Genomic DNA, 56,825 nt, shown 5'->3' on the forward strand with positions numbered 1-56,825 from the left:
TACGATTCGCTGGTTACGTAATATGCAAATTGGTCAAATGGTTCGTGACGACGGTCCTCAGTCACATTTATCAAAAGCAGGCACCCCAACTATGGGGGGGATTTTGATTCTGATTGCTGTTACTGTAAGTTGTTTGCTCTGGGGGGATTTGCAACAGTCCAGCTTGTGGCTGGTGTTGCTCGTGACCTTAGGTAATGGGATTGTCGGTTGGGTTGATGATTATCGTAAGTTAGTTCTAAAAAATAGCAAAGGTCTACCAGGACGTTGGAAGTATTTTTGGCAGTCAGTGATTGCACTTATTGCGGTAGTTTATTTATACATGAATGCTACCTTACCAGTACATACTCAACTAACCGTACCATTTTTCAAATCAGTTACTATTGGCTTGGGAGTATTTTTCCCAGTGCTGGCTTATTTTGTTATTGTCGGTAGTTCCAATGCAGTGAATTTGACCGATGGTTTAGATGGCTTAGCCATTATGCCAATCGTTATGGTGGCTGGAGCTTTGGGGATTTTTGCCTATGCCTCCAGTAATGCCGTGCATGCCCATTACTTAGCAATACCCTTTGTTCCTAATGAAGGTGAGCTAACTATTTTCTGTGCGTCCATTGTTGGCGCTGGCCTTGGTTTCTTGTGGTACAATAGTTATCCAGCCCAGTTATTCATGGGGGATGTTGGTTCTTTAGCCTTAGGTGCGGCTTTAGGCATTGTTGCAATCGTAGTTCGCCAAGAATTAGTATTGCTATTGATGGGTGGTTTGTTTGTGATTGAAACGCTGTCGGTAATTTTACAAGTGGGTTACTTTAAGTATACCCATGGCAAGCGTTTATTTCGTATGGCGCCACTGCATCATCATTTTGAATTAAAAGGTTGGTCTGAGCCAAAGATAATCGTACGTTTTTGGATTATCACTGTTGTATTTGTGTTATGCGGATTGGCTACTTTAAAACTTCGATAGGCAAGGTGCATTCATGAAACATCCTCTATATTTAGTTGCAGGTTTAGGTAAAACAGGGCTTTCTGTAGCACGTTATTTGCATCGCAATAACAAGCCGTTTGTTGCTTTTGATACACGGCCGCAAGCTCCTAATTTAGTTGAATTTGCTGCTGAATTTCCGGAGGTTCCTGTTTATACACAACAGCTTCCTGAGGACGTCCTGGGGCAATTAACGGATATTATTGCCAGTCCTGGTTTAGCCTTAGATATGCCTTTTTTAAATCAAGCCAGAGCGGCAGGCATCCCTATCTATGGGGATATTGAATGTTTGGCCCGTGAAATCCATGCTCCAGTAATTGCCATCACCGGAACTAATGGCAAATCCACAGTAACTACTTTAGTCGGTGAAATGGCAAAGGCGGCGGGATTTAATGTGGCTGTTGCCGGCAATATTGGTACTCCTGTATTGGATATGCTTGATGATGAGCATCAGTATGACTTATGGGTCTTAGAGCTATCCAGCTTCCAGTTGGATTTAACTCATTCCTTGAAACCCGTTGCTGCGACCATCCTTAATGTATCGCCTGACCACCTAGATAGACATCATACGATGGAGGCTTATATTGCGGCCAAACAGCGTGTGTATCCTCATGCAGAAGTGTCGCTTTATAATCGTGAGGATGTACACACGATGCCCGCTTTAGCAACACACGCTATTTCTTTTGGTCAAGATGCGCCTACTGCAGGAAATTGGGGCTTAATTAATCAAGACGGAAAAATTTATTTAGCTAAAGGAACTGCTTGCATTTTGCCTGCAGAGTCTGTATTAATCAAAGGAGTACATAATTGGCTCAATGCTTTGGCCGCATGTGCTTTAGCTGATGCTGCAGGGATTGCACAATCGCATATTGTAAATGTACTGACTACGTTCTCTGGTTTATCTCATCGCTGCCAGTGGGTGCGTACCCTCGATGGCGTTGAATGGATAAACGATTCAAAAGGAACAAATATTGGTGCGACAATCTCGGCAATTAATGGAATAGGAGGTTCTATGCAAGGAAGGATTGTGCTTATCGCGGGGGGGCAGGGAAAAGGGGCTGATTTTACTGAATTGGCACAACCCATCGCAGATTTTGTTCGTTCTATTGTTTTGATTGGTGAAGATGCTGATAAAATTGAAGCAGCTTTGGCTGATGTGGTTCCAATCGCACGTGCTTCTTCATTAGATAACGCGGTAGCCGTAGCCAAAATGCAAGCAAAACCTGGGGATGTGGTTTTGTTATCTCCAGCTTGTGCCAGTTTGGATATGTTCCGTGATTTTAATCATCGCGGAGAGTTATTTACTTCTCTTGTATGTGGACTTTAGGGCATGAAACCAAGACACGTTAATCAAAGAGGTAAACCTGTAAGCAAACCCATTTCTCTTTATGATAAGTGGTTGATTAGCGTTGTCATTGGTTTATTAATTATTGGCTTGATGATGGTTGCGTCAAGCTCAGTCATGATTTCTACTAAATATTTTCATCAACCCTTTCATTTCTTAATTCGTCAGGCTTGCTATTTATTTGCGGGGTTAATGATTGCCCTTATTGTGGTGCGTACGGACAGCAGCTTTTGGGAGCGTATTAGTGGGCCTATGCTTATGGTCTGTTTGTTCATGCTGCTTATCGTATTAATTCCAGGAATTGGAAAAATGGTGAATGGTAGTCGACGTTGGTTGTCGATTGGGCCAATAGGGGTTCAGGTTTCTGAAATTGCAAAGCTTACGATGATTTTTTATCTTGCAGGCTACCTGGTTCGCCAGCAAAAAGCAGTAAGTGAGAGTATTTTGGGCTTCATTAAGCCGATGGTGGTTTTGGGTGTGGTTTCCGTATTATTGTTACGCGAGCCTGATTTTGGTGCGACCGTAGTGATTTCTGGCACGGTTATGGCCATGCTATTTCTAGCAGGAGTTAAATTACGGTACTATATAGGGCTATTGCTCATAGTTATGGGGGCGCTGGCTTTCTTGGCAGTTTCTTCCCCTTACCGACTTGCTCGTCTAACCGCGTTTTTAGATCCTTGGGCTGATCAGTATAATAGTGGTTATCAGTTGACGCAGTCATTGATTGCTTTTGGACGTGGTGGCTGGTTTGGTGCGGGACTCGGAGAGAGTATTCAGAAGTTATTGTATTTACCTGAAGCGCACACCGATTTTTTATTCGCAGTGTTAGCAGAAGAGTTAGGTTTAGTGGGCATTTTGATGGTCATTGCCTTGTATAGTATTCTGGTATTTCGTGGGCTGACGATTGCATACAATGCGTTTGTACAGGAACGGTTTTTTGCATCATATACAGCCTATGGTTTGACCTTTTGGTTAGGGCTGCAAGCAACTATTAACATGGGGGTAAACTCAGGTTTACTGCCTACAAAAGGGTTAACTTTACCACTGATGAGTTACGGTGGTGCAAGTATGGTAATTAATTGTGTGGTCATCGCATTGTTATTGCGCATTGATCATGAAAATCGTTGGCAGGCTTTAGGACTAAAACCGCTGTCAGCATAAGGGGGAATTGTGAGTTATTCAGGACCATTTATATCTCCAAGGATGGGGCGTGTTGAACAAATTCATTTTGTTGGAATTGGTGGTGTAGGCATGTGTGGTATTGCTGAGGTATTGCATAATCAGGGATATCGCATCACCGGCTCTGATGCAGGTGAGAGTAGCACGGTACAACGGTTAAAATCTCTAGGTATTCCTGTTTATCTCGGCCATGAGGCAGAGCACATTCGCGGGGCTGATGTTGTCGTACGCTCCTCTGCGGTGGGCATGGATAATCCTGAAGTTGCAGCGGCACGAGAGCAGATGATCCCGGTGATACCGCGTGCTGCAATGCTCGCTGAGTTGATGCGTTTTCGCCATGGTATCGCAGTTGCTGGAACGCATGGTAAGACAACCACAACGAGTTTGGTCAGTAGCTTATTGGCAGAAGGGGGCCTCGATCCCAGTTTCGTTATTGGTGGTAAATTAAATAGTGCCGGTGTTAATGCCAAGCTTGGTCAGTCGCCTTATTTCGTCGTCGAAGCTGATGAGAGCGATGCCTCATTCTTATTCCTTAAGCCTATGATGGCAATTGTCACCAATATTGATGCTGATCACATGAGCACCTATGATGATAACTTTGATAAGTTGAGAACCACCTTCCTTGAATTTTTACATCATTTACCATTCTATGGGCTTGCCGTAGTCTGTGTGGATGATCCTGAGGTACGTGGTATTGTACCCCAAATTGAGCGTCCTACCTTAACTTATGGATTTAGTGATGATGCCCATTATCGCGCCGTTGATTGGACTCAGAATGAATTGATTAGCGAATTTACCGTAATTCGCCCAGCCCCCCACGCAGTGCTTAATATTCGTTTCCAATATCCAGGGCGTCATAATGTATTAAATGCCCTAGCCGCGATTGCGATTGCTACCGAGCTAGGTGTTGATGATGCTGCTATTATGAGCGCTCTTGCCAAGTTTCAAGGGGTTGGTCGTCGTTTTCAAATGTTGGGTGAAAAACATTTTGAGCGCGGTTCAGCTCTAATTGTTGATGACTATGGTCATCATCCACAAGAAATCTTATCAACCATTGATGCATTTCGTCGTGTGTGGCCGAATAAGCGTTTAGTGCATGTGTTCCAACCCCATCGTTATTCCAGAACACAATCTTTGCATGATCAATTTGTCGATGTATTGAAACTGTCTGATAAATTATTTTTATTTGATATTTATTCTGCTGGTGAAACAGCTATTCCGGGAATTAGCAGTGAAAGCTTAGCACAAAAGATCGAAAGCTGTGACAAAAATGTTACATTAGTGAATGAGCGCTCGCTTAAGGCTATGTTGGACGAATTTATCCAAGATGGTGATGTTATTCTAATGCAAGGTGCTGGGAATATTGGTCAAATTGCAGTGAATCTGATGAAAGAAGAACTGTAATAATCGATGATGAGTAGCACTGAAAAAGATTGTGAGCTAGTTGCGGAATGTCAAGGCACTTTGCTTTATAATGAATCTTTGGCAGAATACACCACCCGGCGTGTTGGCGGGCCAGCCGCCAAGCTGTATCAGTCGGTAATTACCGCTGATTAGCTGTTGTTTTTACGTAATTTGCTGGCTAAAAGGATTTAGTTTGGGGCACTGGTTTCTCAGAAACATGCCAACTTTATTATCAATTATCAAGGTTCAGCTTCTGTAGCTGATATTGAAGCATTGATTCATTTGGTGCAAACTAAAGTTCGTGAGCAAACAACTATTGAGTTGATGCGCGAAGTTCATATTATTGGAGACGCTTAATGTCTAAGCCAATCAACCTGGCACTGCTTTATGGTGGAAAATCCGGAGAGCATGAAGTTTCATTAGTTTCGGCTGCATCTGTTTTAACTCATTTGGATGCAGAAAAATATCATATTATTCCGATTGCCATGGATAAAGAGGGATTTTTTCATGTGCATCAATATGAAGATCTATTAGCCTATAAAGACAAGCTTCCAGTAGTTACAGAACGCTCTAAGCCTTTAGCGAGCCTATTGATTGATGGGCGTTTTGCTGTTGATGCAGAGGTTGTGTTTCCTGTAGTTCACGGCCCGCTTTATGAGGATGGCTGTTTACAAGGTATTTTGGAACTGGCTGGTATTGCCTATGTTGGATGTGACGTCTTACCTTCTGCTATTGGTATGGACAAAGACATGACGCGTCGTGTGGCCTGCATTGATGGTTTGCAATCAGCACGCTATAAGCTTTTATCTTGGCATACTCCTACTGCAGAACGGCAACGTTTCTGCCAAGAGGTTGCCACTGAATTTGGTTGGCCATTATTTGTGAAGCCATGCTCTATGGGTTCCAGTGTGGGCATTCACAAAGCCAAAAATATGAGCGAATTGTTGGCTGCAGTCGATGATGCGCTGCGCTATGATGAAGAAATTATAGTCGAATCGTTTATTGAAGGCCGTGAGATCGAGTTGTCTGTGCTCGAAAGCTTAGACCCTTCTGCAGCTCCACGAGTGAGTATTGCTGGAGAAATATGTGTTCATCATCCTGATGGCTTTTATTCCTACTCGGCAAAATACCTCGAGAGTAATCAAACTGATTTAATTATTCCTGCTCCTTTAAGTGCTGCTTTAGCGGAGCGATTAAAGCAAGCTTCTGCAGATGTCTTTACCCGTTTAAAATGCAAAGGCATGGCACGGGTCGATTTCTTTGTGAATGATAAAACAGAAACAATTTATTTTAATGAAATTAATACCTTGCCTGGTTTTACTTCCATAAGCATGTACCCAAAGTTATGGCAGGCGAGTGGTTTAGCTTATCCTGATTTGCTTGATGAACTAATTCGTATTGCACAGGTTCATCAAAATTGTCGTAAACATTTAGTAACTAATTATCAGTGAGCGCAATGAGTACGAATAGGAGCAATGAATCTGGGAGCTTACGCTATGTTTGCCTGCTTTGGGGGTTAATCCTTTGCGCGGTGATATTAGCAGGGCGCCTGGCTTATTGGTACCTATCTGATGCAGAGTATTTTCCGATAACCACGATTAAGGTAGCTGCAAGTTATGAACATGTGACTCATAAGGAATTAGAAGATATTTTAGCAAAATATGTAGGCGATAGTTTTTTTGCGTTACCTGCAAGAGCATTACAAAGTGAACTGAATGAGCTGAGCTGGGTAGATACGGCGACTGTAGAGCGCGTTTGGCCAGATACATTAAAAATCAGGCTAATCGAAAAGAAACCCGTAGCAATTTGGGGTAATTCACTAATGACCGGAGATGGTCGGTTATTTAACGAAGGCTCTGATATTGGTGATTTAAGTCTACCAAAGTTAAAAGGACCCTCATCTCAGCAGCTAGACGTCTTACAAGTTTACGAAAAATTGAGTAAGATATTATCAATGTACGGATTGAATGCTACTGGACTGCATTTAAGAGATAACCAATCCTGGGTATTATTAATAGGAAATAACATAAAAATATACTTAGGAAAGAACGAGTTAGAAGCACGATTGCTGCGATTTTGTAAGGCATATCCAGCTGTATTTGCTCAAAAAATCGAGCAGTTGGCAAGTGTAGACTTACGCTATCCGCGTGGTATGGCAGTGCAGTGGAAACAACAAACGGAACGATAATGGCTAAGAAAATAGAAAAAAATATTATCACTGGCTTGGATATAGGCACCTCAAAAATTAATGCACTGATAGGTGAAGTATCCTCCGATGGAACAATCGAAGTAATTGGGATTGGTCGTCATCCTTCTCGTGGTTTAAAACGCGGTGTAGTCGTTGACATAGAGGCTACAGTGAATTCGATTCAGCGCGCAGTACAAGAGGCTGAGTTGATGGCTAATTGTGAAGTCAGAACAGTTTATGCTGGGATTGCTGGCAGCCACATACGCAGTTTAAATTCCCATGGAATAGTTGCTATTCGTGAAAAAGAAGTATCGCAAGCCGATGTAGAGCGCGTGATTGATGCGGCAAAGGCGGTTGCGATTCCTGCGGATCAAAAAATTCTGCATATCCTACCTCAAGAATTTATTATCGATTATCAAGGCAGTATTCGTGAGCCTGTAGGTATGGCCGGTGTTCGTCTTGAGTCACGAGTGCACTTGGTGACTGGCTCTGTGAGTGCGGCACAAAACATTGTGAAATGTGTTCGTCGCTGCGGTTTAGAGGTAAGTGATATTATTCTCGAGCAGCTGGCTTCAAGCCATGCAGTGCTTACGGATGATGAAAAAGATTTAGGCGTTTGCTTGATTGATATCGGTGCAGGAACTACAGACATTGCTATATTTTCTGAGGGGGCGATTCAGCATACAGCAGTAATTCCGATTGCAGGTGATCAAGTAACCAATGATATTGCAATGGCTTTACGTACACCAACTAAAGCAGCAGAAGCAATCAAATTAACGCATGCTTGTGCCTTACCTGAATTAGCAAATCCAACCCAAATGTTGGAAGTTGCCAGTGCTAATGAGCGACCAGGAAGAAAAATTTCAGCAAAAGCTTTAGCTGATGTTGTTTCAGCTCGTTACGAAGAATTATTTACTTTAGTGCGCAATGAGTTACGTCGCAGCGGTTTTGAAGATCGCATGGCTGCTGGCATTGTAATTACCGGTGGTGCTGCGAATGTTCATGGCGCGATTGAGCTGGCGGAGCTTTGTTTTGAAATGCCAGTACGTAAAGGCTATGCACAACACGTATCAGGCTTGGCTGAGGTTAGTGAAAATCCTGCCTTTGCTACGGGTGTAGGTTTGCTGTTGCACGGATACCAGCAACAATACGATGCACGCTACAACGTCCCTGCAATGAGTGAAAACTCTAAGGGTTTGTGGTTGCGTATGAAAGAATGGTTTCAAGGAAATTTTTAAGATATATGTAACTGGAAACGCTTTACCAATTAAGAGAGCGGAAGAGGAAATTTTTACTGGTTACTATTACAGAATAAACGTATGGGGAGCACGGTTATGTTTGAATTAATGGAAGGCCAACTGCAAGGTAGTAATGCAGTCATTAAGGTAGTTGGTGTCGGCGGCGGCGGTGGTAATGCTGTAGAGCACATGGTTGCTGAAAATATTGAAGGTGTTGAGTTTATTTGCGCGAATACAGATGCTCAAGCGTTAAGGGCGTCTAATGCAAAGATTCACATCCAGTTAGGTGATGAATTAACTAAAGGCTTAGGTGCTGGTGCAAACCCACAAATTGGCCGTGAAGCTGCTGAAGAAGATCGTGAATTAATTCGCGAAATACTTGCAGGTGCTGATATGGTATTTATTACTGCCGGAATGGGCGGTGGAACTGGAACTGGTGCTGCTCCTGTATTTGCAGAAATTGCCAAAGAGTTAGGAATTTTAACAGTTGCGATTGTGACTAAACCTTTTTCATTCGAAGGCAAGCAACGTGCTTTGGCTGCAGAAGAAGGCATTCGTCGCCTTGCAGAACATGTCGATTCATTAATTACCATACCTAACAATAAGTTGCTCAGTGTTTTAGGTAAAAATATTAGTTTATTAAATGCCTTTAAAGCGGCTAATAATGTATTACTCGGTGCAGTAAAAGGGATTTCAGATCTTATTACTCGCCCAGGTTTAATTAACGTCGACTTCGCGGACGTACGTACAGTAATGTCGGAAATGGGTATGGCGATGATGGGAACTGGTAGCGCAGTAGGTGAGCAACGCGCTCGTCAAGCTGCTGAAGCTGCAATTGCTTCTCCATTATTAGAAGACGTGAATTTCTCAGGCGCTCGTGGAATCCTGGTGAATATTACCGCAGGGCTTGATATGTCAATCGGTGAGTTTGAAGAGGTTGGCGACGTTGTTAAAGAATTTATTTCTGATGATGCAACAGTGGTTGTGGGAACAGTAATTGATCCAGATATGACTGATGAAATGCGAGTTACTGTGATTGTGACTGGCTTGGGTGATGCACGACAACGTCATCAACAAGCTCAACCACAACAAGCGTATCGTGCTCGTTTGGTTGAATCAATGAGAAGTGATGGTTCATTTGACTATCAAGAGCTAGATCGCCCAGCAGTAGTGCGTAAGCATGCCAGTTCGACTGCAGCAGCTTCCACAATGAAAGCAAATGGTGATCATGTTCCTGATGTTGATTATCTAGATATCCCTGCTTTTTTACGTCGTCAAGAAGAAGCGTAGTTAGGCATTACCGTAGTAGAGTAGACTTACCCGGGGTTTGTGATTCAAATTGCCCGGGTTTTGTTTTATTTTATTACATTATAAAAAAATAGACGAACTTATAATTTATTGGTAAAATCTCGAAGTTTTTTGCGCGTAAAATAATAATATTATGAGGAATAGGAACAAGGTGAGCACTGAATGATAAAACAAAGAACTCCTAAAAAAGTAATCCAGGCTACTGGCGTGGGATTGCATTCGGGTGAGAAAGTGCTTTTAACCCTGAGACCTGCTCCTGTTAATACTGGCATTGTTTTTCGACGCGTTGATCTTTCGCCTGTGGTTGAAATCCCTGCATCCTATGAGCATGTAGGCGATACGATGTTATGTACTACACTGCATCATGGCCAGGTTAAAATTGCTACTGTAGAGCATTTGCTTTCTGCTTTGGCTGGTTTAGGCATTGATAATGCATACATTGATGTTAATGCTCCTGAGCTTCCGATTATGGATGGCAGTGCCGCTCCTTTTGTATTTTTGATCCAATCGGCAGGCATTCGCGAGCAAAATGCACCAAAGAAATACATCCGCATTACTAAGCCCATTCGTGTAGAGGATAATGGGAAGTATGTGCAATTTTATCCATATAATGGGTATAAAATTTCCTTTACTATTGATTTTGATCATCCAGCATTCAATGATAAGCCACAAAAGGTAAGCTTTGATTTCTCTACAACTTCTTATGTTAGAGAAGTGTGCCGTGCGCGTACTTTTGGTTTTCTTTCTGATTATGAGAAGTTACGTGAGTGTGATTTAGCTAAAGGTGGTAGCCTGGATAATGCAATCGTAGTAGATGACTATCGAGTCCTTAATGAAGATGGGCTGCGTTTTGAATCTGAATTTGTAACTCATAAGGTTTTAGACGCGATCGGCGATCTTTATTTATTAGGTTCTAGTCTGATTGGTGCCTTTGAAGGGCATAAATCAGGGCATGAACTGAATAACAGATTATTACGTGAGTTAATGGTACGACAAGATGCGTGGGAATATACTACTTTTGACGCAGACGATTACCTCCCCGTAATGCATAATGAATTTTGCCCCGTAGAAGCCTAAACCCTCCTTATGAAATTAGCGTAGCCTGGTTGTTTGCAACCAGGTTTTCCTTTTAAGTTGTCTATTTATCTGAATCCTGTTTGAAATCCGCTTTTAGGAAAAACTGATTGCAAATAACGCTGATAGTATTGGTTTAAATTTAATCAACCCCAAGGTCAGAACTTGTATATTTACACACCAAAGTATAATATATGGCTATTTTATACTTATTTTGACCATGAATCCTTGGAGGATCTAATGCCAACTTACGCAATGAGCGCTTATGTAGATGCGCAGGCTAACGCCAAATTACCTGAGAACATAACGCTTGTCTTAACTACATGGGATGATTATCGTAATTTTTTAAGCATAAAAATTGAAAAGAAGGTAATTGCCTTGGATTTTAGTAACATAAAACTGTCTAAGGATGATGTAAGTAATTTAGTAATGGCACTTAACGAGTTACCCTCCATAAGCAAATTAACTCTAAGCAATTGTCAGCTTACCGATCTCCATGAAGAACTACTGGGCCAATTAAAGTATATTACTGATCTTGATTTAAATAATAATCTGTTACAACAGCCGGGGCTAAAAGTCCAAAAATTAAAATCACTGTGCTTAAATAATAATTCACAGCTGGATGTCTCGGTAGTACTATTAAACTTGAGTAAAGGTATTGGCACTTTAGAAAAACTTGATCTGGCTAATTGCAATGTTACAGACTCCGAACTAATTTCACTGGTTTCTATGTCATTTGGAATGTTGACAATCCTTGATTTGTCTAATAATTTTCTTAGTGACGAAGGGCAAGAATTTCTATTACAACGACAAAATCATAATACGTCGTTACAAGAAATCAATCTGCTAGGAAATATGGGCATTACTTCCTTACAAATAATTCCCTTTGCCTCTGAAGATAATAGTCATCTCATCGCGGAAAGTTTTTTACCTCGCTTAGAACAGCAAATAAAAACTGCTCGAGAGAAATTAGATAAATTAAGTCCACAACCCGAACCTGAAGCATCCTCTTCTCAAGCGTCATCCTCTAAAGCCTCATCGCCGAAATTAGTTCCTGTAAATTTATTTAAAGGAGCTACGAAAAATGCTTCTGAACAGTTAAAAGTATTAGAAAAGTTAATGGATATGCAGGCTATTGTGATTAAAAAATTAACATTAAGTCGTGAATCATTATCCCTTGATAAAATAGAGCGTATGCAAAAGCAAATAGAAACATACCTTCAACAATTTATGGATGCCAAAAAAGCGAAGGTTGTACAGCATCAAAATAGCCCTCGTTCAGCTTCACCAGATTTTAGCAAAAGCAGACCACGTTCACCGAGTTCTCCGAGGTCACCAAGCTCTCCACGAACTGGCTCTATGCGTAATATGTCAAAATTTTTTGATACACAGCAAACTTCTATGGGTATAGCTGAAAGTGATTTGGCATTGAAGCTTATTACTGGGAAACAAATAGACTTTGCTACAAAACTGGTTACCGCTCAAGAAAACTTAATAAGTTATCTGAAATCTCAGATTAATGAACAGTTGCCTGAACAAGTGCGCACATTAAGATTGGGCTAATCGAATTTAAAGCGATGAATTTTGCTTGATACTAACGTATAGAGAGAGTAAGTTTATTATTTTAAATGAATAATAAACTTATCTTCATTATAGTTTGAGGCAGCTGAAGTCGGAATTTGTACTTGGGGCGTGTAGAGACTCAGAATTACATTTTGAGAGCTATTCACGTTTGGGGACATTCTGCGGCACGTCAATGGAAAAAAGGGCTTATTTCCCAGCGCTTCTTCGCCAATAGACTATAATTTTAAGTTGACGCAAAAGGAGCCGTAGAATGACATTCAAAATTAAAGTATTAACTCTAGCCTTGTTATGCACCTCACCTGCATTTTCTGCAAATGTGGATACCGCGGAAAAGCAAATGGCTGATGCACTACATATGGATTGGTTAGATACTAATGTCTCACCGGCTGAAGATTTTTATTCCTATGCAAATAAGAATTGGCAAAAAAATAATCCTATTCCTCCCGAATACCCAAGTTGGGGCAGTTTTAATATAGTACATGATAAAGTGCAGGATATTGTGCATCAAATGCTAATTAAAGCAGCAGCGAATACTAAAGCAAAGCCTGGCAGCATTGAGCAAAAAGTAGGTGATTTTTATTTCAGCGGTATGGATGAGGCAAATATTAACAAATTAGGTGTAACGCCTTTACAGCCAGAATTTCATCGTATTCAAAATATTAAAAATTTAACGGATCTACAAAATGAAATTGCCCACTTACATCAAATCGGTGTCGGTGCTTTTTTTGCTTTTGGCAGCATGCAAGATTATAAAAACAGTAGCGAAATGATTGCTGCTGTCGTGCAAGGTGGCTTAGGGCTTCCTGATCGGGATTATTACTTAAAAGATACGCCCAAATTTAAACAGATTCGCGACGCTTATGTGGCGCATATTGCTAAAATGTTTGAGTTATTAGGTGATAACCCTGAGAAAGCGGCTGCTGAGGCACAGCGCGTAATGGAATTAGAAACACAACTTGCAAAAGCCTCAATGTCGCAAGTTGAGCAACGTGATCCACATGCGGTTTATCATATTATGGATAAAGCTCAATTAGAGGAAATTACCCCTAATTTTTCTTGGCCAGCTTATTTTACGGCTATGGGGCAAGATAATCTCAAAAGTATTAATATGGCAATGCCAAACTTTTTCAAAGCACTCAATGAGCAACTTAAAACCGTACCACTCCAAGATTGGCAAACCTATTTACGTTGGCAGTTAATTGATACTTATGCGCCTTATTTATCTAAGCCTTTTGTTGATGAAAACTTTAAGATGGCAACCGCCTTAACTGGTACAGAAAAAATACTTCCTCGTTGGAAACGGGTAGTAGGTACTGAGAATGCGGCCTTAGGATTTGCTATTGGTAAGATGTATGTAGAACGTTACTTCTCACCAGAGGCGAAAAAACAAGCTTTAGATTTACTGAAAAATATCCGCTATGTCTTACGTGAGGACATTAAGAGTCTTGCTTGGATGACTCCGGCTACTCGCGAGGCTGCGTTGAAAAAATTAGACTTAATGGAAGAACGCGTAGGTTATCCTTCAAAATGGTGGGATTATTCGTCATTGAAGGTAGATCGAGGCCCTTATGTGTTGAATGTGCTTCGTGCGAATCAGTTTTTAGTAAAGCGTGATATTAATAAAATTGGCAAACCTATTGAGCGCAGTGAATGGGGAATGACACCACAAACCATTAATGCCTATTACGATCCTTCCATGAATAACTTAAATATCCCAGCAGGAATTTTGCAGCCACCATTTTTTGACCCTAACGCACCTGCGGCAGTGAATTATGGGGCCATTGGTTTTGTTATGGGGCATGAAATGACCCATGGTTTTGATGATCAAGGAGCTCAATTTGATGGTCATGGGAATCTAAAAAATTGGTGGACTCCTAGTGATTTAACTAAATTCAAAGCGGCAACCCAATGTATTATTGATCAATATTCCCAATATGTAGTGAATGGCGATTTACATGTACAAGGAAAATTAGTTGTGGGTGAAGCTGCTGCTGATTTAGGCGGGATCACTTTAGCATATCGAGCATTTCATCATTCCGATGCTTACAAAAAGGCAAAAACAATTGATGGCATGACTCCTGATCAACAATTCTTTTTGGGTACCGCTCATGTTTGGGCAATGAACATGCGGCCTCAACAATTACAGAATCAGGTGACAACCGATCCTCATCCGCCAGCAAAATACCGCGTTAATGGAAGTTTAGCGAATATCCCGCAGTTCCAAGAGGCGTTTAATATTCCTAACAATAGCCCCATGGTGAATGCAACTCGTTGTGTTATTTGGTAACGACTTAAAGAGTTTGCTGTGCTCATAGCCTCCGGGATTCCTCAGAGCACAGCGTAATACGGGCTACTATTCATCTATACCAAAAGTAGTAATTAATCTTACTAAAGGTTGGCATTTATGAACTTTAACCAGTTATTAATGGCTATTTTAATGTTGGTTTTATTCTTCTTGGTGAATGAATATATTCCTTTAGCCCCCATTATTAATCTGCTGTTTAATTGCGTGATGATCGCAATAATTGTTGTTTACGTGATGCAATTTATCGGGGTAATTAAATCGGTTTTACCTGCGCCTAAATTATTTAAATAAGCCTTACCCTAGATATTTCTTTGATGTATGATGGATTTGGAAGACAGAAACGCTAGTATATTTAAAAAATATCTTTTTGGGTAAAATCGAATAACTTGTTCTATATATTAGGATAAGTGTGTTTTTTTGGAGCAAAAAACAGAGGGAGGTATTATGATAAGGAACCCAATACAAATATTTAGTGGCATCATGTTTACAGTGTTTTCTTTGCAAGCTTTTGCTGAAGAAAATATTCGCATTACCGTCAAAACAAAAGAATATACTGCTGCAGGTATCGGTTATTCTGTGGATGGGCAGCGCTCAGGCGCGATTGGTAAATCATACACAGGCACAGGTTCCAAAAATCGGACCTATGTTTTTGGCTATAGAAAAAATTCTATTGTTGGTGCGAATATTACTTGCGGTTCCCGAGTTTTAACTAAAGATACGACTGTTACATTGGTTACTAAAGGTGAGCAGTGTCTTAGTGTGATCGAAGAATAATGTAAGTTATTCCCCGTATTTGAAGCGCGAAAATACGGGGAAATAGAAAACACCCATTTCCTACCTTATAAAAATTAGAGATAATTAGCATAAGAATTTCTAAAGATATTAATTATGAATAAAAATATAACTGCTATCCGTATAGCGACGGTACAGGATGCAGAAGCAATCTCTCAAGTGCATATTTGTTCTTGGCAAAAGATGTATAAGGAGTTCATTCCTGAAGAAGTTTTAATAAACTTGTCTTTAAGTGAGCGTACCCAACAATGGTCTGAGTTAATCGATCAGAATGTACGAGTATTAATTTGTGAGCAGGAGCAGCAAGTTATTGGTTTTGCAAGTATTTGCGCTTTTCGTGGCAACAGTGCACAGAGTGCGTTCGGAGAAATAAGTGCTATTTATTTGCATCCCGATTATTGGCGTATGGGCTTAGGTACCCAATTATGCTTGGCTGCAATGTCGGAATTAGTGGCATTGGGGTATAAAAAGGTTGGGCTGTGGGTATTGGAAGAGAATGGCCAGGCACGGAATTTTTATGAGGCACTAGGTTTTAAGCTTTCAGAGTCTACTAAATTTGAAGAGTTTTATGAGGGGGGCGCTTTATTAAAAGAAGTGCTTTATGTAAAAACTCTTTAATGTTTGCAAGTGGCGGGGAAATAAATTCATATTTGAACCCCTATCTTTCAATTTAAACTCAGCTGTTATTGCGAACGCAGCGAAGCAATCCAGGGGTTCCGTGTTTCGAACTTCTGGGTTTTTCATCAGTTACCAATAGACACTAAGTCCCGCAGAATGTTTGCGCCACTCGCTCTTCAGGCTGTGGTAACGACTGCAAATGTTCCGTGTCGGCTTGTTGTTGATAAGGATTTTTTAAGACCAGCAAGAGCGTATCCAATAAACTACGATCATCCTCCTTAATAAAATGATTAATCGCATTTTCTACTAAATGATTTCTTGGAATATAAGCCGGATTAACCTGATTCATCTTGTCTTTTATAATTTTAATATCTATCGCTTGCTGTCTGACATAATTAGACCAATCGTTAACCCATTGTTCACTTTGAGTTTGTCCTCCTAAGGTTTGAATTAAATTTTTTCGCTGTTCTGGAGAATCAATTGCTTGGCTTAACATCCTGAAGGTATTGGTAAAATCAGGGTTATGCTGTTGTAACAAAGCAAAAAATAGTTCAATAAGCTTCACGGTTTGCTCATTCAGCTCTTGCAATCCCAGCTTAACCCGTATTTTAGAACTCCAATAATGATGAAAACGGGCCGGAAAGGAGTGGAGAATGTCATCTAAAGTGCGTTGTTCCTGTTCATTAAATAAAGGCTGCATCGTGAAACGAAGGACGGTTAAATTCCAGTGCGCCATGGCTGGTTGCTGGCCAAAAGCATAGCGGCCCATGGTGTCAATTGAGCTATATACACGCTCAAAATCAAATTCATCCATAAACGCACAAGGGCCATAATCTAGGGTTTCTCCAGAAATTGCCATATTATCCGTATTCATAACTCCATGGATAAAACCAACCCCCATCCATTCGGCCATAAGCCTTGCTTGACGCTCGACAATTGCTTTAAATAATTCCAGGTAGGGGGCATTTTGGATCAATAATTCTGGAAAATGCCGTTCTAATGCATAGTCAGCTAAACATTTTAAAAGATGTGTATCTTTTTGAGTCGCGGCATATTCAAAGGAGCCTACACGTAAACTACTGGCAGCAATACGTGTGAGCACTCCTGCCGGGACTAACCCTGTTTGTCGATATATTTTTTCATCAGAGGCAATTGCTGCAAGGCAGCGGGTTGTAGGAATAGTTAATCCATGCATTGCTTCGCTAATGATATATTCTCTTAATACTGCTGAAAGTGGCGCTCTACCATCGCCATTGCGAGAAAATCGTGTTCTTCCTGAACCTTTTAATTGCATATCCCAGCGGATTCCATCGTTTGCGACAATTTCGCCGAGCATGATGGCACGACCATCACCAAGAACAGAGACGAAATGACCAAATTGGTGGCCAGAGTAAGCTAAGGCAATACTCTGTAACTGTGGGGGTACCCAATTACCAGCATAAATTGCTAATGCTTCTTCTTTGCTATAGGGCACGGTATGGCATCCACCAAGAGCTACCGCTAATTCGTGATTGAATTGCACCAGAGAGGGATTTCTAATAGGAGTGGGGATAATTTTTTCATAAAAATTATCAGGTAGTTGCAAATACGATGTCGTAGTAATATTGGGGATCAAAACAAATCAGCCTATAAAAAACTTCTTATTACCTATTATAGTTCCGGAGTTGTTGGAGCTAAAGGGCTAGTCTACTATTTACTATACTTAATAGGATTAGTACACGCGGTCGCGTGATTACCAAGGCGTTAAAAATGAACAAACAAGTGGTTCTTATTACTGGAGCTCTTGCGGGTATTGGTAGAGCAACAGCTTTTGCTTTTGCTCGTGAGGGAGCCAAGCTCATTATTTCTGGACGCCGACAAGAAGAGGGTGATTCGTTGGCAAAAGAGTTAAGCGCATTGGGTGCTGAAGCGGAGTTTGTACGTGCTGATGTTCGCAATGAGGGCGACGTTAAGGCCTTAGTGGAACAGGCTATAAAACGTTTTGGCCGTTTGGATGTTGCGGTGAATAATGCCGGGATAGAAGGGGAGCAAACGCCAATAGTTGAAAGTACTGTTGAGAGTTTTCATATGGTATTTGATACAAATGTGGTTGGCGTGCTTTTCTGTCTTAAATATGAATTGCAAGCGATGATCCCACAAGGTTCAGGCTCTATTATTAATATTTCTTCTGTTGCCGGTAAAAAAGGCTTTCCAGGGGCCTCTATTTACTGTGCCAGCAAACATGCTGTTGATGGCTTAACTAAAGTGGCTGCGCTTGAAGCTGCTGGTGCTAACGTGCGGGTGAATGCCGTTGCTCCTGGTCCAGTTGCTACCGCAATGTTTGAGCGTTTTGCAGCGACAGATGAAGTAAAAGATGTATTGATTAATCAGGTTCCCTTAAAGCGTCTTGGACGACCTGATGAAATCGCCAAGACTATTGTCTTTTTAGTCTCGGATCAAGCCCCCTATATTACAGGCCAATTCATCGGGGTTGATGGTGGATTAATGGCTTAAAAATATATTGAACCGGCTTTATTTTGAGGTTGGTATTATGGTGATGCAATAACAATAATGCCAATCTTTCACAACCTATGGCTTAGCTGAGATAGACTTTCGGTGGTTGGGTGGGTATTTTTTTTCCACTTTGTTTTTTAACTTTCCCGCAGGAGCCTACCGTATGGTTAAGCCAAAAAATGATGCTACATTTTGTCAATTAAATAAAGAAGAGGTTCATGCTGAGTTATCCCATGATGTCCAAAGTTTGTCGTTTCGAGCTTCTTAATGAGAATGATGCATTTTATCCTTCAAAAAAATTAGTAAATAGGGTAAAAGGTGCCTCTGATTTTATAAGAAGTAAGGAACCGAATAATAATGAAAAAAAAATGGTCAAAATTAACCTTAACTACTCTAGCAGTTTTAACATTAACCACTTATGCTGCAAATGCCTCTTTAGCTGAGCGCTTCACATTGAATGCATCAATTGGTTATTTAGCTGGAAAATCACAAGAGTTCGTGTATAGCGACGATGGCGCTGAAAAACTAAGTCAATTAAATTGGAAAATTAATGGTGCTGCCGTAATCAAGGGGGAAGGGAATTACAAATTGTTGCCCTGGCTTGATTTTAATGCGCAAGGATGGATAACTTTAGCCCGTGGTGATGCAGTAATGGATGATTATGATTGGTTAAACCCATTCGAAAAACATTGGAGTGACTGGTCGCACAGTAAAGACACTGATTTACGCCAAGCGAATGAATTTGACTTCAACCTCAGAGCGCATTTTTTTAAACTCTCATCAGTACAATTGGCTGCCATGGTTGGATATCAACGAACTTTATTCAGTTTCTTAGCCAAAGGTGGGTGTTATATTTATGATGATGGTGCGAACGTTGGTTGCTTCGCCGATGGTGAAAAGGGGATTGGCTATAAACAAACCTTTAGTACTCCTTATATCGGTATATTAGGTAATTATCGCATAAATGCTTATGAACTTAATGCCCTGTTTAAATACAGTAGCTGGGTCACTGCAAAAGATGTAGATCAGCATTATATGCGCGATCTTACGTTTCATGATGGTGGACACAATTTTGAGTTTTATAACGTTACGGTTAATGCTGGTTATTATGTAAGGCCGCAGATTAAACTCTTTGCCGAAGGGGCTTTTAGTTATGTGCCTAATAAGCTTGCGGGCACGAACATAAGAGATAATGTAACGCATGAAGAAGCTTATATTCCTGCGAGTGCGGGACTAAATAATAAAAATATGGTGCTTTCTGTGGGTATCCAATACAAAGGTATGGCGGGATGATTGCAGTAAAAAGAAAGAAAAACAAGGAATGCAATTGAAAGATTTCTATACATTAGGTAGACTGTTGAGTCAAATCGATGACTTGGAGAATCTAATGACTAAAGATGAAATGATTTGCCGTATCCTTCGTTACGTAACCCAGAAACCAAGTGCACAAAAGACTTGCTGCGGTTAATGAGCATGGAACTTATGCACATACTGAGCTACCGTAATCCTGCGGTAGTCAGCTATTTTTGCCATCACCATCCTGAGTTTAGTATGCAAGAGGGAGAGCTTTTGTTTGCTGATCTTTTGGCATGGTTATGGCTCAATCACCAACGAGCAAAACAGGGTAAAAAAACATACCTCTTTGGCCCTTTGCTTATTCTTGACCAGTTATGGCATGCCTTCATTTTGCATACCAGGGACTATGTACATTTTTCTCAGCATTATTTTGGCGCCTATATGCATCATGATGTTGAACCGATTGGTTTTGAGCATTTCATGGAAGAAGATGAATTGCGAGATTATCTGCAAGATTGCTTCGGCTATTTAGGTGAAGAATGGGTTGCTCGACGCTTCGCGGACGCGCTTTAAGTACTCTCTGCTAAATGCAGTAAGGCTTTCTGTAAGGGCTCATAACTACAGTGCTGACTTTCACTTAGAATTACTTCTTTGGCTTTCGCTGATAATTGCTGTTTTTTCGGCTCTACGGTTTTTTCATACTGCACAACAGGAGCAACTACAGAAACTTTAATGGAGAGCAATTGATAGAGGCCTGATTTACGTAAATTATCACGTAGCTCAGGAATTAAATAACGTAACTGCGATGACCAGGCGGAATTAGCTGTGGTAATTAATAAACAGCCTTTATTAAAACTTCCCACTTGGCACTCTTTAGCTAATTCCTCTGGAAGAAATTGGCGTAGCTTACTAGATAGATCTTCCAACTGTAATGAACGCTGGCAAAGGTCAACGAGTTGTTTATTCAGGCAACGATTTATAGAGCGCATGGTTTTATCTTTATTTAAACGGGATCAACTATAGAATAGCAAATTCAGACGAAATACAATATTATATTTTTATATAGATGGTCGTTAAAAGTACAATTATGCTTTTCAGTTGAGGTTTTTTGGGCATCTGCTAGGGATTTTAAGAATATAGGTGAATAATGATTGATAAAAAAACAGACAGTAATGTTGTCTATTTTACCCGAATGCATTGGATTATATTTTTTTGGCCTAGCCTCGCTTTGGGGGGGGCTTTGGGGTTAACATCGTATGTCCCTCATTTACGTGAGGTCGGGTATGGGCTGACAGTCTTTGCTTTAGCATGGATGTTTATGACTTGGGTTACGTATTACTTTTCCTCGTTGACTATAAAGACGAATCAGGTCATTTTGCGTACTGGGGTTGTGGTCAGACGAACCATTGATATCCCTTTAAGTAAGATCGAAGCAATCGATATACGCCAATCGATCATGGGCAGTATTTTACGTTATGGGATGGTGTCGATTACTGGTACCGGAGGAACACGTCGCGTTATTAATTATTTAAATAACCCATTAACGTGCAGACGTTATATCGAACAATTAATGGATCAGCTTCATAACAATAGTTAATAGATCAAAACGATGTCATCCCTTATGGTGCGTGGGATGACATACTCCAAATTACTTCTAAATACGAGCTAATAATTCGTCTTTTGTTTGTTGATCAACAAAAGCTGCTTCAATTGCCATATGTGTAATTGCATTCATGGTCTCATCGCTATAATGGTATGATTCCTGGACGCGTTGATATTCTAGCCCAAGTGTTGTACTCATAAATGGAGGATCATCTGAACTAATAGAGATCTTCATGCCTGCTTCATAAAATTTAGGGAAGGGGTGGCTATTCATGTCTTTAAATAAACCTAAAAAGATATTGCTGGTTGGGCAAACCTCTAAGGTAATTCCTCTATCTTTAACCATTGCCATGGTTTCTGGAGAGTAAATTGAATTAACGCCGTGTCCAATACGTGTGATAGGGAGGTTCTCCATCGCTTCCACCATGCCACTTGCGGGAGCAAACTCTCCGGCATGAACGGTGCATCCTAAACCGGCATCTGCGGCAATTTGATAAGCTTTGGCAAATTGCTTCGGAGGGAAGTTTGCTTCATCACCACCTAAACCAAAACCGGTAACACAAGGGAAAATATCTTTATGAGCTTGTCGTGCTAAACGCTCAGCAGCGTCAACACCAAAATGACGGACTGCAATGAGGATAATCCGTCCTACAATATTAAATTGTATTTTAGCATCATTAATAGCTTGTTGAATTGCGACCAGGTGTTCTGCAGAAGGAATACCACTAGAAAGTTCGGCATGATCAGGAGAATAGGACATTTCAACATAAATGGCATTTTCTTCGGCCCGAGCTTTTAAGTAGTCGAAGGTAATATCATAATAATCACGTGGATCTTTGATTACAGCAGCAAGTGTGTCGTACACCTTAAGAAAGTCTAGAAAGTCTTTAGACAAATAGCTTTTTCCATCGGGGGCAACAAGTCCAGAAGGTAGCGTTAATTTATTTCGGTGGGCTAATGCTGCGGCTAGATCCGGAGTAATTGTGCCTTCTAAGTGGACATGCAGTTCTGCTTTTTTTAAGCTCATGATTTGCCTCGATGTTTTCTTTAAATGTTGACAATGGTAACTTAGATGAAAAAGTTATAAAATAGCTGTTTTAGTAATGTGCGAATTTTGGATTGATTATGAATAGCAATGATATAGATAAAGCTTATGTAAGCCCTTATGATAAATTTTTATTTGAATTTGATGCAACTCATAGTAAGTCAGAATCACAAATCAAAGAAATTACTAAACACAAACGTTTAGATAACATTCGTGATAATAAAGATCATCAAGAGCAAAAAGGGGAGATTTGGGAAGGATTCTAAGCATTCTTACCTAAGTACCCATTTGACTTATTTATAATAGCTCAGAGTGTTCTATCTTACTGAGCTATTGTTTTCTTGCACGCGTCAATTTTACACACCAATCCCTGATTCTAATGTAACACTCTTCTTGTAAGTAAAACCTATCCTTACTCAGATAAACTGCAAAATACCCCTCTTTTTAAATTAATTACACTCTTAGGTTCGGAGTTAAGATTAGCTTAATTTTATTATGTTAGATTAAAAATCTAACGAATAGGTAAAAATAGTAACCAGGACGTTATCCAAATTATTTTTTGAACGAGTGGGATTCCATCATGCAAGAAAAACGTATTCAAGAAGTTATGGGCAATGTGCAAAAATATTTGGTGCATTCTGGTATAAGTCATCATTTTAAAGAGCAGGGTATTTTTAGTCATATTAATCTTGAGGCAGAAATCCACAGGGTTATAGTGCAAAGTACGGTGGATCAATTAGCTTCTGAATATCCTAAAAGCCCAAAGATTAATGCAGCTGAGTGCATAGAGGTACTTTGTTCTGAGGACTATGAATCAATAGCTGAAAAGGCCTTTCTTGATTTCTTTAAATTAATAAATTTTGTTGGTATCTCTCAGGCACTAATTATTGACAAGGTCAGAAAATATCAGCAATTAATTGGTACAGCTGAAGAGGAGCTGTTGGGGGCGGAGGGGCAATGTGGAGGTATTGTTTTAGCTTACATTGCTGGTGAAATCAATAAACGAACTCCACACACCCCGGCCCAGTTACAAGATTTTGAACAGTGCTTATCGCGTATTGCACAGTGGGATGGTGAGTCTGCTGTTGATGGAGCCTTAAAAAATGATATGGAGTTTTTTATAAAAAGAGTTGGTGCTCTACAGGCAGAGCAGTCTAATCCTTTTCCTGTCTTTAATGACATGCTGGGTAGTAACCCTATTCTTAGCAATCTGTCTTTAGCCTGGGTACATAATCAGCACACGCTAGATTTTATTTTTAAAGAAGTATATAAAACCCAGCCACAACTAATTTATCTCGGTGCTGATTATCACGCCTCGATGATTCAGCCTCTTTCCGAAAATGAAATTCTTTATTTTAATCCTAATCAGCAATTTGGCTCCATGAGATTGAAAGTTGATCATACTTTTTATAGCTTATTTTGTGGGGGACTTAGTACTGGGCATAGTAATACTTACGTAGAGAGGATGCCGCTTGCTTTGACCTGTTATAGTTCCCAAAATTGTGCAATGGATTTAGAAAAAATTCTCGATACGCTTGTAAATATCACTATAGAACATGATCTAGATAGCCGATTGCGGTCAATGAGTCCAGTAGAGGCGTCTCGAATTATCGTAAATCGGCAAGCATCAAATGGCCGAACCGCATTGATGGAGGCGGCTATTCGGGGAAATACAGAAGAAGTGAGATTACTTCTTAATAAATATGGTGCGGATCCTAGACTAATGGATATACATCATAATGATGCATTACGGTATGCCATTAGATATGGGCATGAAAACGTTGCTTTGGAAATTTTAAATCACAAAGTGATGACGGGAGTGAACAAAGTCTCAGATGGTATGACCTACTTGCACTTAGCGCTTCTGCATGGGCAGCGTGAGGTGGTAAATAAATTATTATCAAGTGATGATATTCAATTAAACACCAAATCAAAAGATAAACGATTCCTAGGCTTTACACCCCTTCATTTTGCGATTGTAAAGGGGTTTGATGATACCTGCGAACGCTTAGTTAATAATGATGATGTAGTATTAAATACCGCTGAAGAGACGCGCGGAATGACTCCATTGCATATGGCTATTGATCTTCATAAGCCTAACGTAGTTAAGTTATTACTCAAACAGAAGCGCGTGAACGTCGATAAATGTTCGACTGAAGTTGATGAAGAACACCCACAGGGATTCAGCGCATTCGTCTATTTAGCTAAAGAGTTTAGTTATCTTGATTCTGATGAAGCAGATTACTCCGAAACACTCAGCATTCTTGTTGATATCTATGAACAACTCGTGAAGGTTAATGCATCACAGGATGGGTTAACCTCAGAGGATAGATTATATCTCTGGGAACATTTAGTGAACTATGATGAACGTTATGCTAATAATTTACTACAAGACTTCCGTCAGGGCTTAATTCGGTTAGAAAATAATGAGCGATGTCTCAACTGGGTTGAATATTTAATTAGTAATAATGTGTTGGAATTAAATGAGTCTGATTTTAAATTACTTGAGTTTTACTTAAATTATTCCCTCGATATCGATTTGGAAGCAATAGTGCGGCATCTCGATACTACCCCTGAGTTGACCTCTCGATTGTCGGAAACAAATAAACAAAAATTAATAAATCTGACGTCAGTGACACATGCAGAGGAGCTTGATCAGGTTCAACCGCAACCTGAAAAGCAAGTAGTTCAAGAAGAAACTCATAGGTATTCTGGTTTAGTACGTCAAAGCTTTTTCAAAGAAGCGCCTAAAAAAACAAGTACTTATTCAAATGTGGCTCTTGTGGTTGTTCTTGGATTAGCTGGTGTTGGAACAATCCTTTCTCAATACCCTGTTATTCTAAACGCTTTTTTGGGGCAGCCCAATTTAGAGGATGAGCGTCAGAATCAATTCTGTAAAATGCCAGGATGTTAATTATAGGGCATTGTGAATTTTTGACCAATTTATTACAATGAAGAACATTTTAAATGTTAATAGTGAAACTCATGAGCATTTTTACCGCAGTGGAATGGACGCTTTCAAGTATAGAGTTGGCGTGCAATAACAAAAATCCTACAGATTCCTTGGTCGCAGCGTGGCTGCGGCCAAGAGTTTTGGCCAATGTAATTAGAGATACAGATGATCTGAAACTATTTTTATCTTTTTTCTCAGCAGCTCAGCTCGATAAAGCGATGAATGCTGTTTCTTCATGTGATATTTTGTTGGCAAATATTTTAGTTGATATCGATTCTTTTGGCTCAATTTTAAAATATATAAAGCAAGAATTTCATGAAAGAATTATCAATTATGTCATTAACAATAAAGACACGTATGAAAAGATTATTGATGAAGACAATGAAGAAGAAACTGTAAATTTAGCCAACTCCTTAGTCACGCGCTATGGTTCGGATGGAGCTTTTAGGTTGCATCAATATGGGCAAGCTGTCTCGCGATGTCAGTCTAAGATGTAGGCTTACTCCCGGGGCGAAGCTTTATTAGAGCATGCCCCGATGGGGCTTAGCTTAGCCCTTGGAGGTAAATTGTTTTAGATTATCCTAAAAACCAATGTAATACTTTATACGACAAGATGGTTAAGAGTGATGCCGCTGGTAATGTGAGAATCCAAGACATGAAAATATTACGGATCACAATTAAGTTTAATGCACCGATACCTCGTGCTAAACCAACACCCAGTACCGCACCTACTAAAGTTTGAGTTGCTGAAACTGGGATTCCAATACTTGTTGACACCACAACGGTGGTTGCTGCCGCTAAGGTTGCAGCAAAGGCACGGCTGGGGGTGAGCGCGGTAATTGAGCTGCCTACTGTTTCAATTACTTTTCTTCCATACATCAATAAGCCGGTTACTACGCCAACGCAACCCAATAAAATAATCCACGCAGGATAATTATTGGCATCAAAAGTTTGATGAGAATGCATCACTAAACTATGAATAATAGTCAATGGTCCAACTGCCAAAGCAACGTCGTTTGAGCCATGGGCAAAAACCATAGCACAGGCAGTAAGAGCCATGAGTACCGCAAAATATTTTTCTACTTGAATAAAGCGTTCTCTGCGTCTGATTCTTGGGTGTTCAGGAATGCGTCGAATAAAAATCATTCCAATCAAGGTAATCACAATACTGGTAGCCAGGGTTACGGCTAAATTTTGTTTAAAATTAAAATGAATACCAAAATGATGTAAGCCCTTAAATACCGTGATAAATGATAAAATAGTGCCAATTAAAAATAGGTAAATAGGGATGTAAATTTTTGCTTTGGCTAATGGGTTACTCTTCACAAAAATTGTCTGCTGGATGCTGATAAATAACATGTATCCCGCGATTCCAGAAATCAGTGGGGAGGTAATCCAACTGATTGCAATATGGCTTACCTGGTTCCAATGAATGGCATCAGAACCAAGAACTACTGCACCAAAACCTACCATTGAACCAACTAAGGCATTGGTAATCGATACAGGAACGCCTATATAACTGGCAAGGTTCATCCAAATAGTGCAGGCTAATAAAACGCCGAGCATCCCTTCAATCAGTATTAAGGGTTGCTCCGATAATTGGCTGGTGTTGATGATCCCATCACGCATGGTTTCGGTGACTCCGGTTCCACCAATAAATGCTCCTGCAAATTCAAAGATAATCGCAATGAGCATAGCCTGCCGTGCGGTTATTGCTTTTGAACCCATGGTGGTGCTCATGACGTTGGCCAAGTCATTGGCCCCCACACCCCAAGTCATTAAAAAACAAAGAATAATAGCAATACAAAGATAAACGATTGAATAATCCATAGGAATTTACTACCGAGCAATTAGAATTTGTAGTCGACTGCCCACTGTTTGAGCGTTGTCAGCCAAGTCATCGATCCATTGGACCAGTTTATAGAGGAAGATTGTATCGATTGCCGATAAATCTTTTTCGATTTCAAAAATACGGTGTCTTATTTTTGCAAGCCGTTCATCGCTGTCATGCTCTATTTCATAGAGGGTCATAATCATTTCTTCAACGATTTTAACCTCAGAACCTCTAAACCCTGTTTCCAGGAGTTCATCCAATTCATTAATGGCGTTACACGCTTGTTTTGATGCATCCAAACAACGGTGTAAAAAGGGCATGAACAGTGATGTCAGTGCTTCAGGAATTATCATCTTTCTACTGATGATAATATTAGCAATATCCTCTGCTTTGTTGGCTATGCTGTCTTGAGCGCTTAGTAACTCAAGCAAATCCGTACGGGAAACTGGTAAAAAGAGACCTGTGGGCAAATGAAGACGTAGATCACGTTTAATTAGATCTGCTTCTTTTTCCAAAGACACAATTTTGTTTCTAATACTGGTTGCTGTGGGCCAATCTTTTTTTAATACAGCCTCAAAAAATGGGTATAGCTGTTTCGCACATTGATGTACTTTACGCATGTGTTGTTCTATCGGCCTTATTGGAGAAGGACCAAACATGTTAAAAATGCTACCCATAGTGATCTCGGTAAAAAGATTTTGTTGAAGTATACCCAATCTTTTGTAGGAACAAAACCATTGATTCCGGATATTGGTGCTACAATTGAAAATATTAGGTGTTTTTTATGTGTATTTTGGATGTGTCTTGTCGTTAAAAAAGAATAAATCGCGCTTACAGGGAGTTTGAGAATGAAACGGGTATGGTTAATTGGCGTATTTTTTTTCGTAAATAATGTATTTGCCCAAGAACTGATTACAAAAGTTATTCAGTTGCAGTATATCCCTGCAGAAAAAGTAATTAAATTAATGGAACCCTTGATCCCAGAAGGGCAGGCCCTTAGTGGAACTGGGCAAACGCTCGTTACCAAGGTCGATGCAAAAACGCTAACGCAACTCAGAACGATATTGCATCAGATTGATGTGCCGCCAGTTACTTTTAATGTTTCAGTTTATCAAGGCGACCCTCAGTGGCTGAGCTCTCAGAACGATAACTCCGTAACTTACAGTACTCAGACTCAATCGCAAATGTTACAAAGCCAATCAGTTCGCGTAATGAATGGTGAGTCTGCTCTGGTTACTATGAATCAGGAAGTGCCCATTGTTACCTCGGTAGGCGCAGGTTTTTATGGCACTGGTATTACTTATGAGCAGCATCAGATTAAAAATGGTATTTTGGTTCAACCTGTTTTGCGTGGTTCGCAAGTCGAATTATCGGTGCGTCGCTTACGTGAACAAATGAATCCTGCAGGCGGGCAACAATTCGATAATCAAAAAATCGATACGAAGTTGATGATTCCTCTTAATAAGTGGGTTTCTTTAGGTAGCCCTGAAGGTGCTCAACAAACAGATAACTCGTCAAGATCTTTTTCTGCTGGTAATACCTTTGCTCAGCAATCAACGTTGTATATTAAGGTTACTATCATGGGGCAAAATCCTGCTGCACCAAAGGAAAAAGCAGATGCGGTAGATACTTGGTGATTAATAAATAGGCATGTTGTTTATAGTATATAATTAAAATAGACGGCTGCTCTTTATGAGGAGGCAGTATGACAACAATAAACTCTTTGGCAAACCATTTGTTGATCGCGATGCCTTCACTACACGATCCAAATTTTGAAAAAACAGTGATTTATCTTTGTGAACATCGCGAGGAAGGGTCTGTAGGTTTAATTATTAATCGTCCGATGCAATTTTCATTGTCTTTAGTTTTTGAGCAGTTGGATATTGAGCCCATACGTATTGAGCAAAGTCATTTGCCTTTAATGTTTGGGGGGCCAGTACAACCTGAACGTGGTTTCGTGGTGCATAAGGACTTGGGTGAATGGCGTTCTAGCTTGTTTTTACAAGAGGACGTGACGGTAACCACGTCCAATGATATTATTCGCGCGATTGCTGACGATAAGGGGCCCAAAGATGTTTTGGTTACCTTAGGTTACAGCGGTTGGGTGGAGAATCAATTGGAAAAAGAAATGTTGAATAATCTATGGTTAGTTTGTCCATACCGTTCAGAAATTCTCTATGAAGTTCCTTTTGAAGATCGTTGGGAGTATGCCGGATCAACTTTGGGCATCAAAATGAATCAACTGAGTGTAAATTCTGGTCATGCCTGATGGTGTATATTTAGCTTTTGATTTTGGTTACAAACGTATTGGGATGGCTGTAGGGCAGCGATTGACTTGCAGTGCATCGCCTTTAGCTACGTTACGTGCGCAACAGGGAGTACCTGATTGGGACGCGGTAGAAAAAGTGATTTCTCAGTGGAATCCCCAGGCATTAATTGTCGGGATTCCTACTTGTATCGATGGCAGCACACTCTATACTACGGCCGCAGCACGACGTTTTGCCAAACAATTACGTAAACGCTTTGCCCTACCGGTACATTTAGTCGATGAGCGTCTTTCTACGGTAGAAGCCCGAGGTCAATTATTCGAACAAGGTGGGTATCGTAAAATCAAGCAAACCGAGGTGGATAGCATAGCCGCTTGTGTTATACTCGAGCAGTGGCTGCAATATCCTGAATGAGGTTTTATGAAGCATTTTCTAGAAATTAGTCAATTATCTCGTCAACAAATCGAATCTTTATTACAACGCGCTTTTTCCTTTAAACAACAAAAAAATTATCCTTCGTATCAGCAACATACGGTGGCTAATTTATTTTATGAAAATAGTACGCGAACTCGAGTCAGTTTTGAATTAGCAGCAAATCATTTATCAATGCCAGTGATTAATTTAGATCTGCAAAGCTCCTCAGAAACAAAAGGTGAGGTGATTGAGGATACGATTCAAACACTCGCTGCGATGGGGATTCGACATTTTGTGATTCGTCATCAGCAAGATGGATTACAACAAAGTTTGGCCCAGAAGTTAGGTGATGATATACATATTATTAATGCAGGGGATGGAACTCATGCTCATCCTAGCCAGGCATTACTAGATATAATGACTATTTTGGAGCAAAAACCAAAATTAGAGCAATTAAAAATCGCGATTTTGGGAAACATCCGCCATTCACGCGTTGCTAATTCCTTTCAATGTATGTCGAAAGTCTTAGGGGTTGGGGAGTTGGTTTTAATCGCCCCAGAACTTTGGCAACCCCATACTTTGCATTACGGCAGTGTTACCACCAATATTCGTGAAGGCTTGGCTGATGCGGATGTGGTGATGTGTTTGCGCGTTCAACGCGAACGTTTACTTGCGGATGATCAGATGGACTTAGAACAGTATCGTCACGATTTTGCTTTAACTGAAAAAAGCTTAGCTTTAGCTAAGTCGGATGTGATGGTGATGCATCCAGGACCAATGAACCGCGGCATTGAAATTGATTCTACTGTAGCCGATGGCGCTCATTCATTTATTCTACAACAAGTGCAGAATGGAGTGTTTGCACGGATGGCTGTTTTTGATGCATTGGCTAGCAAATAATTAAAATAAATTTGCTGTGCTGACTACCTAAAAAAACAAGCTAATAGCACTTACACATCAGCGCGTGGAGTATATGGCAGAATTGCTGCCCGCAAAAAATCAGCCTTGGTTTTCATGTGGGTTTTCGTTTTTGCCCAAACTCCAAGTCCTAGGCTCAAAACGATAAGGACAGGGGTACCTAGAGATTTCTGTTCTTTCCTACAAGCTTAGAGCCCGTATTTGCCTAGAACTTACGGGCTGGATCTTGATTTACGCACCGATAAGTCAGTGTGTTTTATATTGGCTTTTGCAAGGTATGCTTAAACGACAACGCCTGTTGTAAATGAGCTAAATTTACCGAAGCACTTTCACCCAGATCAGCAATTGTTCGCGCGACTTTAAGTAAACGATGATAGCCACGAGCAGATAATTTGAGTTGGCTCATTACTCGACTTAAGAATTCCTGTTCCTTAGTACCAATGTTGCATACTTGTTCACAGGCTTTTGCACTTAAATTGGCATTGAGGCAATTTTGTCGTTCCATTTGTATTGCGCGTACTTGGATCACTTGCTCACGAATTCGCTCGCTTTGTTTTTCTGGATTGGTGTTGGGTTTAATTAATTCTTCTTGGGTTAGGGCTTGGATGGTGATTTGCATATCAATACGGTCTAGGAGTGGGGCGGAGAGTTTGCCTAAATAGCGATTAATACGATCGGGGCTGCATAAACAGTCTGCTTGGCTATTTCCCCATTGTCCACAAGGGCACGGATTCATGGCTGCTAGTAATTGAAAATTTGCTGGAAATTCTATTTGTGCTGCGGCTCTGGAAATGCAAATCGTTCCCGATTCTAAAGGTTGCCTTAAGGTTTCTAGGACATGGCGGTTAAATTCAGGTAGCTCATCTAAAAATAATACGCCATTATGAGCTAGGGATATTTCCCCAGGTTTTGGTGGATTGCCACCACCTACTAAAGCAACAGGTGAGGCGGTATGATGAGGTGCGCGAAATGGCGGTGATTGCCATTCAGCAAAATCGGGTAACTTACCACGAATGGAGCTAATCGCGGCACATTCTAAAGCTTCTGTTTCTGAAAGTTGTGGTAATAATGTGTTAAATCGTTTGGCTAACATCGTTTTACCACTTCCTGGTGCACCACTTAGTAAAATACTATGCCCGCCCGCGGCAGCAATTTCCATAGCCCTTTTGGCATGAAATTGTCCTTTGATGTCTGACCAGTCTAGTTCCGATTGGGGGGTATTTTGTTCAGGACGCTGAGGTAGGAAATGTAAGGAAGTTCCTTGGCATAGATAGCTACATACTTCACGTAAGTTATGCGCAGTGCTGATATTTTGATGGCCCGTTAATGATGCTTCAACGGCATTAGCATTGGCAATAATTAAATGGTTATTACTTTTATGTGCAGCTAAGACGGCAGGAATAATCGCTGAAATACCACGAAGTTCGCCGCTTAATGCGAGCTCACCAATAAACTCATGGTGCAATAAGCTTTGTTGAGGGATTTGATTGGAAGCAGCGAGAATACCTAAGGCTATGGGTAAATCAAAACCACTGCCTGTTTTGGGTAGATCTGCAGGGCCTAAGTTGACTGTGATTTTTCGGCAGGGAAATTCAAATTGGCTGTTAATAATGGCTGAGCGTACTCGGTCTTTGCTTTCTTTGATTGCGGTTTCGGCAAGGCCTACAATCGCGAAGCTTGGTATACCATTCGATAAATGGACTTCTACAGATACTGGGTGCGCCAGTATACCCACGGTACTACGTGTTTTTGTAAACGCAAGATTCATGAGGATTAATTCCTTGTTAATCGGTTGGACTTTGTCGGGCCTAGTTCATTTCTACTCCTTGGTCGAATGAACTAGGCGCTAGGTTTTATTTTTCTTTTTTCTTCTTCTCTTGATGACTCATTAGCTCATTAACTTGCTCTTGAAGGTGGTCTAATTTTTCGCGTGTACGGGCTAATACTTTTGTTTGTACATCAAATTCTTCGCGAGTCACTAAATCCATATGTGTAAATGCGGCATGCAACACTTCTTTAAATTTTTGTTGGATGTCTTTTTCAATGTTTTGTAGACTTGGAGGAAGTGCTGCGAAAAGTTTTTTCGCTAAATCGTCAAATTGTTTGGGGTCGAACATGGTTCACTCCTTTATTATATTTGCAACCAGTCTAACAAAAGTATCAACCTAAAAAAAGCATATGGAATATATTATGAAAATGATTACAGCGATTATTAAGCCATTTAAATTGGATGATGTACATGAAGCTTTAATGGATATCAATGTACCCGGCATTACTATTTCTGAAACACGTGGATTTGGAAGGCAAAAGGGCCATACGGAGTTATATCGCGGAGCAGAATACGTCGTAGATTTTCTCCCGAAGATTAAAATTGAGCTGGCTTTGCCTGATGATATGGTTGAGGCGGCGATCGAGGCAATTTGTAAATCAGCTTATACTGGGAAAATAGGGGATGGTAAGATTTTTGTTTATGATTTGCAGCAAGTTGTACGAGTGCGAACAGGGGAGATTGGGGCGGATGCGCTAAGTTGATTTACAACCAACGCTCCCAAATTACCGCGGCGTGGTCGCGGTGTCTATCTATTGGGAGTTAGGCATTTGCTGGCCAGGTTGATTTTTCTATGCCGGGTTACGCCAATAAATCGCTCTTTGAGTAATCACCGCATCAAGAGGAATATCCCAGGGATGAGGTTGAATAAATTCCACCCGCTGGAATTGATACGCTACACCAAATAAAGTGCAATTTGTTTTGCCTTTAAAAGTTCTATCGTAATAACCAGCCCCCATTCCCAGGCGAGTACAACGAACATCGAAGGCGACTAATGGCATTAAAATTAAATCCAACTCTTCTGCGGGTATTGCTAAATCATGACTTACATCAGGTTCAGGAATTCCATAGCGGTTCTTTTTAAATGGAGTTACTGGAGTTGCTGGTAAAAATGAAAGTGTTAAATCTTTTTCATTGATTGCGGGGAAATAGCAAAATTTTCCCTGTAAGGGAGCCGTGCTCCAAATTCCCCCTAAATCAATTTCCCCATTCACCGCAAAATACAAAGCAATACGTTTTGCATGTCGATATTGTTCCAGAGAACGGATACGAGTACATACTTGATTGGATGATGTAGTCTGATATGAAACAGATATTTTAGAGCGTATTTGTTTCATCGTATCTCTTAATGCTTTTTTTACTTGGTCTGCCATATTGATATAGATCTCTATATGTTCTGATTAAATTATCATTTTTTTATGGCCAAAGTTCAAGTGATTAGGCTACAGGAATACTGCTATGAAATTAATGCGTTTTACTATTTCTTCCTAGGCAGGAAATAAAAGCTGTTGCTCTTTTAGTAAAATTGAATGCTTGTAGCACAAATATTATTTTTATCGCAATGCACCTATAAATTAAACCGATTAAAACTCTAGGCAAAGAAAAAAAAATAAGGTATATACGCGTTTCGGTTTTACCCGATTAGACATATTAATAAATCATTGAGAGAACGTTATGAGTGATTTGTTTGAAGAAAATGATGATGATACTACGAGCGAAGTAGCTGAAGAGTTTGACCTCGAAGAGGATTTGGATATTGATCCAGAAATCGAAAATGCGAATCCTAAAGATCTTGATGCGCGCCGACGTTTAGAGCAAATGTTGGATGAAAAGCGTTTGAGAGATGAATTGGATGATTTTGGAGACTATTAGACAGAACCCAGATGAGGCATACCCACGTGTTCATGGAGGAAGAGAAGAGTAAGGTGTTCGCAGCAGATGATCGCATCCTTTTAGGGGAAGGATTATTTGAAACACTGAAAGTCGTACATGGCAAACCGTGCTGGGCTGATTTACACTGGCAACGGCTAAATAGCTCCGCGCAGCAGTTAGGCATTCCTTTTACTCTTTCCTATGAACATTGGTTGCAGTGTTTAGTGCAAAAAATTAAAAAAGATCAGCTAATTAATGGGGGAATCAAGGCCCTTTTAAGTGGCGGGAGCGCACCCCGTGGTCTGACGCAATGTGGGAAGCACAGCCAATTAGTGTTGCAAAGTTTTCAATTTACCACACAACCCCATCCCTTACGTTTAATTTTAGCCCCTTGGTTACGGGATGCAGCAAATCCTATCTATAGCGTAAAATCAGTTAATTATTTAGAAGCAATCTTGGCGCGACGTCAGGCGCTTGCTGCAGGTGCTGATGATGCCTTATTTTTAAATTCAGAACATTATGCGACGGAAACCACTTGCGCCAATTTATTCATTATTAAGCAACAAATTTTATTTACCCCTCCATTGACGGATGGTGTTTTGCCCGGCATTACACGTGCTAGAATACTTACCTTCTGTCGGCAACAAAATATCCCTTGTCATGAACAGTCCTTAACCCAAGCCCAAATAGAAAAGGCTGATGCAGTTTTTATTACGAATTCTTTGCAGGGGCTTCAAGTGGTTCGTTCTCTAGCCGGAGTTGATTTTGTACTAAATCATCCTCTGATTGAGCAGTTAATGTTGTTCCTGGCTGCTTAAATAAAACGCCATTAATTTTTAGTACCCCTAATTTACATAAACACAGAAGCAATATTGCAATTCCCGAAATAATAATTCCACCGTTACGATAAAAAGATTCTTGTTGTAATAAGACATCCATTCCAGCATAACCAAAATAAGTGTAAATAATTTCTGGTGGAATCAAAAAAATAAAAGTAGTTAATAAATAGGTGCGAAATCTTATACCTGTCACACCTAAACCGTAATTGACCAGGTTAAAGGGAACAATAGGGAATAATCGCAATACAGCAACTGACATCCATCCTTTTTGTTCTACGCCGCGAATGAGCCTCATTACATTGCCGTTTTTATTTTGAGATAGCCAATTACCACTAAGATAACGGGTAATTAGAAAGCAGCAGGCTGCTCCCCAAGTTGCGCCCAATAAGTTTAGTAGGGTACCTAAGGTTGGGCCAAAAAGTGCTCCTCCAGCTAAAGTAATGATCATGGTTGGTACAAACATAATGGTTGCAAGGCAATAGATGATTATAAAAAGTACGGGTGCCAGCCATCCTAATTGCTCAACCCACGCGATAATTTCTGGGGCGTATTTATGGAAAAAGAATGCAGTAGAACTAAATAAGATTAGAGCTAAGGCAACATAAATGAATTTAGCCGGGCGAGTGATGGTCAATTAATTAAGACTCCTTTCAACAGATATCTCAGGTTATTGAGTAAACCTGCCATATTACTGAATTTTGCTATAAGAACACAATCTCTTACATATCATGTGGAGTGACAATCTTGCAAAATTAGGATTGATTGGGTATAACCGAGGCGAGTTTTTTATTTAGAGACATAGATATGGAACAAGTCGCGTGGAAAGAAAATCTAAAGCAACGTGCCCAGCGCTGGATTAAGGCAGTGTTAACCTATTGGTTTCGGGTTAGTTTAGAAGGTGAATATAAACCAGAGCCTAATTCGGTAATTATTGCCAATAGAACGTCAAAAATCGATTTATTATTGCTTGCAATGTTATTGCCTGAACGCCTTACCGTTGCGTTACATCCACATGCTACAGGTTGGTTCTGGATGAAAATGATGACTCTTTTTACTGATGTCATCGTCGTAGACTCAACTCGAGCACAGGCGGCCAGGGCTTTAGTTAAAGCAATTCGGGCTGGAAAACGTTGTGTTATTTTTCCTCAAGGAATTGGGCTGCAAGAAGAGAGCCTGCGGGTTTTTGATGGTCCTGGCTTGATCTTAAAAAAGGCAAAAGCCACCGTGATCCCGATCCGCATTGATGGAGCACAGCACAGTATATTTTCGATTAGTAAGGACAAGCATCGAATTCAAGTACGCCCTAAAGTAACCTTGCATGTATCACCAGCTCCTGCTTATTTGCGCCTCAAAGACAAGTCTGTGGATAGGGCTACCGTCAGTTTGCGCTTATTTCGTTTGATCAGTGAATTAACTTTCGCGAACAGTTTTTGCCCTAAGTCTCTATTCCGTGCCTTAATTGATGGGGCTAGTTTAGGAGTTAAGCGCAAGGCGACCATTGAGGATTCGAATCGCACCCCTTTGAGTTATCGCCAATTTCTGGCGCGTTGTTTTATTTTAGGGCGACAAATTAAAAAGCAAACACAGGTTGGCGAGCATGTAGGGGTTATGATGCCTACTACCATCGCGGGGATGGTTACCTTTTTTGCATTGCACGCATATCGGCGTCTTCCTGCGATGTTGAATTTTAGTATGGGATTTTATAATTTATTTTCTGCATGCCATTCTGCCGGGATAAAAAATATATACACCTCAAGACAATTTGTGGCTACCGCTAAATTAGAGACCTTAGTTGATGAGCTACAAAATGCCGGGTTAAAAATACATTTCTTAGAAGATTTTAAATCGAAAATTAATTTGGGGCATAAGCTTTCTGGTTTAGTCAAAGGAATGTTTCCCGTATGGGCTTATCAATTGATTGGCGAGCCTGTGACTCCAGAGCAGACAGGGGTAATTTTGTTTACCTCTGGATCTGAGGGAGTACCCAAGGGGGTTGTTTTAAGTCATTCCAATATGCTTGCGAATTGTTGGCAATTGACCTCACGTGTCGATTTTTCGTCGCGAGACTTATTTTTTAATGCACTACCCATTTTCCATTGTTTTGGTTTAACTGCTGGAGCGGTCCTTCCGTTAATGACTGGGGTAAGCTGCTTCTTTTATCCATCTCCTTTGCATTACAAAATTATTCCAGGTCTCGTATATCAGTCTGGAGCAACCATTATGTTTGGTACAGATACCTTTTTAACCGGTTATGCTCGTGCTGCAGAGCGGCATGATTTTAGTAGTATTCGTTATATTTTTGCCGGTGCAGAAAAGGTAAAACCAGAAACTATGCGTTACTGGAGCGATAATTTTGGCGTAAAAGTTTATGAAGGTTATGGTGCTACAGAAGCATCACCCGTAATTTCGATGAATTGTCCTTTGGCCTATGTTCCTGGTAGTGTTGGCATGATGTTACCGTTTATGGAACGTCGTATTGAACCTGTGGATGGAATTGCAGAAGGAGGGCGTTTGTTCTTACGTGGCCCGAATATCATGCAAGGCTATTTGTCTTCTGAAAAGCAAGGAATGGTTAATGTGCCTCAAGATGGTTGGCATGATACTGGAGATATTGTCACCATGGATGAAGAAGATTTTATTACGATTTCGGGACGAGCAAAGCGTTTTGCAAAATTGGCGGGTGAAATGGTTTCTTTGACCGCGGTTGAGGGAATTGCTGCATCTATTTGGCCTGAGTTATTACACGCGGCTGTTTCTAGGAAATGTGCCAAAAAAGGTGAGCAGATTCTGCTATTTAGTGAGGCAGCTGATGCAGATAAGACGAGCTTCATTAAGAAGGTTCAAGAGTTGAGCTATTCTGAATTGCTGATCCCATATCAAATTTATCCTGCGGCAAAGATACCTGTATTGGCTTCAGGAAAAATTGATTACGTTACATTAGAAAAACAGTTGGAAGAGGCCTCTACATTATAACCATTGTAACCTGGTTGCAAGCAACCAGGTTTTTGAAAAACGCGCTGAACTATCTATCCCGGGTAATCTAATTTGATAGCCCTTCAAGGAAAACCCGGTTGCAAGCCACCGGCTAAATCTAATTATTTCTTTAATACATAGCTTCCAGGGGCATCCATAATGGGGAGGTGCTTCAATTTGTCAAAGACCGGAGCCGGGATTAGTTTTCCTGAATGTGCCTTTAACCAGTCCATCCATTCAGGCCACCAGGAACCCCCATGCTCGCTTGCGTGCGCTAGCCACTCCTCAGGGGTGGGGGGGCATGATGATTTACCTTATAGCCATATTTGCTGGCTGTAGGCGGATTAATAATTCCTGCTATATGTCCTGAGCCCCCTAAAACAAAGCGTTTTGGGCCGCTCATCAGCTGATAGCCAGTATAGGTGGTTTGCCAGGGGGCAATATGATCTTTTTCAGTCGACAGGAAAAATGTAGGTACATCAATGGTACTCACATCAATTGGCGTATGATTCAGATGAATTTTGTTTGGCTGTGACAGATTATTATGCAAATACATCCATCGCAAATATTGGGAATGCATGGTTGCGGGCATGTTCGTAGAATCTGAGTTCCAGTATAAAATATCAAAGGGAACCGGGTTTTGCCCACGTAAGTAATTTTTAATAAAGAACGACCAGACTAAGTCATTGGCTCTTAAGGAGTTAAAGCTGGAAGCCATAAATTTTCCAGCTAAATAGCCTTTAGACTTCATTTCATTTTCCAGCTTGGCAATTTGTTGTTCATCAATAAACACAGAAATGTCACCGGGGTCGCTGAAATCAATCATGGCTGCTAAGAAGGTTGCGCTGTGAATCGAATCGTCTTTATGTGCTTTATTATAAGCAAGAAGCAGCGATAAGAGGGTTCCACCAATACAGAAACCTAAGGTATTGACTTGAGGCACCTGCATTTGCTCTTTGATGACCTTAATCGCTTCCTGCGGACCTTCCTTTAGATAATCATATAAGCTTTTGTGTGCAAAACTTGAATCAGGATTTACCCAGGAAATAATAAATACGGTAATGCCTTGTTCTACAGCCCAGCGAATAAATGAATTATGAGGACTTAAGTCTAGGATATAATATTTGTTAATCCAGGGAGGGATAACTAATAGTGGTATTGATTTAACTTTGTCGGTTGTAGGCGAATACTGGATTAACTCCATCATTTCATTTCTAAAGACTACTTTTCCAGGAGTAACTGCTAGATTCGTGCCAATCTTGAAGGCATCGACATCTGTCATTTTAATCATTAGGCGTGAGGAGCCAACTTCAACGTCAGAGAGTAGATTATGTAATCCATGCAATAAATTTTTGCCGCGGCTTTTTAGTGTTTCATCCATTAACTGGGGATTTGTATGTACAAAATTTGCTGGAGAGAGCGCATCTAAATATTGTTTCATAAAAAATTTGATGCGTTTAGCGGTATTTTTATCTGAATATTCCATTTTTTCAAATAAACCATTCATATGTTGTGTTGCTAAAAGATAGTGTTGGCTTAATAAGTTGAAAAATGGATTATGCAGCCAATCTTCTCCACTGAAGCGAGAGTCCGTGATTGGCATTGATTTTCCTTCAAGCCAATGGGCGAATTGGGCTTGGGCCAGATCCATGGCATCTTTCCAATAGGTTAATTGCATTTCCCATATTTTTTCTGGGTTTTTTAGCATGACTGACATTACATTTTGAAAGTGTTCTGTTAAGTCAATGTATTGATCAATCAAGGATGACACATCAAGCGGCTTTTTCTGGATGTCATTAATAATCTGCAGGCTTTTTTCTGCTACAGCATGCATTAAATCGCTAAACTCTCTGTCGTGGGTCATTCCTTAACTCCTGGGACAAATAACATTAATTCTTTATTTTGGAATGTTTATCTAGGATTATCAAGCTGCTGGATAATTTTTTGCAAAATGAGAATGTTTTGAGGATGGATCGCTATTTAAAAACTTCAGGTATTATTTGTCTACAATAAGTACTAGATGGAAAATAAATGCAACAGAAAGGAGACTCTAATGAAGAAAATATTTATGCTTTTACTAGGGATAGGCGTTTTTTACTCTGCTTATGCCGCTTGTGGTGATGTTAGTGGGAGTGGAACATATAATAATGGTGTAGGAACGAATACTAATCCTCCTCCTAATTCACCTCCACCATCTAATCCTAATGCCAGTCCAGCCCTAACTCCTACTCCAAGCAGTGTTCCTGGCGACAATGATGGTTTAGGAAATGGAGGGAATACACAAGGGGTTGGTACTGATAAAGGTGGCGGTAACGGCCCAGCCCATTAAATTTGAACGTAGCCTGGATGGAGCGAAAGCGTAATCCGGGAGCGGAGCTTAAATCAAGCTCTTACCCTGAATTACGACGGCACCTACATCTAGGCTTCCTCTGTTATTTACGCGCAAAAACTAATAATGACCAGCCATTATGATTTTCTTGACTTACCAGCATAAATAGATGCGTGTAGGCTTCGATAAGCAGAGGCGCTTGCTCTTGTAGTATTCCAGACACTACCAGTAGTCCCTCCGGTTGTAATAATTGCTGAAAACGATCTTTGAGCATCATTAACGGTGCTAACAAGATGTTGGCAATAATTAAATCCACCGGACTCTCCAGTTCCTCAGGAAAGCTAATGAGGAGTTTATTGGTATCAAGGCCATTAGTCAGTGCATTATTTTGTGTTGCTTGTAGGGCTTGTTGATCAATATCTACTGCATAAACTTCCCCAGCTCCTAATTTTAATGCCGCTAAGGACAAAATGCCTGAGCCACAGCCATAATCAATAATCGATTTTTGATGCAAGTCTGCTTGTTCTAACCAAGTTAAACATAACGAGGTCGTAGGATGAGTTCCTGTTCCAAAGGCTAATCCTGGGTCTAGCATCAAATTAACTGCCTCAGGTTCTGGTGGGACTGACCAGGTTGGGCAAATCCATAAACGTTGACCAAAGCGTTGTGGTTTAAAGTCATCCATCCACGCACGCTCCCAATCTCTATCCTCGAGTATTTCTAGTGTTAAGACTAATCCCGGATGCCTTTGAGTTAATTGATCACGCGTATACTGCGCCTGAATTGCCTCAGAAAATAAGGCCTGCATGATTACCTCAGGCCATAAAGGAGTCGTCCCTGGTTCAGGCTCAAGAACTGGATTATCGTTTTTGTCGGTGAGCATGATCGACAGCGCACCAAACTCTTCCAATTCTTCACTTATTTGCTCTATTTGATCAACAGGGCAATGTTCTATTTTTAATTGAAACCACACAATATTAACCTTTCAACATTTTTTCCAGATAATGAATATTTGCACCACCAGCAACAAATGATTGGTCGTGGAGAATACGTTGATGCAATTCAATATTCGTTTTGATGCCATCAATAATAATTTCATCTAAGGCATTGCGCATGCGAGCAATAGCTTCCGCCCGTGTCGCGCCGTAGCTTATGAGTTTCCCTATCATAGAGTCATAATTAGGTGGCACGGTATAGCTGCTGTAAATATGCGAATCAAAACGAATTCCTGGCCCACCGGGTTGATGCAGTAATTTGATCATCCCTGGAGATGGCATAAAGGTCTTAGCATCTTCTGCATTGATTCGACATTCAATGGCATGACCGCGAAGAGTAATGTCATCTTGGGTTAAGGTCATTGGAATGTCGCTAGCAATTTTGATTTGTTCTTTAATTAAATCAATGCCCGTAATCATTTCAGTGACGGGATGTTCTACCTGAATCCGCGTATTCATTTCAATGAAGTAAAAACAACCATCCTGATATAAGAACTCAAAGGTTCCCGCACCACGATATTGTAATTCTTCACAGGCCTTAATTACTGCGGCACCAATTTCTTTGCGTAATTCAGGGCTGATGCCTGGAGCAGGAGCTTCTTCGACTACTTTTTGGTGGCGGCGTTGCATGGAGCAGTCGCGCTCACCTAAATGAATCGCTTTTCCTTTTCCATCCCCCAATACCTGGAACTCAATGTGGCGAGGATTTTCCAGAAATTTTTCCATGTAAACGGTGGCATTGTTGAATGCTGCTTTCGCCTCACTTCGGGTTAACGCAATCGCTGTTAGCAAATTAGATTCGCTATGAACAACACGCATTCCCCGTCCACCACCACCACCGGCAGCTTTAATAATCACTGGGTAGCCAATTTTTCGGCCAATTTCCAGATTATGTTGCTCATCATCCCCTAATGGGCCGTCAGAGCCTGGAACGCAGGGAACACCTGCCGCTTTCATGGCATGAATCGCAGATACTTTATCGCCCATCATACGAATCGTATCACCACGAGGACCAATAAATTTAAATCCACTTTGTTCGACAATGTCTGCAAAATCAGCATTTTCCGATAAAAATCCATAACCGGGGTGTATAGCTACGGCATCGGTGATTTCAGCCGCAGAAATAATCGCTGGAATATTTAGGTAGCTTTTTTGCGCTGGAGCGGGGCCGATACATACGGTTTCATCTGCAAGCCGCACGTGCAGCAGATCTTTATCCACATCGGAATGCACGGCTACAGTTTGAATACCAAGTTCTTTACAGGCGCGCAAAATACGAAGCGCAATTTCGCCACGGTTGGCGATAACAATTTTACTGAGCATTAGTGCACCTCTTATTCAATAACAAACAAGACTTGGTCATATTCAACCGGTTCGCCATTTGCTACTAATATCTCAACAATCTTACCTGCGCGGTCGGCCTCAATTTCGTTAAACATTTTCATTGCTTCAACAATACAGAGCACATCACCAACTTTAACTGATTGGCCAACAGTAATAAAAGGAGGACTTTCAGGCGATGGAGAAGTGTACATGGTTCCTACCATAGGTGAGCGCACTTTGTGGCCTGAACTTATCGCTGCAGCAGGTTTGCTTTCTGTTGCTGCACTCGCTGCGGGGGCAATCGCTTCAACACGAGGTGCTGGAGCAGAAACATAATGAACGGCAGGTGCTTCAACAGGAGCGTTGTTGTAACGGCTTAGTCTTAAAGACTCTTCACCTTCTTTTATTTCAATTTCAGAAATACCAGTTTCTTCTAATAATTCGATTAGTTTTTTTATTTTACGAATATCCATTATTTGGTTCTCTCTAATTCTTCGATAATTGAGGTTAATGCAAGCGAATACCCTTGTACACCCAACCCACTGATGGTGCCTTTGGCAATATCAGAGAAGTATGAGTGATGACGAAAAGCTTCGCGGGAATAAATGTTACTAAGGTGTACTTCAATAAACGGTATGGCAACTGCACTTAGTGCATCTCGCAAGGCGACACTTGTGTGTGTATAACCTGCGGGGTTGAATATAATGTAATCAATCTTGCCAGCAACTGCTTGTTGAATCACATTGATTAACTCTCCTTCAGAATTGCTTTGATAGCAAGATAGCGCCACCCCTGCGCGAGTTGCCTCTTGAGTTAAACGAGAATTGATCTGATCTAACGAGAGAACACCGTAGATATGGGGTTCTCTAGTTCCCAGAAGATTTAGATTGGGGCCATGCAAGACCAGAATTTTTTTCATCATTCCGTAATTATAGAATAATTTTTGGCAAATTTTGCCTTATCTTTATGTAATTGTCTATATCCAAGAGGATCTCGGCATGTTCTCCGCACGTTAGTTTAGTTTTTCCTGCATAAAGCTCAACGGGGGAGGAGGGCAAATTTTCTTAATCAAACACAAATGCATTTAGTATTTTCAAAAACAATAAAATTGTGCTAGCTTGGATGAGTTTGTTGAGCTGTAGCGGTTTTATTCCTATAAAAACATATTTGTGCGCCATAAATAGGGTGACGTTTTTTAGGATTTATCACTTTTTCGGTGTGACTCGCCCTCGAAGCTAACAAGTTATTCCATGGCTTGGATTTTCAGGACGATTATTGGTTTTGAAGGAGAGTTACTTTTATATGTAGTAGAGTTGCAATTAAGGAGTTAATTTATGCATCATAATTACTATTTGTCGCCTTTAGCTGTTGCTTTAGCTTTAGGGATCGCTTCACCTGTGCGCGCTGCAGAGCCAATGCCTTTAAATCAGGCATCAATTGCTCAATTAAAACAAAAGTTTTCGCTGGCTACTCAAGGTGCCTCTGTTACCACTGATAGTTTAAGTTTTGTAAGAGAACATACTGATCGTAATAAAATGACCCACGTACGTATGCAGCAACAATATGCAGGATTTCCTGTGCATGGTGGTTATGCGATCCTTCATAGTGCTTATCCAGCAAAATCACTAGGACAAGCACAAGCTAATGTTACGATGAATGGTGTTGTTTACCAAGGTTTACAATCTGAATTAGGCAAACCGGAAGCTTCCTTTATTAAAAATGCTCCTGTTGCTTTAGAGCAATTTAAAGCTCAATACGCAGGTAATGAATTAAGTGAAGAGCAAGTTGCTCCAATGGTTTATATTGATGACAAGCATCAAGCGCATTGGGCATATAAGGTCAGTGTTTTTGTAACTTATAAAGATAAAATTCCTGCTCGCCCAACAGCAATTATTGATGCGAAAACGCACAAGCCATTTGTTCAATGGAATGATGTGAAGACTGCAAAATCAGCAGCTAAAGGTTTTGGTTTTGGTGGCAACCACAAAACAGGTGAGTATAAGTATGATGGTAGTGAGTTCCCCTATTTAGAATTAACTCGTGATGACAGTGCCGCTGCCTGCTTCATGGAAAATACTGATGTTAAAGTTATCGATATGCTCCATAAGTACAGTGCAAAAACCAAAGCAATGAAGTTTGATTGTCCTGCGAATGACTCAGGCATTTACATGACGGGTTATAAAGCGGATGGTTATGATCGTGATAATGGCGCTGCCTCACCAACAAATGATGCGCTTTATGCAGGTTATGTAATCAAGCACATGTACCATGATTGGTATGGTGTAGAAGCATTAACTAAGTCTGATGGTTCGCCAATGCAATTAGTAATGCGTGTACATTATGGCCAAGGTTATGAAAATGCTTACTGGGATGGTCGTCAAATGACGTTTGGTGATGGTGATACGATGATGTATCCATTAGTATCTCTTGGGGTTGGTGGTCATGAAATCAGCCATGGCTTCACTGAGCAGCATTCTAACCTTGAGTACTATGGTCAGTCTGGTGGTATGAACGAATCATTCTCTGACATGGCAGCACAAGCAGCTGAGTATTATTCTGTAGGAAAAAATACTTGGAGTATTGGTGGTGAGATCATGAAAGAAGACAGTGGTTATGATGCGCTACGTTATATGGATGTACCAAGCCGTGATGGTGCTTCTATCGACTCTGCTGATGAATATTATGGTGGTTTAGACGTTCACTACTCTAGTGGTGTGTATAACCGTTTATTCTATCTGATGTCTACTACCCAAGGTTGGAATGCTCGTTTAGCCTTTGACGTAATGGTTAAAGCTAATATGGATTACTGGACGCCTTATTCAACGTTTGATGAGGGTGCTTGTGGTGTGATTAAGGCAGCATCTGATTTAGGCTATTCTGTTGATGATGTGAAAGCAGCACTAAAAACAGTTGCAGTTAATTACTCTCGTTGTACTTCTAACCATTAATTAATTTGCAAAAAAAAGGCCTAAGAAGCTTCTTCGCTCTTAGGCCTTTTTTATTAATTAATATCGGTAAAATAGTGAGCCTGGTTGCTTGCAACCAATCCGATAGTTCTCAACATTTATTTATAAAATTCAACCAACATTTTCCCAATAAGTTCAGGCTTTTCCATATGAATATGATGACCGCCTGCTAACCGTTCCACCACCATGTTTTTCACGTATTTAATACGGTTTTCCATTATTTCCGCATCAAAGGCAAATCCTTCATCGCTTAACAATAAATGAGTTTTGGTGTTGATATTTTGCAAACAAGAGAGTACTTGTTCTTCCGTCATACGCAGTGGGGTTGGGGCAATTAAGCGTTGATCATGACGCCAATAAAAACGTCCTTCTTTTTCTATTAAACCTCGTTCACAAAGAGTTCGCGCAATCTCTATAGAGACATAACCTTTCTGCGAGCGCGTTAAGGCCGCACTTTCAAATTGCTCATAGCCTTTGGGGAGGCGATGTGCGTGGCTAATAAATTTGGCGTATTCTGTTAATTGATTGCATGCTGTTTTTGCAGGAGCTGAAAAAGGTCCTAAAGCTTCAATTAGATAAAGGGAATGTAATCGCTCTGGGGCGACACCAGCCATTAAGCTGCCCATGCACGCACCCATTGAATGACCTAATAGATGTACTTTGTCTAGTTTTAGGGCCTTAATTATTTCGATAAGAATAAAAATACCATCAAAAAAATGATAATTGCATCCCGGTGGGAGATGAGAAGAAAGCCCATGGCCTGGAAAATCAACGGCAATTAAGTAAAAATCGTTTTGCAAGTACGAAGCCAGAGGGGCGAAACTGTTGGCATTATCCAACCAGCCATGTAAGGCGAGAATGGGGGGATTTCGGGGATTTCCCCATGTTTTCCCTGCAATTGAAAATCCTGGGATAGTGAGCGTAATTTCTTGCATATTCTATTTATTGGGCCTGTAACAAGTCATGATTCAAGTATAAACTAAAAGTGAGCGCGGGGTTAATCTGTTGTTTTAAAGAAAAAAAATAAATGATTTTTGTACAAATAATGGCGACGTTAGTGTTTTTTTTCTCCAATTTAATGATATGCTTAATAAGAACTTTAGCTAATTTTTATTAACAGAAAAAGTTTTATATTTGGAAGGGTGAAGTAATGCAGCAAGAAGCGCATAGCGTGTCCTTGATAACATATAACATCCATAAAGGCTTTGGAGTTGGAGCCATTCGTTTCTTGCTTCCCAAAATGCGTGAAGCAATTACCAGTTTGAATCCTGATTTTGTTTTTTTACAAGAAGTTCAGGGTGAACATCGAAAACGGAAAAAACGAATTGATGCTTGGCCTGATTCCACGCAATGTGAGTACATCGCTGAAAATATCTGGCCTCATTATGCCTATGCTAAAAATGCAGTATATCAATCAGGGCATCATGGAAATGCTATTTTAAGTAAATATGCATTTAAAGAGGTCGAGAATATTAATTTAACCAATATACGACGTGCTTCTCGAGGTATTTTGCATGCACAATTGGAAGTAAGTGGTGTAATGGTTCATTTGTTATGCGTGCATTTAGGTCTTTTTAAACGAGAGCGTATGGAGCAATCTACTGCTTTAATGCAGCGGATTAAAGAAGTAGTGCCTTCTCACGAGCCGTTGCTGATGGCCGGAGATTTTAATGATTGGCGCAAGGTGCTGTCTCAGCCTTTAGCCGAGGATTTAAATGTGGAGGAGGCCTTTATTTCTTTAGAAGGGCAACATGCCCGCTCTTTTCCCGCGATTCGCCCCGCACTTTGTGTCGACCGAGTTTATTTCCGTGGTATGCGAGTACAAGAGGTTGCTTGTTTGCAGGGAAAACCATGGCGAATGCTCTCTGATCATTTACCGCTTTACGCACGTTTTGAGTTGATAGAGACTGTGCAACAACAGCAATTTAAGCAAAAATCGTAGCTTTGATTCTGCTTGGCATATCAAGGTTATCCCTGACTTAAGGTGGATTTAATAACATGGAAAAAATTGATACTCCTTGCTTAGTAATCGATTTGGATAAGCTCGAGGCAAACATTAATCTGATGCAGACCTTGGCAACAAAAATGGGGGTTGCTGTGCGCCCACATTGTAAGACACATAAATGTTCGCGAATCGCTAAACTGCAAATTGCAGCAGGGGCTATTGGTATTTCCGCAGCAAAGCTTGCCGAAGCAGAAGTCCTTATTGAACAAGGGATTTCCAATATTTTAATTACTTCACCTATTGTCTCAGAATTCAAACTAAAAAGACTTATCCCTTGTTTAAAAAAGGCGCCAGAGCTGCTTTTAGTACTTGATAATGCACAAAATGCAGAGGCTTTAAACCAACTTGGCCAGGCTTTGAATCAACCTATTCAGGTGCTAATTGATCTCGACCCGGGTATTGGTAGGACAGGTGTTCATCCCGATAATGCGTTGAATTTTGCTTGTTTCTTACAAGAACAGCCTTGGCTTCGGGTGAATGGAATACAATGTTATGCTGGAAATTTACAGCATATTGCTGATTATCAGGAACGTAAAGAGCGTTCTTTAAAAACCATGGAAATGGCTTCAGAGCTTTTTCGTGTGTTGCAGCCACTTTTTCCGGATATGCATATTTTAACGGGCTCTGGAACAGGCACTTTTGATATTGACCCTGATTCGTCTGAAGTTACGGAAATTCAACCAGGTTCTTATACGGTGATGGACGTGCAATATGAGCGTATAGGCTCTAAAAACAATCCCCAGCAGTTTAGACAATTCCAAAATGCCATGACGCTTTGGAGTACAGTTATTAGCAGCAATAGAGTGGAACATGTTACGGTCGATGCAGGAACGAAGGCGATTTATTTTGATCCTAAGTATCAACCACGAATTATTAACTATCCTCACCTATCTTATGATTGGGGTGGGTTTGGCGATGAGCATGGAAAAATCACCGCTACAGGGACTTTGCCAAGCAATGGGGACTTGATTGAAATGGTGGTTCCTCATTGTGACCCAACGATTAATCTTTATGATCAATTTGTGATGGTTCAGAATAATGAGGTGGTTGATGTGTGGGAGATTGATTTAAGAGGTAAATCGCAATAGAGCTAGAGGAGGCTTGGCCGCAAGGCCCAGCCTTCATTCAGGTCTAACACCGTTTACGATTCGTGTTATTCCATATCGTTTTGATAATCGCCAAGACATGCCAAGCTGTTTAAACGAGCGCGTTTTAACAGTGCATCCTGAGCATTATTGATATTTTCCTTTTTCCCGCCCCAAGCTGCTAAGCAATCTTCTTGCAATGCTCTTCCATAAGAGAAGCTGAGTAACCATGGTTGATGGATAATGTTGTTAATCGCGTTTAAGTTCGCTGTAGCTTGTTGTGGTGTTTGTCCACCAGATAAGAAGTTGATGGTCGGTACTGCTGCAGGAACATTATTGCGGAATACACCAATAGTATAATCTGCAACTTCATCAGGCTCGCTGAATTTAGCATTTGCTTTACCACAAGTAACCATGCTGGGCTTTAAAATGATGTGTTCTAATTCAACTTGGTGAATGAACAATGCATGGAAGACTTCATGTAACACAATTTCAGAAACTTCAGCACAATGTTCAATGCTGTGATCACCATCCATTAATACTTCAGGTTCTACAATTGGTACAATTCCTACGGATTGGCAGGTAGCCGCGTAGCGAGCCAGGTTTTCTGCACCAGTTTTTATTGCCGATAAGCTTGGAGTCGTATCCGAAATAGAATAAACGTTACGCCATTTTGCAAAGCGTGCACCTAATTTTTTGAAGTGCAGTAAACGTTCAGCTAAGCCATCTAAACCTTGAGTAACTTTTTCATTTTCGGTGTTGGCTAAATCAACAAGTCCTTTATCTACTTTGATTCCTGGAACAATGCCTTGATCAGCAAATAATTTTGCAATGGGCGTGCCATGGTCATCACTTTGTTCAAAGGTTTCTTCAAATAATATTACCCCATTAATGTACTTTCCTAAATCAGGAGTAGTAGCGAGCATTAGGCGGTAATCTCTACGGTTTTGCTCAGTGTTTTCAATATTAATGGAGGCGAAACGTTTACCAATGGTTCCATTGCTTTCATCAGCGGCTAAAATACCTTTGCCTAGTTGTAGCATGTCTTCCATGGTGGCTGATAATTCTTCATAGCTCATAATCTATTCACTCCTGGTCGTTATCTAGAAATATATTTTTCACGAATAATTTGTTGCATGGCAAAGCCTTGCTCTTTTAAGTAATTGAATGACTCGTCGATCATACCTGGATTTCCACATAAATAAACTACATCCTCTTGAGGATTTAAGTTTAGTGTAGGAAAAGCATGCTGTACGTAGCCGTGATGCTCATGTGCTTGTAATTCGTCAACGGGTTGACGGCTTAAGTAGGGCATAAATGTTGCCTTGGGGTATTTTTGGGCAAAATTATGAAATTCATCAAGATAGAGGATTTCATTCCGTCGCTGTACTCCTTGGAGAATAACTACCCGCAACTCCGGATTTTGCTCCATACGTTTACCAAGCTCTGCAAGCATTGCTCTGTAAGGGGTAATACCAGTACTGGTTGCTACTAGAATGTAGCGGCCTGGCAATTCGTCTTTCATGACTAAACGTCCAAATGGGCCGTTTATGTTGATAATATCCCCTGGCTTTAGATTGTATAAAAATTGCGTTCCCGGACCATTTTCAAAGTAACCAGCAGCAAATTCAATCGTGTTGTCTTTTTTCGGTTCATTTGCAATACTATAACTACGCTTTATTATTTCTCCTTCATGTTCAAAATGAATGGTAATAAATTGTCCTGGTATATAATTAAAGCAAGGACTGAGATCGCATTTAAAAATAAAATGCTTTACCTTAGGCGTAATCATAACGGACTGTACTAAGGTGACTGGAAAAGTATTTATTTGCATAAATGTATCTACTTTTAATATAAAGTGCTTAATATAAGGAAAAAATTATGCATTGCAAGGGTTCGAGGCATATAATTAACTTATGACTACCATCGACTTAATAGCCATTTTAGGCAATCTAAGCAAATCTTTATACCCTCTGCAACGGTTAATTACAGCGGGGGCGTATCTATTGGGTATTTTATTTTTCATTACAGCGATTATGAAGCTGATGAAAATAGGAGATCATCGAGCCCAATCACAATCTCAAGAGCGAATGTTTGTGCCGATGATGTATTTGCTTTTTGGGGCACTGTTATTGTACTTGCCTTCTGCGCTTAACCTCGCTGCTAATACCGCCTTTGGTGTAGGTAATATTTTAACTTATACCAATTATGATCCTACTAATATTTATAGTTCCATGGGGTTATTGATTCGTACGGCTGGGGTGTTATGGTTTGTTCGTGGTTGTGTTCTTGTGGCGCAATCCAGTGAGCCAGGAGCTCAAGATGGGCCGAAAGGTTTACTATTTATTATGGCGGGGATATTGTCGATGAATTTTGATAATACCGTGGCGATAATGAATAATATGATGGGCTCTATTGCAAGCTGGACTATTGCTCTTAAGCAAAGCCAGGGATACTAGGTTTGCTAGGAGGCAGTTAATAGCCTCGGTGTAAACTAATTTTCCTCTCCACAAATTCGTAGGTTATTTGCTTTGGCAAAGTCCATAATGGATTGATAAAGTAATGGGCTGGATTCTTTAAGTTTTGGATCAAGAAGGACGCACTGATATCCATCGCTATTAACACTCGGACGTAATAATGGTGAGTAATGAATGCGTTTGTTTTTAAAGCTTGCGAGTGAGCCACTCATGCGTTCCGCCCAGTCACTTGGACGAAAAGTCTTTCCTTGAGCGGTTATTCCTTCAATAATGATTGTTTTCTTTTGTGAATCTGCCATAATTCTATTCAATTAAAGTACACTGTGCTAAGTATAACATCAAATGCTGATTTCTGTATTGAAAATTATTCGCTTTACTAGAATATATTTGTGTTTTCAAAAGGGAATTTTATCCCTATCATGTGTGATTGTTAACGAAGCGTTTATTGAGGATTGATCGCAAGAATGGAAAAAGAAAATCGTTCAGGTATTTATTTGTTACCGAATTTATTTACTACGGCTAGTTTATTTGCCGCATTTTACTCATTGGTTGCTTCGATGAAAGGGCAGTATGAGGCAGCTGTTATTGCTATATTTATTGGTATGATTGCTGATGGTTTGGATGGACGTATTGCTCGCTTAACCAATACTCAGTCCGAGTTTGGTGCCCAATATGACAGCTTATCTGATTTGGTAACTTTTGGGGTTGCTCCATCTTTATTAATGTACAATTTGTCGCTGAGTCGTTTAGGAAAAGTAGGCTGGTTGGTTGCTTTTGTTTATACGGCAGCGGTTGCATTGCGGTTGGCGCGTTTTAATACTCAGCTGGATATTGCTGATAAGCGTTATTTTCAGGGGTTGCCTTGCCCTCCTTCGGCGGCGGTGATGGCATCGTTTGCTTGGTTATGCTATCAAAATGATTGGCATAATATGTTTGTGGCTGTTGTTACCGCGATTATGTCTTTAGTTGCATCAGCATTGATGGTTTCTAATTTCCGCTATTACAGCTTTAAAGAAGTCGATTTTAAAGGTAAAGTTCCCTTTTTATATGTCTTGGTGATGATTGTTTTGTTTGTCGCAATTGCTGCAAATCCATCTTGGGTTATCTTCATCACTTTTGGACTTTATGCTTTTTCCGGCTTAATAATTACTTTATTGGCTGTGCATAAGGTGAGACGGCAAAGAAAGCATCTTGAAAAGCACTAAGATACAAAAAATGGTCCTTATTTAAGGAATTTGCTGTGCTCCCAATGATGGAGTTTTTACTGAGTTAAAGTAGTCCGGCAGCTTCCAGCTAGGGAGTTGTGGGCACAGCGAATTCTTCTGTTTTTTCTTAAGTAAGAGCCATTAGTTGCAAGCAACAGGCTAAAGTTTTCTTATATTGACGGCTTGGAATTGGGCACAGAATTCTAGTTGCTGGTGAGGAAACAGGGTGCAATTGGTTAAAATGGGAAGAAACTACTCGCCTTCACCAAAGAAATTATTGATCAATTGGACTAATGCTTCATTCAGCTGTTCTTCATCCGGACCTTCAATTTCCAGGGTTATCGTGCTTCCTTTATTTGCCGCAAGCATCATAACACCCATAATACTTTTTCCATTAACCGTTTGGGAATCTTTCGTGACATTAATCTGGCTTTGATATCGCGCTGCAGTTGAAACAAATTTTGCTGATGCACGAGCATGCAAGCCCAGTTTATTGATGATTGTAATCGTAGTTTTTATCATAGCGTATCTAAGTCCTAAAAACGCAATATGAACAGACTCAGGGTTAGAGCGATTGCGTCTTAAGTTAATGTATCACGAAGAATGCTTAGGGTACAGGAGTTCTTGTACAAAAAAAGTTAAATGGATTTTTGGATAGGTATTTTTTACAGAGTTTTATCGTATTTGTGGTTAAGTTAAGAAAATGTCGCCTCTTAACTATTGAAGAGGCGACGAATGGTATTGATTAATGGCTACGAATTTTTTCTTTGTGCTTCAGCAACTGGCGATCAAGTTTATCAATTAATGCATCTATTGCAGCATACAGGTTTTCTGATTCTGAACTTGCATGTAACTCTCCGCCTGCAACATAAATAGTTGCTTCTGCAATTTGTCTCAATTTTTCAATATCAAAAATTACATTAATTTTAGTGATATGGTCAAAATGGTGCTCAAGTTTAGTAAACTTTTCTTCAGCATAGGTTCTGATAGCAGGAGTTACCTCCATGCGATGCCCTGTAATGTGAATTTGCATAACGAACCTCCTTCGGTTACTTTTTAGTTACGAACTTTTTTCTTTCATTCGATGGAACTATCCCCATCGCTTCACGATATTTTGCTACGGTTCTTCTTGCTACCTGAATACCTTGGTCTGCTAGTAAAAGCATAATTTTGCTATCGCTTAATGGTTTTTTTCCGTTTTCTGCCGCGATTAATTTTTTAATCATTGCTCGAATGGCGGTAGAGGAGCATTCAGCGCCAGCATCGGTATTCACATGGCTGGAGAAAAAGTATTTTAGCTCAAAAAGGCCTCGAGGAGTATGAATAAATTTTTGTGTAGTAACGCGAGAAATGGTTGACTCATGCATTTCAAGGGCGGAAGCAATATCATTAAGAATCAATGGCTTCATGGCCTCCTCTCCGAGCTCGAGAAAACCTTGTTGATATTCCATAATACATCGAGCAACCTTAAGCAGAGTTTCCTGGCGGCTTTGAATACTTTTTAAAAACCAGCGGGCTTCTTGCAGATTGTTTTTTAAAAATAGGTTGTCGGCACTATTATCTGCACGTTGAATCAATGATGCATATTGGTTGTTAATGCTTAATTTTGGTAAAACATTTTGATTTAAAATAACTTTCCACTCATTATTTATTTTTTTAACTGTTAAATCGGGAATAATATATTCAGTAATATCATGGTGAATTAAATGTCCTGGTTTGGGATTTAAGCCTTGAATGATACGTAACACATCATTAATGGCTTTTTCGCTAACCTGATGGTTTTTCATCAATTGTTTGTAGTTATGTTGGCCAAGTAAATCCAAATCTTCGAGAATAATTTTTTTAGTAAGTTCTAAGTGCCTTGTTTCTGGTGATAACTGTTCTAGCTGCACCAGTAAGGTTTCCGCTAGATACAAAGAAGCACAGCCTACAGGGTCAAATAATTGTAAGCGATGGCGTACGACCTCTATTTCTTCTCGGTCAATGGGATGTTCTTCGCTGTTTAGGCTGGCGTGCAAATCGTCAATAGAGGTGCTTAGAAACCCATCATTATTAATCGCATCAATCAGGGTTGTCGCTATGGCCCGGTCTATGTCACTCATGGGGGAGAGCGCTAATTGCCAGCGTAAATGGTCTTGTAAATTGGTGGTAGTGCAATGCAAATTATCAAAATTATAATCACTGTCGTCAAATTGATGACGCTTATTGGAAATTTGATAAAGCTCAGACCATTGAAAATCCGTGGGCTCATCGTTGTTTCTGGATTGAGCCTCAGGAGGTAATTCTTCTTTATCCTCATTGGGGGTAGCTTCCAACATTGGATTGGATTCTACAATGAGTTGAATTTCTTGTTGTAGGTCAATAGTAGATAACTGCAAGAGCCTAATTGCTTGCTGTAGCTGTGGGGTAAGCGCCAAATGTTGGCCTATACTAAGCTGCAGTGACGGTTTCATGCAAATCCTCTTTGTTTCTTTCTACTGCCGTTAACTATCAGTTTAAACGATTCGTAAGGATTATCCAGTATTTGCGATGGTTAAATTAACTTAACTCTATGAAATTGAGAAAAAACTAGTGGTATCCTCAGGATAGAAGGGAAGAGCGTAGGTCGTACTCATAGCCTGACATTTCTTCAAGTACTCTAGATTTTTACAAAACTAAAGGGCGAGAAAAAACGGGTCACGAGAATGACCTACAGCAAAAGGTTGCTTGCAACTAAAAGTATAAGAAAATGTAATGCAATAAAAAGCCCCTAGTCGGGGCTCAATAATTATTTTACTTTCTTTTCTTTAAAAAGAACGTGTTTACGAACTTTTGGATCGTACATCATCAATTCCATCTTTTCAGGATGGTTACGTGGGTTTTTAGTTGTAGTTTTATAGTATCCAGTTCCTGCTGTGGATTCCATTTTCACTTTGATGGTGACAGCTGCCATGGTTTATCCCCTTAATTATACTTTTTCGCCATTGGCTCTGATTTGATCCAGAACCTTCTTGATGCCTAACTTATCAATTATACGCATACCTTTGGTACTTACGCGTAAAGTGACGAATCGGCTTTCTTCTTCAACCCAGAAACTATGATTTTGAATGTTGGGTAGAAAGCGTCTTTTGGTTTTGTTGTTAGCGTGCGACACTTTGTTACCAGTCATGGGTCGCTTGCCAGTTACCTGACATACTCTAGACATTGTGTTACTCCAAATTTAGAAATTTTATGGTTGTCTTTGTAATATTCTGGGCAAATAGCCGGATGTGAAATACAAGAGCGGTTTTATATCAAAAAAACGCAACAGTTGCAAGATTTTTCTAGAAACATATAATCGCTTTTTTTATAAATTGAGTTATTAGTATGCATCGTAAAATAAAAAGTTATGTATTGCGAGCAGGGCGTGTAAGTAATCGCCAGCAGCAAGGATTGGATCTTTGGATTAAGGATTATGCCTTATCTATGGCGGATTCTCCGTGGAATTTAGCTGAGGAGTTTGGACGCGAGGCAGATACTATTGTGGAAATTGGTTTTGGTATGGGGACCTCTTTGCTACAGATGGCAGAAAATAATCCAGAACTTAATTATATTGGCATTGAAGTTCATCAAGCCGGAGTAGGGAGCTTGGCTGCTGACTTGCATGATCATCAGCTAACTAATGTGCGTATTGTGGCTCACGATGCGGTGGAAGCGTTTCAAACTAAGATTGCTGATAATTCTCTTGCGGGGATACAAATCTTTTTCCCAGATCCTTGGCATAAGAAGCGTCATCATAAACGTCGTTTAATTCAACCTGAGTTTATTCAATTGCTGAGCCAAAAAATTAAAACAGGTGGATTTATTCATTGTGCTACCGATTGGCAGGAATATGCCGAACACATGCTCGAAGTTTTGTCTGTGGCTCCAGGGTTGCATAATTCACAAGCCGAAGGAGGCTATTCTCCGAAGCCTGAGTCACGCCCTTTAACTAAGTTCGAGCTGCGAGGCGAGCGTTTGGGACATGGGGTTTGGGATCTTATTTTTCTGAAATCGTAGGATGGTCCTTGGCGGTAGGTCATTCCGGGCCTACCTTCTTGCATTGATATTCGATTAGTCACTGTGTAATATTAGTCC

General features: G+C 40.4%; 59 protein-coding genes and 2 pseudogenes (1 of these 61 cut by a window edge). 38 read left to right on the forward strand and 23 right to left on the reverse strand.

What is annotated here, in order from left to right:
• The 16 genes and pseudogenes from mraY to J2N86_RS02240 all read left to right on the forward strand — a co-directional run.
• Positions 1-958: the 3' portion of a phospho-N-acetylmuramoyl-pentapeptide-transferase gene (gene mraY / locus J2N86_RS02165; RefSeq protein WP_252580630.1), read on the forward strand. The gene continues 128 nt to the left of window position 1, outside the view; the window shows 958 of its 1,086 coding nt (coding positions 129-1,086); the start codon falls outside the window, past its left edge; it ends in the stop codon at positions 956-958.
• A 13-nt stretch (positions 959-971) separates the two neighbouring features.
• Positions 972-2,303 (forward strand): UDP-N-acetylmuramoyl-L-alanine--D-glutamate ligase, encoded by a 1,332-nt coding sequence (murD, locus tag J2N86_RS02170; RefSeq protein WP_252580632.1) that lies wholly within the window; start codon positions 972-974, stop codon positions 2,301-2,303.
• Between the two features lie 3 nt (positions 2,304-2,306).
• Entirely contained in the window at positions 2,307-3,482 is a 1,176-nt protein-coding gene (gene ftsW / locus J2N86_RS02175) for a putative lipid II flippase FtsW (protein WP_252580634.1), read from the forward strand.
• Positions 3,483-3,524: 42 nt separating this feature from the next.
• Positions 3,525-4,904: a UDP-N-acetylmuramate--L-alanine ligase gene (gene murC, locus J2N86_RS02180; protein WP_407658980.1), complete on the forward strand. Its 1,380-nt coding sequence runs from the start codon at positions 3,525-3,527 to the stop codon at positions 4,902-4,904.
• A gap of 6 nt (positions 4,905-4,910) precedes the next feature.
• The gene (locus J2N86_RS02185; protein ID WP_252580637.1) at positions 4,911-5,057 is read left to right on the forward strand and encodes a hypothetical protein; all 147 of its coding nucleotides are present in this window, start codon (positions 4,911-4,913) and stop codon (positions 5,055-5,057) included.
• A 42-nt stretch (positions 5,058-5,099) separates the two neighbouring features.
• A pseudogene (locus J2N86_RS02190) lies at positions 5,100-5,261 on the forward strand (UDP-N-acetylmuramate dehydrogenase); the annotation flags it as partial.
• Positions 5,261-6,355 carry a D-alanine--D-alanine ligase family protein gene (locus J2N86_RS02195; RefSeq protein ID WP_252580638.1) on the forward strand — a complete coding sequence of 365 codons (1,095 nt, stop codon included), beginning with the start codon at positions 5,261-5,263 and terminating at the stop codon, positions 6,353-6,355. The pseudogene J2N86_RS02190 and the gene J2N86_RS02195, both read left to right, overlap by 1 nt.
• Positions 6,356-6,360: 5 nt before the next feature.
• Complete coding sequence (locus J2N86_RS02200; RefSeq protein ID WP_252580640.1) at positions 6,361-7,092, forward strand: cell division protein FtsQ/DivIB; 732 nt, start codon at positions 6,361-6,363, stop codon at positions 7,090-7,092.
• The gene (ftsA, locus tag J2N86_RS02205) at positions 7,092-8,330 is read left to right on the forward strand and encodes a cell division protein FtsA (RefSeq protein ID WP_252580642.1); all 1,239 of its coding nucleotides are present in this window, start codon (positions 7,092-7,094) and stop codon (positions 8,328-8,330) included. The genes J2N86_RS02200 and ftsA overlap by 1 nt, the downstream gene beginning before the upstream one ends.
• Positions 8,331-8,426: 96 nt before the next feature.
• A complete protein-coding gene (ftsZ, locus tag J2N86_RS02210; RefSeq protein WP_252580643.1) occupies positions 8,427-9,620 on the forward strand; it encodes a cell division protein FtsZ in 1,194 nt (397 codons plus the stop codon).
• A gap of 180 nt (positions 9,621-9,800) precedes the next feature.
• Entirely contained in the window at positions 9,801-10,715 is a 915-nt protein-coding gene (gene lpxC / locus J2N86_RS02215; RefSeq protein WP_058533148.1) for a UDP-3-O-acyl-N-acetylglucosamine deacetylase, read from the forward strand.
• A 237-nt stretch (positions 10,716-10,952) separates the two neighbouring features.
• On the forward strand, positions 10,953-12,275 hold the full coding sequence (locus J2N86_RS02220; RefSeq protein WP_252580644.1) for a leucine-rich repeat domain-containing protein: 1,323 nt from the start codon (positions 10,953-10,955) through the stop codon (positions 12,273-12,275).
• Positions 12,276-12,546: 271 nt separating this feature from the next.
• The gene (locus tag J2N86_RS02225) at positions 12,547-14,583 is read left to right on the forward strand and encodes a M13 family metallopeptidase (protein ID WP_252580646.1); all 2,037 of its coding nucleotides are present in this window, start codon (positions 12,547-12,549) and stop codon (positions 14,581-14,583) included.
• A gap of 117 nt (positions 14,584-14,700) precedes the next feature.
• Positions 14,701-14,892 (forward strand): Thivi_2564 family membrane protein, encoded by a 192-nt coding sequence (locus J2N86_RS02230; RefSeq protein ID WP_252580648.1) that lies wholly within the window; start codon positions 14,701-14,703, stop codon positions 14,890-14,892.
• Positions 14,893-15,045: 153 nt separating this feature from the next.
• Positions 15,046-15,375 (forward strand): hypothetical protein, encoded by a 330-nt coding sequence (locus J2N86_RS02235; RefSeq protein WP_252580650.1) that lies wholly within the window; start codon positions 15,046-15,048, stop codon positions 15,373-15,375.
• Positions 15,376-15,489: 114 nt separating this feature from the next.
• Positions 15,490-16,011: a GNAT family N-acetyltransferase gene (locus tag J2N86_RS02240; RefSeq protein WP_252580652.1), complete on the forward strand. Its 522-nt coding sequence runs from the start codon at positions 15,490-15,492 to the stop codon at positions 16,009-16,011.
• Positions 16,012-16,153: 142 nt separating this feature from the next.
• Here J2N86_RS02240 and J2N86_RS02245 read toward each other — a convergent pair whose 3' ends face one another.
• Positions 16,154-17,626, reverse strand: a complete 1,473-nt coding sequence (locus tag J2N86_RS02245) for a protein adenylyltransferase SelO (protein WP_252580654.1) — start codon at positions 17,624-17,626, stop codon at positions 16,154-16,156.
• A 134-nt stretch (positions 17,627-17,760) separates the two neighbouring features.
• On the opposite strand from J2N86_RS02245, the gene J2N86_RS02250 reads away from it, so the two are divergent.
• The 3 genes from J2N86_RS02250 (at position 17,761) to J2N86_RS02260 (ending at position 20,373) form a co-directional block, all read left to right on the forward strand.
• Positions 17,761-18,504 carry an SDR family NAD(P)-dependent oxidoreductase gene (locus tag J2N86_RS02250; RefSeq protein ID WP_252580655.1) on the forward strand — a complete coding sequence of 248 codons (744 nt, stop codon included), beginning with the start codon at positions 17,761-17,763 and terminating at the stop codon, positions 18,502-18,504.
• Positions 18,505-18,861: 357 nt separating this feature from the next.
• The gene (locus J2N86_RS02255) at positions 18,862-19,797 is read left to right on the forward strand and encodes an omptin family outer membrane protease (RefSeq protein WP_252580657.1); all 936 of its coding nucleotides are present in this window, start codon (positions 18,862-18,864) and stop codon (positions 19,795-19,797) included.
• 174 nt (positions 19,798-19,971) lie between these two features.
• Positions 19,972-20,373, forward strand: a complete 402-nt coding sequence (locus J2N86_RS02260; RefSeq protein WP_252580658.1) for a glycine-rich domain-containing protein — start codon at positions 19,972-19,974, stop codon at positions 20,371-20,373.
• On the opposite strand, the gene J2N86_RS02265 is transcribed toward J2N86_RS02260, so the two are convergent.
• Positions 20,370-20,789 carry a DUF721 domain-containing protein gene (locus tag J2N86_RS02265; protein ID WP_252580660.1) on the reverse strand — a complete coding sequence of 140 codons (420 nt, stop codon included), beginning with the start codon at positions 20,787-20,789 and terminating at the stop codon, positions 20,370-20,372. The genes J2N86_RS02260 and J2N86_RS02265 overlap by 4 nt on opposite strands.
• 158 nt (positions 20,790-20,947) lie before the next feature.
• Here J2N86_RS02265 and J2N86_RS02270 point away from each other — a divergent pair, with 158 nt between their 5' ends.
• Positions 20,948-21,397: a PH domain-containing protein gene (locus tag J2N86_RS02270; RefSeq protein ID WP_252580662.1), complete on the forward strand. Its 450-nt coding sequence runs from the start codon at positions 20,948-20,950 to the stop codon at positions 21,395-21,397.
• 57 nt (positions 21,398-21,454) lie between these two features.
• Here J2N86_RS02270 and J2N86_RS02275 read toward each other — a convergent pair whose 3' ends face one another.
• Positions 21,455-22,429: an adenosine deaminase gene (locus J2N86_RS02275; protein WP_252580664.1), complete on the reverse strand. Its 975-nt coding sequence runs from the start codon at positions 22,427-22,429 to the stop codon at positions 21,455-21,457.
• Between the two features lie 98 nt (positions 22,430-22,527).
• On the opposite strand from J2N86_RS02275, the gene J2N86_RS02280 reads away from it, so the two are divergent.
• The 3 genes from J2N86_RS02280 to J2N86_RS02290 all read left to right on the forward strand — a co-directional run bounded on the left by J2N86_RS02280 (position 22,528) and on the right by J2N86_RS02290 (position 25,897).
• A complete protein-coding gene (locus tag J2N86_RS02280) occupies positions 22,528-22,713 on the forward strand; it encodes a CBU_0585 family protein (protein WP_133136938.1) in 186 nt (61 codons plus the stop codon).
• 314 nt (positions 22,714-23,027) lie between these two features.
• Positions 23,028-25,361 carry an ankyrin repeat domain-containing protein gene (locus tag J2N86_RS02285; RefSeq protein WP_252580666.1) on the forward strand — a complete coding sequence of 778 codons (2,334 nt, stop codon included), beginning with the start codon at positions 23,028-23,030 and terminating at the stop codon, positions 25,359-25,361.
• A gap of 71 nt (positions 25,362-25,432) precedes the next feature.
• Positions 25,433-25,897: a hypothetical protein gene (locus J2N86_RS02290; RefSeq protein WP_252580667.1), complete on the forward strand. Its 465-nt coding sequence runs from the start codon at positions 25,433-25,435 to the stop codon at positions 25,895-25,897.
• A gap of 79 nt (positions 25,898-25,976) precedes the next feature.
• Here J2N86_RS02290 and J2N86_RS02295 read toward each other — a convergent pair whose 3' ends face one another.
• Together J2N86_RS02295 and J2N86_RS02300 are read right to left on the reverse strand one after the other, a co-directional pair.
• Positions 25,977-27,230, reverse strand: coding sequence for an inorganic phosphate transporter (locus J2N86_RS02295; protein ID WP_252580669.1), 1,254 nt, complete (start codon positions 27,228-27,230; stop codon positions 25,977-25,979).
• A 9-nt stretch (positions 27,231-27,239) separates the two neighbouring features.
• The gene (locus tag J2N86_RS02300) at positions 27,240-27,911 is read right to left on the reverse strand and encodes a TIGR00153 family protein (protein WP_252580670.1); all 672 of its coding nucleotides are present in this window, start codon (positions 27,909-27,911) and stop codon (positions 27,240-27,242) included.
• A 171-nt stretch (positions 27,912-28,082) separates the two neighbouring features.
• Here J2N86_RS02300 and J2N86_RS02305 point away from each other — a divergent pair, with 171 nt between their 5' ends.
• The 4 genes from J2N86_RS02305 to J2N86_RS02320 all read left to right on the forward strand — a co-directional run bounded on the left by J2N86_RS02305 (position 28,083) and on the right by J2N86_RS02320 (position 30,815).
• Positions 28,083-28,871: a type II/III secretion system protein gene (locus J2N86_RS02305; RefSeq protein WP_252580672.1), complete on the forward strand. Its 789-nt coding sequence runs from the start codon at positions 28,083-28,085 to the stop codon at positions 28,869-28,871.
• A 68-nt stretch (positions 28,872-28,939) separates the two neighbouring features.
• Positions 28,940-29,503: a YqgE/AlgH family protein gene (locus tag J2N86_RS02310; RefSeq protein WP_252580673.1), complete on the forward strand. Its 564-nt coding sequence runs from the start codon at positions 28,940-28,942 to the stop codon at positions 29,501-29,503.
• Positions 29,496-29,915, forward strand: a complete 420-nt coding sequence (gene ruvX / locus J2N86_RS02315) for a Holliday junction resolvase RuvX (protein ID WP_252580675.1) — start codon at positions 29,496-29,498, stop codon at positions 29,913-29,915. The genes J2N86_RS02310 and ruvX overlap by 8 nt, the downstream gene beginning before the upstream one ends.
• Before the next feature lie 6 nt (positions 29,916-29,921).
• Positions 29,922-30,815, forward strand: a complete 894-nt coding sequence (locus J2N86_RS02320; RefSeq protein WP_252580677.1) for an aspartate carbamoyltransferase catalytic subunit — start codon at positions 29,922-29,924, stop codon at positions 30,813-30,815.
• Positions 30,816-31,089: 274 nt separating this feature from the next.
• Here J2N86_RS02320 and J2N86_RS02325 read toward each other — a convergent pair whose 3' ends face one another.
• Both J2N86_RS02325 and ubiK read right to left on the reverse strand, forming a co-directional pair.
• Entirely contained in the window at positions 31,090-32,601 is a 1,512-nt protein-coding gene (locus J2N86_RS02325) for a YifB family Mg chelatase-like AAA ATPase (RefSeq protein WP_252580679.1), read from the reverse strand.
• 85 nt (positions 32,602-32,686) lie between these two features.
• Positions 32,687-32,950, reverse strand: a complete 264-nt coding sequence (ubiK, locus tag J2N86_RS02330) for a ubiquinone biosynthesis accessory factor UbiK (RefSeq protein WP_252580681.1) — start codon at positions 32,948-32,950, stop codon at positions 32,687-32,689.
• Between the two features lie 73 nt (positions 32,951-33,023).
• Here ubiK and J2N86_RS02335 point away from each other — a divergent pair, with 73 nt between their 5' ends.
• On the forward strand, positions 33,024-33,365 hold the full coding sequence (locus J2N86_RS02335) for a P-II family nitrogen regulator (RefSeq protein WP_058533172.1): 342 nt from the start codon (positions 33,024-33,026) through the stop codon (positions 33,363-33,365).
• Between the two features lie 87 nt (positions 33,366-33,452).
• Here J2N86_RS02335 and J2N86_RS02340 read toward each other — a convergent pair whose 3' ends face one another.
• Positions 33,453-34,034, reverse strand: coding sequence for a 5-formyltetrahydrofolate cyclo-ligase (locus J2N86_RS02340; protein ID WP_252580683.1), 582 nt, complete (start codon positions 34,032-34,034; stop codon positions 33,453-33,455).
• Positions 34,035-34,335: 301 nt separating this feature from the next.
• Between J2N86_RS02340 and J2N86_RS02345 the strand changes: the two genes are divergently transcribed.
• Both J2N86_RS02345 and J2N86_RS02350 read left to right on the forward strand, forming a co-directional pair.
• The gene (locus tag J2N86_RS02345; RefSeq protein WP_252580685.1) at positions 34,336-34,533 is read left to right on the forward strand and encodes a PA3496 family putative envelope integrity protein; all 198 of its coding nucleotides are present in this window, start codon (positions 34,336-34,338) and stop codon (positions 34,531-34,533) included.
• A gap of 11 nt (positions 34,534-34,544) precedes the next feature.
• Positions 34,545-35,351: an aminotransferase class IV gene (locus tag J2N86_RS02350; RefSeq protein ID WP_252580687.1), complete on the forward strand. Its 807-nt coding sequence runs from the start codon at positions 34,545-34,547 to the stop codon at positions 35,349-35,351.
• Here the strand turns inward: J2N86_RS02350 and J2N86_RS02355 are convergent.
• Positions 35,245-36,006 (reverse strand): TVP38/TMEM64 family protein, encoded by a 762-nt coding sequence (locus tag J2N86_RS02355; protein ID WP_252580689.1) that lies wholly within the window; start codon positions 36,004-36,006, stop codon positions 35,245-35,247. The two genes, J2N86_RS02350 and J2N86_RS02355, sit on opposite strands and share 107 nt — an antisense overlap.
• A 170-nt stretch (positions 36,007-36,176) precedes the next feature.
• Here J2N86_RS02355 and J2N86_RS02360 point away from each other — a divergent pair, with 170 nt between their 5' ends.
• Positions 36,177-38,345 (forward strand): AMP-binding protein, encoded by a 2,169-nt coding sequence (locus J2N86_RS02360; protein WP_252580691.1) that lies wholly within the window; start codon positions 36,177-36,179, stop codon positions 38,343-38,345.
• A gap of 122 nt (positions 38,346-38,467) precedes the next feature.
• On the opposite strand, the pseudogene J2N86_RS02365 reads toward J2N86_RS02360, so the two are convergent.
• Positions 38,468-40,209 (reverse strand): annotated as a pseudogene (locus J2N86_RS02365) (PHA/PHB synthase family protein).
• 189 nt (positions 40,210-40,398) lie between these two features.
• Between J2N86_RS02365 and J2N86_RS02370 the strand changes: the two are divergent.
• A complete protein-coding gene (locus J2N86_RS02370) occupies positions 40,399-40,674 on the forward strand; it encodes a hypothetical protein (RefSeq protein ID WP_252580693.1) in 276 nt (91 codons plus the stop codon).
• A 103-nt stretch (positions 40,675-40,777) separates the two neighbouring features.
• On the opposite strand, the gene prmA is transcribed toward J2N86_RS02370, so the two are convergent.
• Genes prmA through aroQ form a run of 4 tightly spaced genes read right to left on the reverse strand, consistent with a single transcriptional unit; the run spans position 40,778 to position 43,911 of the window.
• Positions 40,778-41,647, reverse strand: coding sequence for a 50S ribosomal protein L11 methyltransferase (gene prmA / locus J2N86_RS02375; RefSeq protein WP_252580695.1), 870 nt, complete (start codon positions 41,645-41,647; stop codon positions 40,778-40,780).
• 4 nt (positions 41,648-41,651) lie between these two features.
• Entirely contained in the window at positions 41,652-42,992 is a 1,341-nt protein-coding gene (gene accC, locus J2N86_RS02380; RefSeq protein WP_252580697.1) for an acetyl-CoA carboxylase biotin carboxylase subunit, read from the reverse strand.
• Between the two features lie 11 nt (positions 42,993-43,003).
• Positions 43,004-43,465, reverse strand: a complete 462-nt coding sequence (gene accB / locus J2N86_RS02385) for an acetyl-CoA carboxylase biotin carboxyl carrier protein (RefSeq protein ID WP_252580699.1) — start codon at positions 43,463-43,465, stop codon at positions 43,004-43,006.
• The gene (aroQ, locus tag J2N86_RS02390; protein ID WP_252580701.1) at positions 43,465-43,911 is read right to left on the reverse strand and encodes a type II 3-dehydroquinate dehydratase; all 447 of its coding nucleotides are present in this window, start codon (positions 43,909-43,911) and stop codon (positions 43,465-43,467) included. The genes accB and aroQ overlap by 1 nt, the downstream gene beginning before the upstream one ends.
• A gap of 415 nt (positions 43,912-44,326) precedes the next feature.
• Between aroQ and proA the strand changes: the two genes are divergently transcribed.
• Complete coding sequence (gene proA, locus J2N86_RS02395; RefSeq protein WP_252580703.1) at positions 44,327-45,940, forward strand: zinc metalloprotease ProA; 1,614 nt, start codon at positions 44,327-44,329, stop codon at positions 45,938-45,940.
• Positions 45,941-46,056: 116 nt separating this feature from the next.
• On the opposite strand, the gene J2N86_RS02400 is transcribed toward proA, so the two are convergent.
• Positions 46,057-46,893, reverse strand: a complete 837-nt coding sequence (locus J2N86_RS02400) for an alpha/beta fold hydrolase (protein ID WP_252580705.1) — start codon at positions 46,891-46,893, stop codon at positions 46,057-46,059.
• A 215-nt stretch (positions 46,894-47,108) separates the two neighbouring features.
• Between J2N86_RS02400 and J2N86_RS02405 the strand changes: the two genes are divergently transcribed.
• Together J2N86_RS02405 and J2N86_RS02410 are read left to right on the forward strand one after the other, a co-directional pair.
• Positions 47,109-47,900, forward strand: a complete 792-nt coding sequence (locus J2N86_RS02405) for an endonuclease/exonuclease/phosphatase family protein (RefSeq protein WP_252580707.1) — start codon at positions 47,109-47,111, stop codon at positions 47,898-47,900.
• A 56-nt stretch (positions 47,901-47,956) separates the two neighbouring features.
• Positions 47,957-49,051, forward strand: a complete 1,095-nt coding sequence (locus tag J2N86_RS02410) for a DSD1 family PLP-dependent enzyme (RefSeq protein WP_252580709.1) — start codon at positions 47,957-47,959, stop codon at positions 49,049-49,051.
• A gap of 65 nt (positions 49,052-49,116) precedes the next feature.
• Here J2N86_RS02410 and J2N86_RS02415 read toward each other — a convergent pair whose 3' ends face one another.
• Complete coding sequence (locus J2N86_RS02415; protein ID WP_252580710.1) at positions 49,117-50,127, reverse strand: class I fructose-bisphosphate aldolase; 1,011 nt, start codon at positions 50,125-50,127, stop codon at positions 49,117-49,119.
• A 20-nt stretch (positions 50,128-50,147) separates the two neighbouring features.
• Positions 50,148-50,882: a ferredoxin--NADP reductase gene (locus tag J2N86_RS02420; RefSeq protein ID WP_252580712.1), complete on the reverse strand. Its 735-nt coding sequence runs from the start codon at positions 50,880-50,882 to the stop codon at positions 50,148-50,150.
• An 82-nt stretch (positions 50,883-50,964) separates the two neighbouring features.
• On the opposite strand from J2N86_RS02420, the gene J2N86_RS02425 reads away from it, so the two are divergent.
• Entirely contained in the window at positions 50,965-51,507 is a 543-nt protein-coding gene (locus J2N86_RS02425) for a type IV secretion protein IcmC (RefSeq protein ID WP_252580714.1), read from the forward strand.
• Between the two features lie 35 nt (positions 51,508-51,542).
• Here J2N86_RS02425 and J2N86_RS02430 read toward each other — a convergent pair whose 3' ends face one another.
• The gene (locus J2N86_RS02430; protein ID WP_133136962.1) at positions 51,543-51,824 is read right to left on the reverse strand and encodes a DUF3579 domain-containing protein; all 282 of its coding nucleotides are present in this window, start codon (positions 51,822-51,824) and stop codon (positions 51,543-51,545) included.
• A 165-nt stretch (positions 51,825-51,989) separates the two neighbouring features.
• Between J2N86_RS02430 and pssA the strand changes: the two genes are divergently transcribed.
• Complete coding sequence (gene pssA / locus J2N86_RS02435) at positions 51,990-52,730, forward strand: CDP-diacylglycerol--serine O-phosphatidyltransferase (protein WP_252580716.1); 741 nt, start codon at positions 51,990-51,992, stop codon at positions 52,728-52,730.
• A gap of 252 nt (positions 52,731-52,982) precedes the next feature.
• On the opposite strand, the gene J2N86_RS02440 is transcribed toward pssA, so the two are convergent.
• The 5 genes from J2N86_RS02440 to rpmB form a co-directional block, all read right to left on the reverse strand.
• Entirely contained in the window at positions 52,983-53,252 is a 270-nt protein-coding gene (locus tag J2N86_RS02440; RefSeq protein WP_133136964.1) for an HPr family phosphocarrier protein, read from the reverse strand.
• 223 nt (positions 53,253-53,475) lie between these two features.
• Positions 53,476-53,763, reverse strand: a complete 288-nt coding sequence (gene hpf, locus J2N86_RS02445) for a ribosome hibernation-promoting factor, HPF/YfiA family (RefSeq protein WP_252580718.1) — start codon at positions 53,761-53,763, stop codon at positions 53,476-53,478.
• A gap of 16 nt (positions 53,764-53,779) precedes the next feature.
• On the reverse strand, positions 53,780-55,183 hold the full coding sequence (locus tag J2N86_RS02450) for an RNA polymerase factor sigma-54 (protein ID WP_252580720.1): 1,404 nt from the start codon (positions 55,181-55,183) through the stop codon (positions 53,780-53,782).
• Positions 55,184-55,497: 314 nt separating this feature from the next.
• Positions 55,498-55,662, reverse strand: coding sequence for a 50S ribosomal protein L33 (rpmG, locus tag J2N86_RS02455; RefSeq protein ID WP_003635328.1), 165 nt, complete (start codon positions 55,660-55,662; stop codon positions 55,498-55,500).
• Positions 55,663-55,677: 15 nt separating this feature from the next.
• On the reverse strand, positions 55,678-55,914 hold the full coding sequence (rpmB, locus tag J2N86_RS02460; protein ID WP_133136967.1) for a 50S ribosomal protein L28: 237 nt from the start codon (positions 55,912-55,914) through the stop codon (positions 55,678-55,680).
• 161 nt (positions 55,915-56,075) lie between these two features.
• Between rpmB and trmB the strand changes: the two genes are divergently transcribed.
• Positions 56,076-56,747, forward strand: coding sequence for a tRNA (guanosine(46)-N7)-methyltransferase TrmB (gene trmB, locus J2N86_RS02465; RefSeq protein WP_252580722.1), 672 nt, complete (start codon positions 56,076-56,078; stop codon positions 56,745-56,747).
• Positions 56,748-56,825: the final 78 nt, after the last annotated feature.

This window comes from Legionella lytica (assembly GCF_023921225.1).
Classification (GTDB): Bacteria; Pseudomonadota; Gammaproteobacteria; order Legionellales; family Legionellaceae; genus Legionella; species Legionella lytica.

Coding starts and splice junctions, on each gene's coding strand:
- murD (WP_252580632.1), top strand. CDS start 972: ATGAAACATCCTCTATATTTAGTTGCAGGTTTAGGTAAAACAGGGCTT.
- ftsW (WP_252580634.1), top strand. CDS start 2,307: ATGAAACCAAGACACGTTAATCAAAGAGGTAAACCTGTAAGCAAACCC.
- murC (WP_407658980.1), top strand. CDS start 3,525: ATGGGGCGTGTTGAACAAATTCATTTTGTTGGAATTGGTGGTGTAGGC.
- J2N86_RS02185 (WP_252580637.1), top strand. CDS start 4,911: ATGATGAGTAGCACTGAAAAAGATTGTGAGCTAGTTGCGGAATGTCAA.
- J2N86_RS02195 (WP_252580638.1), top strand. CDS start 5,261: ATGTCTAAGCCAATCAACCTGGCACTGCTTTATGGTGGAAAATCCGGA.
- J2N86_RS02200 (WP_252580640.1), top strand. CDS start 6,361: ATGAGTACGAATAGGAGCAATGAATCTGGGAGCTTACGCTATGTTTGC.
- ftsA (WP_252580642.1), top strand. CDS start 7,092: ATGGCTAAGAAAATAGAAAAAAATATTATCACTGGCTTGGATATAGGC.
- ftsZ (WP_252580643.1), top strand. CDS start 8,427: ATGTTTGAATTAATGGAAGGCCAACTGCAAGGTAGTAATGCAGTCATT.
- lpxC (WP_058533148.1), top strand. CDS start 9,801: ATGATAAAACAAAGAACTCCTAAAAAAGTAATCCAGGCTACTGGCGTG.
- J2N86_RS02220 (WP_252580644.1), top strand. CDS start 10,953: ATGCCAACTTACGCAATGAGCGCTTATGTAGATGCGCAGGCTAACGCC.
- J2N86_RS02225 (WP_252580646.1), top strand. CDS start 12,547: ATGACATTCAAAATTAAAGTATTAACTCTAGCCTTGTTATGCACCTCA.
- J2N86_RS02230 (WP_252580648.1), top strand. CDS start 14,701: ATGAACTTTAACCAGTTATTAATGGCTATTTTAATGTTGGTTTTATTC.
- J2N86_RS02235 (WP_252580650.1), top strand. CDS start 15,046: ATGATAAGGAACCCAATACAAATATTTAGTGGCATCATGTTTACAGTG.
- J2N86_RS02240 (WP_252580652.1), top strand. CDS start 15,490: ATGAATAAAAATATAACTGCTATCCGTATAGCGACGGTACAGGATGCA.
- J2N86_RS02250 (WP_252580655.1), top strand. CDS start 17,761: ATGAACAAACAAGTGGTTCTTATTACTGGAGCTCTTGCGGGTATTGGT.
- J2N86_RS02255 (WP_252580657.1), top strand. CDS start 18,862: ATGAAAAAAAAATGGTCAAAATTAACCTTAACTACTCTAGCAGTTTTA.
- J2N86_RS02260 (WP_252580658.1), top strand. CDS start 19,972: ATGAGCATGGAACTTATGCACATACTGAGCTACCGTAATCCTGCGGTA.
- J2N86_RS02265 (WP_252580660.1), bottom strand. CDS start 20,789: ATGCGCTCTATAAATCGTTGCCTGAATAAACAACTCGTTGACCTTTGC.
- J2N86_RS02270 (WP_252580662.1), top strand. CDS start 20,948: ATGATTGATAAAAAAACAGACAGTAATGTTGTCTATTTTACCCGAATG.
- J2N86_RS02275 (WP_252580664.1), bottom strand. CDS start 22,429: ATGAGCTTAAAAAAAGCAGAACTGCATGTCCACTTAGAAGGCACAATT.
- J2N86_RS02280 (WP_133136938.1), top strand. CDS start 22,528: ATGAATAGCAATGATATAGATAAAGCTTATGTAAGCCCTTATGATAAA.
- J2N86_RS02285 (WP_252580666.1), top strand. CDS start 23,028: ATGCAAGAAAAACGTATTCAAGAAGTTATGGGCAATGTGCAAAAATAT.
- J2N86_RS02290 (WP_252580667.1), top strand. CDS start 25,433: ATGAGCATTTTTACCGCAGTGGAATGGACGCTTTCAAGTATAGAGTTG.
- J2N86_RS02295 (WP_252580669.1), bottom strand. CDS start 27,230: ATGGATTATTCAATCGTTTATCTTTGTATTGCTATTATTCTTTGTTTT.
- J2N86_RS02300 (WP_252580670.1), bottom strand. CDS start 27,911: ATGGGTAGCATTTTTAACATGTTTGGTCCTTCTCCAATAAGGCCGATA.
- J2N86_RS02305 (WP_252580672.1), top strand. CDS start 28,083: ATGAAACGGGTATGGTTAATTGGCGTATTTTTTTTCGTAAATAATGTA.
- J2N86_RS02310 (WP_252580673.1), top strand. CDS start 28,940: ATGACAACAATAAACTCTTTGGCAAACCATTTGTTGATCGCGATGCCT.
- ruvX (WP_252580675.1), top strand. CDS start 29,496: ATGCCTGATGGTGTATATTTAGCTTTTGATTTTGGTTACAAACGTATT.
- J2N86_RS02320 (WP_252580677.1), top strand. CDS start 29,922: ATGAAGCATTTTCTAGAAATTAGTCAATTATCTCGTCAACAAATCGAA.
- J2N86_RS02325 (WP_252580679.1), bottom strand. CDS start 32,601: ATGAATCTTGCGTTTACAAAAACACGTAGTACCGTGGGTATACTGGCG.
- ubiK (WP_252580681.1), bottom strand. CDS start 32,950: ATGTTCGACCCCAAACAATTTGACGATTTAGCGAAAAAACTTTTCGCA.
- J2N86_RS02335 (WP_058533172.1), top strand. CDS start 33,024: ATGAAAATGATTACAGCGATTATTAAGCCATTTAAATTGGATGATGTA.
- J2N86_RS02340 (WP_252580683.1), bottom strand. CDS start 34,034: ATGGCAGACCAAGTAAAAAAAGCATTAAGAGATACGATGAAACAAATA.
- J2N86_RS02345 (WP_252580685.1), top strand. CDS start 34,336: ATGAGTGATTTGTTTGAAGAAAATGATGATGATACTACGAGCGAAGTA.
- J2N86_RS02350 (WP_252580687.1), top strand. CDS start 34,545: ATGAGGCATACCCACGTGTTCATGGAGGAAGAGAAGAGTAAGGTGTTC.
- J2N86_RS02360 (WP_252580691.1), top strand. CDS start 36,177: ATGGAACAAGTCGCGTGGAAAGAAAATCTAAAGCAACGTGCCCAGCGC.
- J2N86_RS02370 (WP_252580693.1), top strand. CDS start 40,399: ATGAAGAAAATATTTATGCTTTTACTAGGGATAGGCGTTTTTTACTCT.
- accC (WP_252580697.1), bottom strand. CDS start 42,992: ATGCTCAGTAAAATTGTTATCGCCAACCGTGGCGAAATTGCGCTTCGT.
- accB (WP_252580699.1), bottom strand. CDS start 43,465: ATGGATATTCGTAAAATAAAAAAACTAATCGAATTATTAGAAGAAACT.
- aroQ (WP_252580701.1), bottom strand. CDS start 43,911: ATGAAAAAAATTCTGGTCTTGCATGGCCCCAATCTAAATCTTCTGGGA.
- proA (WP_252580703.1), top strand. CDS start 44,327: ATGCATCATAATTACTATTTGTCGCCTTTAGCTGTTGCTTTAGCTTTA.
- J2N86_RS02400 (WP_252580705.1), bottom strand. CDS start 46,893: ATGCAAGAAATTACGCTCACTATCCCAGGATTTTCAATTGCAGGGAAA.
- J2N86_RS02405 (WP_252580707.1), top strand. CDS start 47,109: ATGCAGCAAGAAGCGCATAGCGTGTCCTTGATAACATATAACATCCAT.
- J2N86_RS02410 (WP_252580709.1), top strand. CDS start 47,957: ATGGAAAAAATTGATACTCCTTGCTTAGTAATCGATTTGGATAAGCTC.
- J2N86_RS02415 (WP_252580710.1), bottom strand. CDS start 50,127: ATGAGCTATGAAGAATTATCAGCCACCATGGAAGACATGCTACAACTA.
- J2N86_RS02420 (WP_252580712.1), bottom strand. CDS start 50,882: ATGCAAATAAATACTTTTCCAGTCACCTTAGTACAGTCCGTTATGATT.
- J2N86_RS02425 (WP_252580714.1), top strand. CDS start 50,965: ATGACTACCATCGACTTAATAGCCATTTTAGGCAATCTAAGCAAATCT.
- J2N86_RS02430 (WP_133136962.1), bottom strand. CDS start 51,824: ATGGCAGATTCACAAAAGAAAACAATCATTATTGAAGGAATAACCGCT.
- pssA (WP_252580716.1), top strand. CDS start 51,990: ATGGAAAAAGAAAATCGTTCAGGTATTTATTTGTTACCGAATTTATTT.
- J2N86_RS02440 (WP_133136964.1), bottom strand. CDS start 53,252: ATGATAAAAACTACGATTACAATCATCAATAAACTGGGCTTGCATGCT.
- hpf (WP_252580718.1), bottom strand. CDS start 53,763: ATGCAAATTCACATTACAGGGCATCGCATGGAGGTAACTCCTGCTATC.
- J2N86_RS02450 (WP_252580720.1), bottom strand. CDS start 55,183: ATGAAACCGTCACTGCAGCTTAGTATAGGCCAACATTTGGCGCTTACC.
- rpmG (WP_003635328.1), bottom strand. CDS start 55,662: ATGGCAGCTGTCACCATCAAAGTGAAAATGGAATCCACAGCAGGAACT.
- rpmB (WP_133136967.1), bottom strand. CDS start 55,914: ATGTCTAGAGTATGTCAGGTAACTGGCAAGCGACCCATGACTGGTAAC.
- trmB (WP_252580722.1), top strand. CDS start 56,076: ATGCATCGTAAAATAAAAAGTTATGTATTGCGAGCAGGGCGTGTAAGT.